Genomic DNA, 56,825 nt, shown 5'->3' on the forward strand with positions numbered 1-56,825 from the left:
ACTCCCCATTCCCCATTCCCTTGTAGAGAAGATGTTTCTGAAACTTTGATGTTAATAAAAATACTTTTCAAATATCCTCTTACTAAAACTTGTTTTCCCTACTTGAAATTTTGATTGCTTCAGCCATAATCAAATTCAATTGATATAAGCAATAAACCTCTATACCTAAGCAATTAGGAATATCCCAAGTTAGGAACCAACTGAATTCTACCAGCATCCATCTCTGCCATTAATAATTCCAGAGCTTCGTAATCAACGTCAGAAATGTAACCCAGTTCCGTCAATTCTAAGTTGATTTCATTTTCTATCTCAGGAGTTAATTTTTTAATGTCAAGAGCTTTTTCTACTAATTTACGAATAGCGTATTTAGTTCTCATAAATAATAACCTAAGTTTATATGATACCAATTATTCCCGATTTATCTAAGCATAAATAGTGATCTAAAAGTCATATAAATCACATTTTAATTAGTTAAAGAGATAATTCACTATGAGGATGTCGGATGCCATCAGCAACGCTAAAGTGAGAAATTTAACTTACCATTAAGACTTGGCTAAATTAGCTTTAGCTATAGACTATGCAAGTTTTCTCAGCATACTTACTGATGATTTGTCGTTTCTACGGCTGTCTATAGTTGATTGTTTTTGAACTAGCATAAAAAAAAAGTATATAAAATAACATTTTAACTTGGAATTATGACAATCTTTAAACAGAGATACTAAAGCAATAAAGATTCAGCAAAGAGAAGTAAGACATATGGGCGATGCAACAAAATAGAGTTTATGTTCAAATAATTCTTAGCTTGACGCTTTAATAATTCTCAATAGGATGTAACTATGCAGGCAGTGCTTAACTATCCGAAGATTGCAGTGATTCGCCCCCAAGGCTTTTTGAATGCTACAAACGCCTTGGAATTTGAACGAGATATGACCACAGCGTTAGCACAAAATGATATTTCCATCTTGGTAGTAGACCTCGCAGCAGTAGAATCGTTAGACAGCGCGGGGTTGATGGCATTGTTATCTATACACAAGCTGGCTCTTAGTTTAGAAAGGGGTTTCCGACTCTGCGCTGTTGCTCCGTCAATTAGAATTATTTTTGAATTAACGCAACTCGATAGGGTATTTGAAATATTGGATGGTGAAGTTGAGTTGGGTGCAACATAACTTTATATAAAAGCACCAAGTTTTGGGTATGAACTGGACTTTATGTAAAGGAGTTATAAGTTGCAACGGTAAACTCGGTTAGAAGACCTAATTAAATGCTAAGGTTGGGTTTGAGTAGCTGTAATTAAGGTAGCTAGAAGATAGCACAGTGGCTGTTGCAGTTGAAAAATTAATAACATCGGATATTTTAAAACCAGGGCGTTACCTGGGTAATGAGCGTTTAGCAGTACACAAACCTTGGGATACGGCAGCAATACGCTGGGTATTAACTTATCCAGAAGTATATGAAGTCGGTGCATCCAATTTAGGGCACATCATTCTCTATAACATCTTGAATGCCCAACCGCGTCAATTGTGCGATCGCGCCTACCTCCCAGGAAAAGACCTGGCAGCCAAACTACGCGAAACTAATACGCCATTGTTTGCTGTAGAGTCAAAGCGATCGCTCACAGAATTCGACATTTTAGGTTTTAGCCTCAGTTACGAACTGGGTGCAACTAATATCCTAGAAATGTTGGATTTGGCTGGAATTCCCAAGACGTGGCGAGAACGGCAAAAAGCTGGCGTTGCAGGGGGAGAATTTCCGAATCTCCAGTCCCAGTTTCCATTGATTTTTGCTGGTGGGCAAACAGCAACATCCAATCCCGAACCTTATGCCGACTTCTTCGACTTTATCGCCCTTGGAGATGGAGAAGAACTGCTGCCAGAAATTGGCTTGGTGTTGGAAGAAGGTAAACAAGCAGGATTGAGTCGAGAACATCTGTTACTGGACTTAGCACAGATACCAGGTGTATATGTCCCTCAGTTTTACGACATGGCAGAGGATGGCTCTGTTCATCCTCGTCGCCTAGACGTACCAAAACGAATTCTGCGACGGGTTGCAACTCCCATACCCGCGTATTCCATTGGGTTAGTTCCATACGTGGAAACGGTGCATGACCGCTTGACCATTGAGATTAGGCGTGGTTGCACTCGTGGCTGTCGCTTCTGTCAACCAGGAATGCTAACTCGACCAGCACGGGATGTAGAACCCGATCAGGTTGTAGAAGCAATTGAACAGGGGATGCGGGCAACTGGTTACAATGAGTTTTCCCTATTATCTCTGAGTTGTTCTGATTATTTGTCTCTGCCAGCAGTGGGGATGGAAATCAAAAATCGCTTAAAAAATGAAAATATTTCTCTGACTCTACCAAGCCAACGGGTAGACAGATTTGATGAAAATATTGCCAATATCCTTGGGGGTATGCGGCAAGGTGGACTGACTTTTGCTCCAGAAGCTGGAACTCAGCGGATGCGAGACATCGTAAATAAGGGTTTGACGAATGAAGAATTATTGCGGGGGGTGAAAACCGCTTGGGAGCAAGGCTGGGATAAAATCAAGTTGTATTTTATGATTGGCTTGCCGGGTGAGACAGATGCTGACGTTTTAGGCATTGCCGAAACAGTAAGCTGGCTACAGCGAGAATGTCGAGGCAAGGGCAGAAAACCTCTTAACTTTAACCTGACGATTTCTAACTTTACGCCTAAGCCCCATACACCATTCCAATGGCACTCAGTTTCTACCACTGAATTTAAACGCAAACAAAACTTGTTACGGCAAGAATTCCGCCGAATAAAGGGAGTGAAGGTAAATTTTACCGATGTTCGCATTTCGGCAATGGAAGATTTTGTGGGACGAGGCGATCGCAATTTGGGCAAAGTCGTCCAGCGTGCCTGGGAATTGGGTGCGGGTATGGATTCCTGGTATGAAAATTTAGATCAGGCTTTTAGCGCTTGGGGGTCTGCGATCGCTCAAGCCGATCTAGACTGGAAATACCGCCAAGTAGAAAATGGCGAATGGAATTTGTTTCACGCACAAGATCAGAAAAGATCGAAAGATGCAGAAAATAGCCAACTCCCCACTCCCAACTCTCCACTCCCAACTCCCCACTCCCTCGATACTCCCCTGCCTTGGGATCATATTGATACCGGGATTGACAAAAAGTGGCTCAAAGAAGACTTGCAACGCGCCTTAGAAGCTGCAATTGTACCCGATTGCTCTTTTGAAGGTTGTTCCCACTGTGGCGTATGTGGAACCGATTTTGGCCATAACGTTGTGATTGAATCACCAGCTATTCCGAAGTTCGCTGGCGAGTTTGTCCCCAACACAACTAAGGTACAAAGACTGCGAGTTTGGTTTGGGAAACAGGGTAATATGGCTTTGGTAAGCCACCTAGATTTAATCCGTTTGTTTGACCGAGTTGTGCGGCGAGCAGGCTTACCAATCGCTTTCACTGGTGGATTTCATCCAATGCCGCGAATTTCTGTAGCAACTGCTTTGGCTCTAGGAGCTACTAGTAGTGGTGAAATTGCAGATTTTGAGTTAACTGTACCAGTGGCAGTCGATACTTTTCGAGAACAGTTGGTTCGAGAAATGCCCACAGACATACCTATATATGATGTGGAACAGATAGATTTAAAAACTCCGGCAGCGACTCAACTGCTAGAAACCGCAGAATATTTGATTACCGTAGCAGCACTCGAAGAAGTAACACCTATACAATGGCAAGAATGGATTGATACCATCAAAGCAAAAGACGAACTGTGGTACGAGCATACAACAAAGTCAGGCAAGAGCCAGTTAATAAATCTGCGCGATCGCTTGTTTGAACTGGAATTAGTAGAAAACTACAAAAGTATTGCAGAATGTATATCTGTTATCCGTTATGTAGGTAGCTATCGCCAAGATGGTTTTCTATTGCGTCCTGAACAAATCCTGTTTATGCTAGGGATGGTGGCTAGTGGAGAATTCCAACTCCTGCACATCCACCGCAATCGGCTAATTTTAGGGGTATAATCCCTTTAGGGCAGCTTGCTAGTAGTTGTCCTAACATGGCTATATCGTTGGAATTGATTTTTAGCAAGGTTGCGTTAGAATGGGGTGAAGAGAAATTTTCTGGCGCTGCATTGAATTAGCTGGTTCACTACCCTGGTGTTCAGGGGGCGAAAGCAAAGATATTAGAGTGTAAATTCTAGGATTTTATCCCAGACAAACTGAGGCAGATTAAAGAACAGACACTCTCTATATAGCTACCTTGTGAATCAGTAACTAACAGCAGGCTCGCTTAATTCTCTAAATCCATGCTTTTTAAACAGCTGCTGAATGTTTAATCCCCAGTAGTGCCAAAGAGCTAGTGAGCTACTTTTCTAGAGTTGTTCGCCTTTGGCGTTCCCGTAGGTTAAACAACTGCCGTCGGTTAGGTCGAATTTGCAGACGTTCACGAGACGCGCAAAGCGCGGCTTAAAGTAGGGTAGCAGCTGGCGTTGCTGAGTATAACCCTAAGGATAAATCCGGGGAATGGAAAATAGAAATAGTTTCTTTTTCTTAACGACATCAGTAGGTTACTCTCAAATAAAGCTTCCTGAGTTAAAAACTCACTCAGGATTCAGAACTTTTAATTCAGAACTCTCTTTATTGAGGGTATTGCATCAAAAATCAACCACGGATGGTTGATTTAATTGCTTAAACATGCAGCCGTTCTGGAATAATCCGCCGTAAAAATGCTCTTAAGAGCGCCAATAGCTATTTAATTTAGAAGCTCAGGTTTGCGATTTTTATTATCAGTAGCGCCTTTTGAGGGTTGCAGGGGCAACAAAGGTATAACAAACCTCCAGACCTATTGGTGCTGCCAATTTTGAGGAAATTGAATGCCAAAACAAATTATCATCGCGGAGCAGCACCAAATTGCTGCTGTCTTTTCTGAAGATCAAATACAGGAACTAGTTGTTGCTACGGGTCATCACCAAATAGGTGATATCTACTTAGGAGTAGTAGAAAACGTATTGCCTGGGATAGATGCGGCTTTTGTCAATATTGGCGACCCAGAGCGCAACGGTTTTATTCACGTCACCGACTTAGGACCACTGAAGCTAAAGCGTACCGCAGCAGCAATTACAGAACTACTAGCACCACAGCAGAAAGTTTTGGTGCAAGTAATGAAAGAGCCAACGGGGACAAAAGGCCCGCGGCTAACGGGTAATATTACTTTACCCGGACGCTACGTAGTATTGATGCCTTATGGTAGAGGTGTAAATTTATCCCGACGGATTAAAAGTGAAAGTGAGCGTAATCGCTTGCGGGCATTAGCAATTTTGGTCAAACCGGCGGGAATGGGTTTGCTTGTGCGTACAGAAGCAGAAGGCAAACCCGAAGAAGCGATTATGGAAGATTTGGAATTGCTGCAAAAGCAATGGGAAGCCATTCAGCAGGAAGCACACTCCACCCGTGCCCCAGCACTACTCAATCGGGACGATGACTTCATTCAGCGCGTATTGCGGGATATGTACGGCGCGGATGTAAATCGAATTGTCGTAGATTCCAGTACTGGTTTGAAGCGCGTGAAGCAGTACTTGCAGAACTGGAGCGGAGGTCAAACACCACAAGGATTGTTAATTGACCATCACCGCGATCGCTCTCCAATTTTAGAGTATTTCCGCATCAGTGCCGCCATTCGAGAAGCTCTCAAACCGAGAGTAGACCTACCTTCTGGAGGCTACATCATCATTGAGCCGACAGAGGCATTAACCGTAATTGATGTTAACTCAGGTTCCTTCACGCGATCGGCAACAGCTAGAGAAACAGTTTTGTGGACAAACTGCGAAGCTGCAACAGAAATTGCTCGCCAGTTGCGTCTACGGAATATCGCTGGGGTGATCGTTGTTGATTTTATTGATATGGAATCACGACGCGATCAACTGCAAGTTCTCGAACACTTTAATAAAGCACTCAAAGCAGATAAAGCTCGTCCGCAAATTGCCCAACTCACCGAACTGGGTTTAGTAGAACTAACCCGCAAACGCCAAGGTCAAAACATTTACGAATTGTTTGGTGAAATTTGCCCCACCTGTGGTGGTTTAGGACATACTGTGCGTCTGCCTGGAGAAATCGAAAACCGATTACCAATACCAGCAGAAACACCAGAGCGTGAACGTGAGCGTTTTGTACCCCTGCCTCACCGAGAACCACGTCAGCCTGCTGCCCGCATCCCAGAACCACGAGAAACCTATGATGGATTTTCAGAAGCATTTGAGGGCGACTTAGAATCGGGTAACTTAAATCTGATTAATCATCCTAGTTATCAAGACCTTAATGATAATAAGCGTCGTACTCGCACTCGCCGCAGTCGAATTCCCATCAATGGGTTAAACGGGAAAGATGAAGTTCGGGTTGTAGCCAATCCATTGGCTTTTGTCAACGAGCCAGACTTAGACCTTGATGTTGAACCAGAACTAGGAGTTGCACAAGAGATTCCCTCACCCACTCTTGGTAAACCAGGTTGGAGTGAAAGAGTAGAGCGCACTGTAGTAGATCGCACTATAGATCGGACTGTAGAACGCGCTAAAATTATCAAGGCAGAGCCAGTCAAACCAGTGGTAGAACCACCGGAGATTAGAACTGTAGAAATGAGCCTCCAGGAACAGGATATCTTTGCTTTGATGGGAATATCTCCCTTGGTGAAGTTAGAGCAAGAGGTTAAAAATCCCAAGTCTGTGATTATTAACGTGATTCAACCTGGTCAACAACCAACGACTCCAACTGAATCAACCTCAGAATCAACTATTTTCCAAAAAGCAACACCTGAAATAATCCCAAGCAAGATACTAATACCAAAAGTTATTGAGCCAGAACCAAAACCTTTGATAGAAGAGACAACTGAACCATCTGAGTTGACTGCTAGCCCAACGGGTAGCTTGTCTGCGAAAGCTTCCGCCAACGAAGATGAAAGTGATGCGAACAGCGCTGCCATTGCTAGCCGTCGCCGCCGCCGTCGTTCCTCAGCGCTCGAGGATAATTAATTTGCTTTATGGTGGAAACGTCGCCAACGCCCTTGGAACAATCCAATTGGCTGGAGTTTTCTACCTTGTCAGAGATTCCAGGGTTGGTTGCAGGTGTGGATGAAGTCGGGCGAGGCGCTCTATTTGGTCCTGTGGTAGCGGCAGCAGTGATCCTACCAGGTCATGCTTTGCCAATACTAATGGCAGCTAAAATCAAAGATAGTAAAAAGTTATCTAGTTCTCGTAGAACTCAGCTAGCACAGCAGATTTGTGATCTGGCTATAGATTGGAAAATAGGGTTTGCTTCTACTGCCGAAATTGACAAGATAAATATTTTGCAAGCGACGCTGTTAGCAATGAAAAGGGCTGTACTGAGGTTAAAGGTACAGCCTGCACTCTGCCTGGTTGATGGTAATCAGTCAATCAAAGACTTACTATTGCCGCAACAAACAATAATTAAGGGGGACGAGCGATCGCTCGCTATTGCCTCTGCTAGTATTGTTGCCAAGGTTTGGCGTGACGAACTGGTACTGCGTCTAGCATTAAAATACCCTATGTACAGCCTGGAGCGTAACAAGGGTTATGGTAGCCAGCAGCATTTGCTGGCTCTGCAACAATATGGGCCCTCGCCCCTACATCGTCAGTCTTTTCGTCCTTGCCAAATCAAAATACTGAACACTGAGTGATTAAATAATTACTCAGCATTCAAGATTGGCAATTCAGTACTGTTACCGCTAAGTCCTCTATCTTTGGTTTGTGATATCACCCAGTAGCGATAATCCGCCAGAAGTTGATTTAATAACCGTTGTTTGACCGACAACAGCACGCTTTTGAGCAAGGCATTGCCAGTAGCTTCTAAAATTGGCTTAGGAGTGAAGGAAAATGGCGGTGGCAAATCCACCAGCACTTCTAAATCAGCCCTTCCTTGGAGGCGAGCGCCAGTGCTTAACTCTTTGGGAGACAAATGCCCTTTTAAATTGAGAGCAAAGCGTTGGTTAATATACTCGAAGCCCAGGATTTCACAGCCTAGCGATCGCAAATAAATTATTCCATTTGATTCTGCCCAAACTCTCATGTCTACAGTAGGTTGAATACTCAATGACATAAAAGTTAACGGACGCATTTTCAAACGAAATACTTCCTCAGAAAGCTGCTCAATTCTACTATTGTCAGCCAAAGCCTTAACTAGACGTTGAGGCTGGCGCAAGTAGTGCTGAATGGGAATAGGCTGCTCTGGAACAGCGATTTCAACCGATTGGGAGGCAGTAAACCGGGTAGCCATGAGCGGATAAAAATATCTGTTTCTTAATTTTAATATTTTTTAATAAATTAAAGCTGATTATTAAAAAAGTACAAAATTCATTGACGATAAAAATGATTGTTGCTTATCAGCTATACATCACTAGCAAAAAGTTGGTACGCTCATTACTATCTTTAGTTCAAGAAATATAGATTCTAATTTAATCCTTGACAAAAAAACAACAATATGCATTTTTATATGGTCAGAAACAAATATAATTGCTTTTAAATCTTCAGAGGAATTTAGTAAAAAAAACTACCAGAAAGTCTATTTAGTATAAGTACTGATTTTCATAATTTGTTTTATTGGATACATATTTCAGTCTATTTATTTAGTGCGTAAATTTAAGAGATAACAGTGTTTTGTAAGAGTAGATGTTGGATATATTTGCCAAAACCAAAATATCATAATCTCTGTTTACGGATTAAACTCACAACTCAAGGCTAAAGGTATGACTTTATTGATCGCACATTTAGGGCCTCCCGGCACTTACACAGAACAAGCAGCTGTTCTTTATATCAACTGGTTGACTAAAAGTACGGGAGTTGAAGCTATGTTAAGTCCTTATCCCACCATCTCCCAGTCACTGCATGCCGTTGCTGATGGTCAAGCCCACCTGGCTGTTGTGCCAGCAGAAAATTCTATTGAAGGGAGTGTTACAACAACACTAGATACACTTTGGCAGTTAGACAATTTGCGAATTCAGTTGGCTTTGGTATTACCCATTGTCCATACATTAATTTCTTGCGCGTCTAGCTTAGATAAAATTAAAACTGTTTACTCTCACCCGCAAGCTTTGGCACAATGTCAGGGATGGTTAGAGCGGTTTGTGCCGACTGTACAAATTATTCCTAGTAATTCCACAACCGAAGCACTACAGCGATTGGAGCAAGAGACAACAACGGCAGCGATCGCATCTAGTAGAGCGGCTCAACTCTACAACTTGCCGATACTTGCTAGTGGCATCAATGACAATCCAGAAAACTTTACTCGTTTTTGGGTAGTAAGTCAGAGTGAAGCGGACGCTGGATATCAGGCATCAACAACACGCGCTAGTCACACATCGCTGGCTTTTAGTATGCCTGCCAACACACCTGGAGCATTACTCAAACCTTTGCAAATATTTGCTCAACTAGGAATTAACCTCAGCCGGATTGAATCTCGTCCGACGAAACGATCGCTAGGCGAATACTTGTTTTTCATGGATTTAGAAGCGGATGTCAAGGAAGCACAAATGCAATCTGCTTTAGCAGAATTAATTATGCACACAGAAATTTTAAAAATTCTTGGCGCTTACAATATTTTGCCGATCAGCGCTTTTACTTGAGAAGTTAGGAGTTATCAGTTATCAGCTAGAGACTATAAATTATAAGTTGCCAATATTTTATTTTTTGTTATTTCTTCCTAAGTCCTAACTGCTGTACAGACGCGATTAATCGCGTCTCTAATCATCACACATCACTTCTCATTAAATGTGTCTTTAAGAACAGCGCGAGCTGCCAAGTGATTCCGAGTAGAGGTTAAAATTTCTGCTTCCCGCTCTAAACGAGTTGCAGTATCTTGCATTTCTAGCAATAACTGCTGCTCTGCGGCGACACCATAAAGATTACTTGCTACCCAATAAGATAACTCTGTTGGTAGGTCAGGCAAATCTTCTGGCAGTTCGATATTTTGTTCGGTTAATTTGGCTGATAGACGCACAACATCCCGCAGTAGTTGTTCTACTTCAGAAGACAAAGGTCGCAAATCTTTAGTCGGTGGTTGGTCTTCAATCCACTCAACTAAGCCAACGCGGTATGGCTTTTCACGAACATACTCTAATACCCGAAATCTTTGCTGCCCTAAAGTCAACATCTTAATCCGATCATCTGGCAGCCGTTGGTGATGAACGATTTCCGCACAGCAACCAGTATTTGCAATTGTACCTTTAACAGGATCGACCATCAAAACACCGAACCTGCGATCGCTCTCTAAAATCGTGTTTATCATGATTCGGTAGCGAAATTCAAAGATGTGCAGAGGCAATGGTCTAGTAGGAAATAGAACTACTTCGGGTAACGGGAACAGAGGTAGTTCACGAACTGCAATTTTAGAAGATGATGTCATTGTTACTTTGGTATAAACTTAATCTTAAAAATAATTTTTCTCTGTTTTCCCGTACTTTATCTACATTCTATCATTTGTTTCCTAGCTAAATAAAAGCCCTAAAGAAATATATCTCAGGGCTATATGATAATTTATACTAACGTCCTTCGTCCTTTGTCCTTTGTCCTTTGCTAATGAGCAATGAACAATGACTAAATTAAAGTTTGACTTCGATATCTACACCCGATGGTAGATCCAATTTCATCAGGGCATCAATAGTCTTAGAAGAGGGTTGGTAAATATCAATAATCCGGCGATGAGTACGGGTTTCAAAGTGTTCTCGTGAATCTTTATCTACGTGAGGCGATCGCAGCACACAATAGATCCGGCGTTTTGTTGGTAAAGGAATTGGACCTACGGCTGTAGCATTAGTGCGGTTAGCTGTGTCTACAATCTTCTCGCAAGATGTGTCTAATAAGCGTCGGTCAAAAGCTTGTAAGCGAATTCTAATTTTCTGCTGCTGTAGAGTTGCCATCTTTAATTTTCCAGGTTCTGCGTAATTAGGGTACTCGGGACTAGGGACTGGGGACTGGGAACTTAATACCCAATCCCTAATCCCTAATCACCAGTACCTAGAATAGAGGGAAGAGAAAGGAGCAGAGAGGCACAATAAATACCATCTCTGCTCCTTTGTTATAAGCGAAAAGGTGCTACTTGATAATTTTGGAGACCACACCAGCACCGATGGTGCGACCACCTTCGCGGATAGCGAAGCGCATTCCTTGTTCAATAGCGATCGCGTTGATCAATTCTACTGTCATCTTAATGCGATCGCCTGGCATTACCATTTCTACTTCTTTGCCTTCATCAGAGGTGTAGGCTTTGATGGTACCAGTTACATCAGTTGTCCGCACGTAGAACTGGGGACGGTAGCCAGCGAAAAATGGAGTCTTACGACCACCTTCTTTTTCTGTTAGGACATACACTTCACCTTCAAATTCATTGTGAGGTTTAATCGAACCAGGTTTGGCGATGACCATACCCCGTTCAATATCAGCCTTCTGGATACCCCGGAGTAGTACGCCAGCGTTATCCCCAGCCATACCTTGGTCGAGACTCTTTTTGAACATCTCAATACCAGTTACGGTAGTGGCGCGAGTATCTCTGATACCCACTAGTTCAACGTTATCACCAACTTTGACTACACCCCGTTCAATCCGACCGGTGGCGACAGTACCACGACCTGTAATTGAGAACACATCTTCTACAGCCATCAGGAAGGGTTTATCAACATCCCGCTCAGGAGTGGGGATGTAAGAATCTACAGCATCCATCAATTCGTAGATTTTGTCTACCCACGGATTTTCACCGCGTTGGGTCTTAGGATTCTTGGTCATTGCTTCCAGAGCTTGCAGACCAGAGCCTTTGATAATAGGGATATCATCGCCAGGGAAATCGTAGCTTGAAAGCAGTTCTCTCAGTTCTAGTTCTACTAGTTCCAAGAGTTCTGGGTCATCCATCAAATCTTCTTTGTTCAAGAAGACAACCAGACTGGGAACGCCTACCTGTTTTGCCAACAGGATGTGTTCGCGGGTTTGGGGCATAGGACCATCGGTAGCAGCAACTACGAGGATACCTCCGTCCATCTGAGCAGCACCGGTGATCATGTTCTTCACATAGTCAGCGTGTCCTGGACAGTCTACGTGAGCATAGTGCCGACTTGCAGTTTCATACTCTACGTGAGCGGTATTGATGGTAATACCCCGTGCCTTTTCTTCTGGGGCATTATCAATTTGGTCGTAGCCCTTAGCTACAGCCTGACCCGTAGCTGCCAAGGTCATGGTGATGGCTGCTGTCAAGGTAGTTTTACCGTGGTCAACGTGGCCAACTGTACCGATATTAATATGGGGTTTATTCCTTTCAAACTTTGCGCGTGCCATGAATGCTCATTTCCTTATTTTAACTAAGCGTTCCCTTTGCTTTTTGCAATGATAGTTTCAGCTACGCTGCGAGGCACCTCTTCGTAGTGGCTGAACTCCATCGTGAAGGTACCCCGACCTTGCGTTTTTGACCGAATATCAGTGGCGTAGCCAAACATGCTCGCCAGTGGAACTTTGGATGTTACCTTAGCGAGTCCCTTTTCGGTGCTTTGGCTTTCAATCTGCCCTCGGCGGGTGTTGAGGTCGCCAATGACGTTGCCCATATAGTCTTCAGGAACTTCAACTTCAACTTTCATCATAGGCTCTAAGATGACAGGTGAAGCTTTCAGCACGGCCTCTTTCATCGCCATTGAACCAGCGATTTTGAAAGCCATTTCTGAAGAGTCTACATCGTGGTATGACCCATCAATTAGCGTCGCTTTAACGTCAATCAACGGATATCCAGCTAGAACACCGGATTCGCAGCTTTCTTTCATTCCTTGTTCTGCGGGGCCAACGTACTCTTTAGGTACTGTACCGCCAGCAATTTTGGAAACGAATTCAAAGCCAGTACCGGGTTCTCCAGGCTCCAAATTGATCACAACGTGACCGTATTGACCTTTACCACCACTTTGGCGGATGAATTTGCCCTCAACTTTGTTCACAGCTTTCCGAATTGTTTCTCGGTAAGCTACTTGTGGCGCACCTACATTCGCTTCCACCTTGAATTCTCGTAACATCCGGTCTACTAGAATTTCTAGGTGTAGCTCTCCCATTCCCGCGATCACGGTCTGGTTTGTTTCCGGATCGACACGGACACGGAAGGTGGGGTCTTCTTCTGAGAGAGATTGCAGAGCCTTGGACAGCTTGTCCATGTCGTTCTTGGTTTTGGGTTCAACCGCCACCGAGATCACAGGCTCAGGAATGAATAGGGATTCCAGAATTACTGGCGATCCATCATCACAGAGGGTGTCACCTGTCAAGGTGTCTTTCAATCCCAGAGCTGCTCCTAAATCACCCGCTCGCAGTTCATCGACATCTTGCCGATCGTCTGCCTTCATTAGAACTAAGCGGGAAATCCGTTCTTTTTTATTCTTACTAGCGTTGAGAACGTAGCTGCCCTTTTTCAGGACACCAGAATAAACGCGAACAAATGTCAAGCGACCGTAAGGGTCAGCCATAATCTTGAATGCCAGAGCCGCTAGGGGTTCGTTGTCATCAGCTTGCCGCTCAACAGTATCGCCATTGGGCAGTAAGCCTTGAATTGGCGGTACTTCACTTGGCGCTGGCAGGTAATCTACAACGGCATCCAGCATTAACTGCACGCCTTTATTTTTGAATGCTGAACCGCAAAGTACTGGTACAATCGTCCCCGCAATTGTGCCTTTACGCAGGGCAGTCCGAATTTCTTGCTCTGTAAGTTCTTCGCCCTCGAAGTACTTAGTCATCAGAGCATCATCGGTTTCTGCTGCGGCTTCTATTAGCTTGGTGCGGAATTCGTCTACCTGCGCTTGCAATTCTTCCGGGATATCGGTTTCTTGAATATCAGTACCTTGGTCATTGGCGTAAATATACGCACGTTGCCTTACTAGGTCAACGATACCTCGGAAGTCATTTTCACTACCAATTGGTAGTTGAATGGCGATCGCATTCGCCCGCAGGCGATCGCGAATTTGCTCGTGAACTTTATAAAAGTTCGCTCCGGTGCGATCCATCTTGTTGATAAAGGCTATCCGAGGAACTTTGTAGCGTTCTGCTTGCCGCCACACTGTCTCAGACTGCGGTTGCACGCCGCCCACAGAACAAAATACTGCGATTACACCATCCAACACGCGCATGGAACGCTCAACTTCAATTGTGAAGTCTACGTGACCCGGAGTATCGATAATGTTAATTTGATGATCTTTCCAACTGGTACTGATAGCAGCAGCAGTAATGGTAATTCCCCGCTCCCGCTCCTGCTCCATCCAGTCTGTGACGGCAGTTCCTTCATGAACTTCGCCAATTTTATGAATTATCCCAGAGTAAAATAATATTCTCTCTGTTGTTGTTGTTTTGCCCGCATCTATATGCGCCGCAATACCAATGTTGCGTACTTTCTCTAGCGGGATCGTGCGTGCCACAGCTACCTCCTATAGTTTTTGCCTCATGATATCTTGTATATTACTCTTTGTTAAGATTCTATACTTTTAGGGAAAACCGTCTTCTTTTTGTAAATCTACGATATAACGCTTCTGGAGGGCGATATATCGCTTTTCTACTTAGTAACGATAGTGTGCGAATGCTTTGTTAGCTTCCGCCATCCGGTGCGTTTCTTCACGTTTCCGAATAGCATTGCCAGTTTCGTTGGCAGCATCCATTAATTCATTTGCCAGTTTGCTTGCCATTGTCCGACCTGGTCTGGAGCGGGAATATTGCACTAACCAACGCAGTGCTAGGGTAGTGCCCCGTTCTGTACGCACTTCCATTGGTACTTGGTAGGTTGCTCCACCAACTCGCCGAGCTTTTACTTCTACTAAAGGCGTGGCATTTCGCACTGCTCTTTCAAAGGTTTCCAACGCACCAGCACCAGTGCGTTCCTCAATAGTTTTTAATGCATCATAAACAATCCGTGCGGCAAGTGATTTTTTGCCATGACGCATGATCCGTCTGATAATCATGCTCACAAGGCGACTGTTATATACAGAGTCAGACGGAACTGGGCGCCTTTGAATAACACCACGACGAGACATACTTCACCTTTAATTCGGAATTGGCAACGAAATTATATGCTATCAGACACCGGAAACTAAAAGCTGTGGAATTCAACCCTCAGACTTTCTTAATTTTGCTTTCGATTGTTGCAGCAAGGCTGACTTATTGACTGCCAATTTTGGATTAGAGTTTTTGGTAGATGTTCCGACCACAAGGATTGGAAAAAATCAAAAGTCTGTAAGCCTCATCCCCTTGTGGGTTCGACCAATCCAAAACCGCAAATCTAAAATCTAAAATTCATTGACTTGCTAACTGCAACTAAATACTCAAAGCGACAACATTCTAAACCTTAATGTCCAGATTATAGTTCTGCTGTGGGTTACAGCGTTATCCTCTGAACTTCTACACTTGCTCGCTTAGTGTAGGTATAGCTTGCTTGTTTTTTTAAACAGACTTGAGCAGCTTTCATACTGCTGTTAGAACACAGACCATGATTGTTTTTTGTCCTTGAGCGCTTCTTAAGTAGACGATTAATCGTGTTGGGTGCGATTAATCGCCTAATCCTATTTTTTCGCTTCTTTCGGACGCTTAGTTCCATACTTGGAACGCCCTTGTTTACGGTCTTTGACTCCGGCTGTATCTAAGGTGCCACGGATAATGTGGTATCTCACGCCTGGTAGATCCTTAACCCGACCGCCACGAATCATCACAACTGAGTGTTCTTGTAAGTTGTGACCAATACCTGGAATATAAGCTGTGACTTCAAATCCAGAGGTCAGTCTGACTCTTGCTACTTTACGTAGAGCTGAGTTAGGCTTTTTTGGTGTAGTCGTGTATACTCTGGTACAAACTCCCCGACGTTGGGGGCATTGTTTCAAAGCCGGGGACTTGGTTTTCTGACGCGCTTGTTCGCGCTCGTTACGTATTAGCTGCTGTATTGTTGGCATGAGTTACAGCGCGTAAAGCTGCTTATATGTCTAAGTTTTAACAAATCCTAATTATATCGTTTTTTACGGGTTTATGTCAATTGTAGTTTTTCCTTAATTACTTGGTCATTTTTCCTTTGTTATTGGCAAACGATCGCTAATTAAGGATTATTGACTAGTTGTGGAGAATGAATTACCACAGCCACAGGTTGCGATCGCCTGGGGATTGTGGAAGCGAAAACCACCACCCATTAAGTCTTCTGAATAATCCACCCTCAAACCGTTGAGGTAATTTAAGCTGGCAGCATCTATGACTACTTGAATCTCATCCAAGTCGAAAACCTGGTCGCCAACTTTTATTGCTTCATCGAAGGACATATCATAAAATAAACCGGAACAACCACCTGGTTTTACTGCCAATCGAAATAACACATTTGGCTGCTGCTTGGACTTTATGCGCCCAATTTCACTCGCAGCTGCTTGACTCAGATGAATCATGAAACTCGTTTTTTGCAATTGAAGACGCCATCTTCATTTTACAGACAGATGGGTTAATCCTAGCTTCTTGAAAATTCCAAATCATCGAAGCTATGAGCGCGATCGCTATTACTACATTTATAGCACAACATACCTTAGTCCCCACCTTAACTAGGTAGGGACTTCTGGGGTGCAGTGGTTCCCAAAGATGGTTTGCACAAAAATGTATTCAGTTTTTAGATTAGAGCTTTAATCCTTAGTACGGGCATAGTCATCTTGGTAGCGAATAATATCATCTTCTCCCAAGTATTCGCCATTTTGCACTTCAATCAACACCAATGGGATCACGCCAGGATTCTCTAAACGATGAGATGTACATTGGGGTACGTATGTTGACTCATTATTGCTCAGTAGGACTTCTTTCTCGCCACAAGTTACCCTAGCTGTACCAGAGACAACAATCCAATGTTCACTGCGGTGGTGGTGCATTTGTAGACTGAGGCGGTGTCCGGGCTTAACTTCAATGCGCTTGATTTTGTATCCGCGCCCTTCTTCCAAAACTGTAAAAGCACCCCAAGGACGTAACTCAGTTGCAGCAACGCCTTTGGATGTGATAATTGAAGGTAGGTGTAGAGTTTCAGTCTGTGTAGTTTCTTGATATCGAGCCATAGTTACCTCATTTGAAGACATAACAAACCGTTGATACTCTTACTATTGATAAAAAATCTGGCGCTATCTTGCAACGTTGGAAATCAGTAATTTTGTTGCACCTTGATAAAGATAGCAAAATCAAACGTGACGGTGTAAATCATCACTACTAAAACTCTTGCATCTACACCAAGTCTTCATCAAGCAAAATGATAGCTTGTTCTAATCTTTAAAAAGTGATTGGGGACTGGGATTGGGGACTGGGGATTGAGTTTTTCCCTATTCCTTCATTTTCGTGGTTGCAGGAAAATACCAATTCCATTATGAACACGAGCAGCAGTACTAGGCGAGCGATCAAGTAGTTGTCCTCCTAAGTAAAGGCTGGTAGAACTACCACCGTCTAAATTTAAGGCATCCACACAGCCCATCTGTTGCATCAGTTGGGCATGTTCTGCCAAATTAGGGCCATAACCCCCTGGACGATTATGGACAGCAGTAATCATTAATGTGCCTGTTGCTGTTGTACAAATACCGCTACGAATAGCTTTTTCGGCAATAAAGGCATTGCTGAATTTTTCGCTTTTGGCATCAAGGACAATTTGACGATTTTGGACTAATAGCGGTCCGGCTCCAATAATGTGGGGATAACGACTAAAATCAGTCGAAGTAGTGGCGCTAGAAATGCTTACTGCGGTTCCAATAGGTAGCTGTGAGGCAGCACTAGCAGCGTTGGCGCGTAAGGTAAGTAGGTAGCCATCCTGGGGAATGGGAACGGCCGTCTCACCAACTTTGCCGCCTGGTAACTGTTGAGTAATTTGGTCTTTCTCCACCACTAGGATAATTTCGTTATCCGTCAAGGGCGTATAAGTTGATCCCCAAGCTGGGGTGTAACGAGCAATGCCACTCTGGACGTAGCCGCTATTAAGAAACAGAATTGGTAGGCGCTGGTCATTTGCTGTAATTAAAGTTTCTTCTAAGGTGAGACGACCGAAGTAAAATTGGCCAGAATCATTCCAAGCGATCGCACCCCGGTTGAGAATCGGGCCTGATAACCACTGACCATCCCGACGAATTGCACCCAAGGGGAATCTGTTATTGCGGTTGAAATAACCACCGTTAATTCCAGCTACTGCTAAGTAACGTTGTGCTGTTTGAATTAAGGGAGCAGTACCCGCAAGCCCATCAGGACTAGCCCACATAGGTTTCAGCGTTAGCCCAAATTTATGGGGATTAACTTCTAACCAAATCACTGGAAAGCGTTCAGTGCCTAAGTTGACATAATGCTGTCGCCAACGCAATCCTGGGGCCCAAGTAATATCTCTTTCTTCTAGGGGATCGGGTCGAATATCAATAATCAGGCGATTGGGGTTATCTACGGTACTAACTTGAGGCGATAGACCGAAGGGAATGCTCAGACTAATTATGGTTTGATTTTTCACCACCTCCACTTGTTGAATCAGTGGTTCAGGGGTTGGGGCCGGTGCCGGTGGTATTGGTTGTGTTGGTGTAACTGGTAATAATTGTTTGAGCAAGTTTGGCAGCAATGTTGGTGGTGTTGCTGGTACTGCTGGTGGCTGGGGGGTATAGCGTTCTATCAAAAGGGGATCGGCTATTCCATCCAGGGTAATTGTCCACACTCTATTTGGCGGTACAGTGGATTTTGGGGTTGGTGTGTCTGGATCGGGCGATGGAGTTTCAATTTTTTTAATAATTGACCCTTGTACAACTTGCCAGGGAGTTGGACGATCTAAATCAACAAGAATCCGAGTCTGTTGCAAAGGGGCACTCGCCTCTGGATGTTCCTGGCTCTGAACAATATTTGTAATTTGTGCTTTTGGGGTAGCAATTACCAAAATGTTGCCATTGGTTCGGATTTCCCATCCAGATGTTTGAGCAAAATTGCTAATATCCAAATAGCGATATGCTCCTAGTAGCTTGGTGGATAAAACCAGTGGCTTTGTCACCGATGAAAACCACTGTATCGGTTGCCTTGCTGAGTTACTACTGTTTAAGAAATTTACTCCAATTAACTGCCTAAATGCCCCATCACTCAGATGAGTTGTAATCCGACCAGCTTTTCCAGGTCGCTGTAACCAAGTTCCTGGTAGAGTACGACCATTGAGGGAAATTTGATTACCAGAGGATACTACGCCTATTAAAGCAGGTGCAGGTGACTGTGAGATGAGCCTGGGTATTGATTGGGCGTTTTTTGGGGACTCCTGGGCGTTGGCAGCACAGGTAGTAGTTAAGCATAGTGTTATTAAAAATATTGGTGACACAGTAGCCCGGAAAAATCTGCGATGCCTTCTCTGCGAGACGCTACGCGAACGGCGGGCTTTGCGATCGCCATTCCCTGATTGGCAAGAATTCGACATTTTTACCATAATTTACTAGGTTTTTTTGAAAACTATCAACCAAGGTATAAACTAACTAATTATTTGGAAATATAAAAAAAACATGAGTTTGTTTTGGGAAAAACATGCTATTCTATATATTGGCTATTCATATCTTTTAAACGCCAATCAATTTATTTAGACGCTAAAGCCACTGCAATCAAGTGTTTTAACTGGCACTAATTCTAACCACACTATATACGGTAGTTTTGATAATCAAAACTGGATTAAGATATTTAATCCTAACTGAACGTTGCTAATTCAGTAAGGTCTAGTTAATAGTAATACATGTGCCAACTGGTAAGCGGCAAAACTCTAGACAACAACGATATTTGGATTTGGGAATTGTCAAATGGGTATATATTGTAATACGCTGATTTTATTGCTGGATCGGGATAACTAAATAATTACTAATTCGTAATTCGTAATTAAAAGGGTACAGCAGCCCACACTAAATTAAGGATTTAGTGGTTAACAAGACAATGGAGGGTAAAACCCCCCAGTGATTGCAACTACGAATTAAGGTAGCGTAGCTTAAAGCCCTCTCTTCTCTTTTGGCGTTAGCCTCTCCCTTTGGGAGAAGGGGAGACGCTACGCCAACGCTTAGAGCCAGTCCTCGATCCTCACGATCAATTACGAATTATTTTGACTTTGGCTTTAAAAAATAGTACAGCGTTCAGTTTTAGTTTTGTTTCAGGTGAGCCGAAATAGGCTCTATGAGTAGCTAGCGTGCATCTGGAAAAGGGAATTGAGAAAATATTTAGCTTCACAATATAAAAAAGAAACTGTCAGGGCAAAAATGATGTCTTGGCGGAGGTAAGTTGTCTAACAGCGCATAAATACATAAAAAATACGCAAAAATTTTAACACGGGTGAACTAACAAAGTAAAACCGAAGTTAAAATTTTTTTTCCCTAAATTTCGGTGCTTGTATATTTTTCCATCGCTGAATTTAGAATTTTTTTCCCATAACGTAGTGGCAAAATTGGTAACTCAATACTTCAGGAACAGGGTATGAATAATAAACCGATGAATCAAAACCAACAAATCACAGCGAATATCAACTCAAAAGATACCTATCAGGGGCAAAAGTGGTTAGTAGAGGAACGAGATGCCTGTGGTGTGGGTTTTATTGCTCATCGCCAAAATCATACCAGCCACGAAATTGTCGAAAAAGCCTTAGCTGCTTTAACCTGCTTAGAACACCGGGGAGGTTGTAGCGCCGATCAAGATTCTGGTGATGGTGCTGGGGTATTGACAGCTATCCCTTGGGAGTTGTTCCAACAAGAGTTTGCCGAAAGTGGAAAGGAATTTCCATCCATCAATAATATAGCTGTTGGGATGATCTTTCTACCACAAGACCAGGAAGCAGCGCAAAAAGCTAGGACGGCAGTTGAGCAAGTAGCTGCTGAAGAAAAATTCACTGTACTTGGTTGGCGAGTTGTGCCAGTGCAACCTGATTTACTTGGGGTACAAGCAAGAGAAAATCAACCCCAGATTGAACAAATTTTGTTAGCTTCTGTTGACAAAAACGGCGATGAATTAGAACGGCAGTTGTACATTACCCGCCGCCGAATTAGTAAAGTTGCAACCAACATCTCAGAAGAATTTTATATCTGCTCGTTGTCAAGCCGCACAATTGTCTATAAAGGCATGGTGCGTTCTGCCGTATTGGGCAGCTTTTATGACGATTTAAAGAATCCAGCTTACAAAAGCGCCTTTGCTGTCTATCACCGCCGCTTTAGTACCAACACGATGCCCAAGTGGCCACTAGCTCAACCAATGCGGCTTTTGGGTCACAACGGCGAAATCAATACTTTGTTGGGTAACATCAACTGGATGATGGCACGAGAAGCTAGCCTGAATCATCCTGTATGGGGCGATCGCATCAAGGAACTCAAGCCATTAGTTCATATTGATAACAGCGACTCAGCTACCCTAGACAATGTGCTGGAATTGCTCGTGTGTTCTGGACGCAGCCCCTTGGAAGCTTTAATGATTATGGTTCCAGAGGCTTACCAAAATCAGCCTTCTTTAGCTGATTATGCAGAAATTGTTGATTTCTACGAATATTACAGTGGCTTGCAAGAAGCGTGGGACGGGCCAGCACTTCTAGTATTTAGTGATGGCAAAAAAGTTGGTGCAACTCTAGATCGTAATGGCTTAAGACCAGCTCGCTACGTGATTACCAAAGATGACTACATTGTAGTAGCTTCGGAAGCTGGTGTAGTGGACTTTCCAGAAGCCGATATTGTCGAGAAAGGTAGACTAGGACCAGGACAAATGATTGCCGTAGATTTAATAAATCATGAAGTCTTGAAGAATTGGGAGATTAAGCAACGCATTGCCAAGCAGCACCCTTATGGTGAATGGCTGCAACAGTACCGTCAAGAATTAAAGTCATTGGTAAGCCAACGCGGTCTTCTCCCAAGGGGAGACGCTAAGAGCGAACGAGCGTCTGGGGGTCTCCCCCATGAGCGATTGGCGAACCCCGAAAGGGTCATTGGTCATCCGTCATTAGCAAATGCCAATGGCAAAGGACAAGTGACAATTGACAAGCAAACATTGCTTCAGCTGCAAACTGCCTTTGGCTACACCATAGAAGATGTAGAAATGGTGATTCATTCAATGGCGATCGCAGGTTCGGAGCCGACTTTCTGCATGGGAGATGATATTCCTTTAGCAGTGCTGTCAACAAAACCCCACCTGCTGTATGACTATTTCAAACAGCGCTTTGCTCAGGTGACGAACCCGGCAATTGATCCCCTACGGGAAAAGCTAGTGATGTCTCTGAAAGTCGAACTGGGTGAACGGGGTAACTTATTAGAACCCAAGCCAGAATATGCTCGGAGATTGAAACTTGAATCGCCAGTGTTAACGGATGGTGAGTTAGAGGCAATTAAGCTGTCAGGATTTGCCACGGCTGAGTTGTCAACCCGATTTGCGATCGCTATCGGTCCTGAAGGATTAAAGGCCGCAGTCCAATCTTTACAAGCACAAGCAGCTGAATCAGTCCGTGCAGGTGCAAAGATTTTAATCTTAAACGATAAGGCAAATGACGGTATCAGCCCAGAAGATACATACATTCCTCCCCTATTAGCAGTGGGTGCTGTACATCATCACCTGATTCGGGAAGGGCTGCGAATGAAAACATCCCTAATTGTCAATACTGCTCAATGCTGGAGTACTCATCACTTTGCTTGTCTTATTGGCTACGGTGCTGGTGCAGTTTGCCCCTATATGGCTTTGGATACAGTGCGTGATTGGTGGTCTGATCCCAAAACTCAAAAGTTAATGGGTGTAGAAAAAATTCCAACTCTCACCCTAGAACAAGTTTTAGGAAACTATCGCAAAGCAGTAGAGTCAGGTTTGCTAAAAATTCTCTCCAAAATGGGAATTTCTCTGCTCTCCAGCTATCAAGCAGCCCAAATCTTTGAAGCTATTGGCATTGGTGGAGATTTAATCGAACTGGGATTCCGTGGTACGACTTCCCGTATCGGTGGTTTGAGTGTTAGCGAACTAGCTGATGAAGTGCTTTCCTTCCACTGCAAAGCTTTCCCAGAAGTAACGGCCAATAAGTTACAAAACCTGGGCTTTGTGCAGTACCGTCCTGGCGGCGAGTACCACATGAATAGCCCAGAAATGGTTAAGGCGCTGCATAAGGCTTTAGATGGCGAAAACTACGACCACTACGAAGTTTATAAAAAGCATCTCCAAGGTAGACCAGTAACAGCCTTACGTGACTTGTTGGACTTTGAAGGCGATCGCCCCCTGGTTCCTATAGAAGAAGTGGAGTCGGTATCTGAGATTGTTAAGCGCTTCTGCACCGGTGGCATGTCTTTAGGTGCTTTGTCAAGAGAAGCCCATGAAACTTTAGCGATCGCCATGAATCGCATTGGCGGTAAATCTAACTCTGGAGAAGGCGGCGAAGACTCAGTGCGCTATACAGTTTTAGATGATGTAGACGAGTTGGGTCACTCGCCAACCTTACCTCATTTAAAAGGATTGCGGAATGGTGATCAAGCCTATAGTGCTATCAAGCAAGTTGCATCAGGACGCTTTGGTGTCACGCCAGCGTACCTAGTCAACGCCAAACAAATTGAAATCAAAATTGCCCAAGGTGCTAAACCTGGGGAAGGTGGACAGCTACCAGGACCCAAGGTGAGCCAATACATTGCGATGTTAAGGCGCTCCAAGCCAGGTGTCACATTGATTTCGCCGCCACCGCACCACGATATCTATTCTATTGAAGACTTAGCGCAACTGATTTTTGATCTGCACCAAATTAATCCCAAAGCCAAGGTGTCGGTGAAACTAGTTGCAGAAGTCGGCATTGGCACGATCGCAGCTGGTGTAGCTAAGGCAAACGCTGATATTATCCAGATTTCTGGACATGATGGTGGTACAGGTGCATCGCCACTAAGTTCGATTAAACATGCTGGTTCACCTTGGGAACTCGGTTTAAGTGAAGTGCATCGCGTCTTGATGGAAAATAGCCTGCGCGATCGCGTGATTTTGCGCGTAGATGGCGGACTCAAGAGTGGCTGGGATGTGGTAATAGGTGCATTGATGGGCGGTGAAGAATTCGGTTTCGGCTCCATCGCCATGATTGCTGAAGGCTGTATCATGGCGCGAGTTTGCCACATGAACACCTGCCCTGTGGGTGTTGCTACTCAAAAAGAAGAACTCCGCAAGCGGTTTACGGGAATGCCGGAACAAGTTGTTAACTTCTTCTACTTCATCGCCGAAGAAGTGCGTAGTTTGTTAGCCCGACTTGGCTACCGTTCTTTGTCAGAAATCATTGGACGTGCAGATTTGTTGAAACTGCGCCCAGAGGCAAAACTCACCAAAACGCAATCACTGAACCTGGACTGTTTACTTCAGCTACCAGATACCAGAGAAAATCGTGGCTGGTTGGTGCATGAAGAAGTCCACAGCAACGGCATAGTTTTGGATGACAAATTGCTTGCCGATCCCGAAATTCAGACTGCTATTAGGAATCAATCCACTGTTACTAAGACTTACCCTATTATCAATACTGACAGAACAGTAGGCACAAGATTAGCGGGAGCGATCGCTTCTCAATACGGTGATAGCGATTTTGAAGGACAAATTAATCTCAATTTCACAGGTAGTGTTGGGCAAAGCTTTGGTGCGTTCAACCTCCCTGGTATAATTTTGACTTTGGCAGGAGAGGCAAACGACTACGTAGGGAAAGGAATGCACGGTGGTGAAATCATCATCAAACCCCCAACTGATGCTACCTATAACGCATCACAAAACGTGATAGTTGGCAATACGTGCCTCTATGGTGCAACTGGTGGCATGTTATTTGCCAACGGTTTAGCAGGAGAACGCTTTGCTGTGAGAAACTCTAAAGCCATAGCAGTGATTGAAGGCGCTGGGGATCACTGCTGTGAATACATGACTGGTGGTGTGATTGTCGTCCTCGGCAAAGTAGGACGTAACGTAGCAGCTGGAATGACTGGTGGACTGGCATACTTCTTAGATGAAAATGACTCATTTTGTGAGTTAGTCAACCCGGAAATTGTCAAAATCCAACGGGTGATTACAGAAGCAGGCGCAAAACAACTGCAAGAGTTAATCAAAACTCATGCGGAACGCACTGGTTCACCAAAAGCGAAGAAAATTCTGCAAAACTGGCAAGAATTTTTGCCAAAATTTTGGCAGTTAGTTCCGCCTTCTGAAGCTGATAGTCCAGAAGCCAATCCTGAACAAAAAACAACTGAGTTCAGTTTAGTAAGCAGTCATTAAGAGACTTCCAACAAATAAATTATCCAATCTTTTCAAGAAGGCAGGAGGCAGAGGGCAGAGGGCAGAAAGAACCAGTTGGTCGGGGTCACAATCCCCGACCAATTTCGTTGCTCCCAAATCGAAGATATGTCCGGTTCTTCATACCCTTACTCCTTTCAGTCGTGGGCAGAGGGCATGAGACATTCCTTGTGCCTTCTGCCTTCTGCCCTCTGCCTTTCGTGGTGAGGCGGGCTTTCCGGCCTGCCTTTTGATAAAACAAGGTTTTCAGCGCCAAAAAACTTTCCTAGTATTCATGTAATAACGCTAAACCCGTTTTCCTGTGACAATGGTTCTCGTACCCCGAATAAGCAAAATACCCTTGAGGTATAAGCCTAATTGTTTAAAAATATAAACTTTATTCTTAAACAATTATTCACTCCCCGGCAAAATCTGCGAAAACCTTGATTTCTTGTTGAGAGGTGGGAAGGAGTGTGAACGGTTACATTTTTTCAGAAAACAGACTCTACTATCACAGTGTAATTGGTATTATTAGTACCGAGGAAGGACGAAACCCTTGCATAGTAGGTGTCTGAAGTTAAGTTCCTAGTAATAGCATCCGATGTGGTGCCACTATTAACGGAAGAACCATTTCCAAGAGCGATCGCTCTCGTCTTTTCTAAACTTTATCCGTTCGTTATTCATTCTCAATAAAAATATAATTTTAGCGATAAAACTAAGAACTAATTGGTCAAGTATATCTGAAACTTTAGTGTTTAAGATACTTATCAAACAAGCTTTCCAAGATTGTTAAGAAAAATGAGGTTAACCGATAGCTCGGTTGCTCTTAGGCAAGGAAATTTTATCCAACGAGATAAAAATAATAATGATTTGTAGAGGTGGAGAAAAATGGATAACTAACAAATGTGAATCTTGTCGAGCAATCGCACGAAGTACCAGACTATCGGTAAATATTACTATTAACTAATTACTTGTAATTAATAATTATTACTTTTTCTTAGCAATCAACTTTTGGTCTGCATCTTCCATTTCTAAAAGCTCTGGAATAGTAACAAAGCGATAGCCTTGCTTTCTAAAGTTGCTAATAATTTCTGGTAAAGCTTGCACAGTTCTGGAACGGTTACCACCACCATCATGCATTAGTACAATACCACCAGGTTTTGAATCTTTAATGACGTTATTTATCAACTTTGGTACAGTTGGCAACTTATAGTCTGTGGAGTCAGCAGACCACATCACCACAGTATATTTTTGGCCTTTAGCATAAGCAGCTAATCCATTGTGTAGGATGCCACCAGGCGGTCGGAAGAGATTTGTTTTAGCCCCTGTAACTTGATAAATTAGGTCTGTTGTGCGATCAATTTCAAAAGCAGCTGCTTGTTGATTAAAGAAGTGATACCAGTGATGCCAAGTATGGTTGGCAATGACGTGACCTTGAGTTACAATTTGCTTTCCTAATTCTGGATAATTTTTTAGGTTCTGCCCAACGACAAAAAACGTCCCTTTGATATTATTTGATTTCAGAATATCTAGCACTTGCACTGTAGTCTGTGGCCAAGGGCCATCATCAAAGGTGAGAGCAATTACTTTCTCTCCTTTAGTAAGTTTTGCAGCGTTAATTATTGCCCCTTGAAAACGTGATGGTAGAGAGTAGGCTAGTCCCTTTACTTGTGCTTCTTGCTGCCAACTTGTAAGCATTGCCGCTTTTAATTTCTCAATGCGCTGCTGAGTTCCAGCGTTTGCAGCTACATCCTTGACATTTATACTCTGTCTACTCTGAGCCTTTGAAGGATTTGGCCTTAGAAGCATCATGAAAGCAAGGCTAAAAACACCACATAAGGCAAGCAGTGCAATTAATATTCCTTCTGGCCACAGAAACGACTTATTGTTTTCCACCTTATAGCTCCTTCAAATATCGAACCATCAACCACGTTATGACGGTACGTTATAGCACATTTTTTTAGATATCTTAGATACCAGCGGCTTTCTGGTGATTCTGAAAATTAGAATTGGGACTAATGAAAATTCACTTATACAGCTTTAACTGAAATCTAGATTCTCTAGATTTGGACGAACGCTTATACAATACTTGATACTGTTTAATGTCAATCCATTTATAAAAGGCGAGGTCTGAACTTCCCCATTCTGACCGCTAGCTCTAAGAAGGAGCGCAATCAAATAACTAATGACACCTCATAATCCTCTTTATCAGAGTTCTAAATTAGTTTCTGTCTTTCACTCACGGTTAAGGCAGCGTATCCTTTTAAGTTTTATAACTTTGCAAAAAAGATGTAGCTCAACTGTCACGCCTACAATTTGCATTTTTTGTGGGCTGAAGTTTTTATAGCAAGACTTTCTTACAGGAAAGCTGTATAAGTTGTAGCTGAGTAAATTATTTAATTAACATACAAAACTACTTACAAGGAGCAGGGTATCTGTCAGAAAAGAGTCTAATAAACTATTAGCTCTATTCTTGATAAGATATATCTTACTGCCTGCCGCCATTTCTTCCTTTTTAAGAAAAAGTTAAATTTTTAACTTACAGAATGTTGCCTTGAACTTTCTATGAAATAGACAGACGAAAATTGATTAAATATAGTTTCTCATTGCCAAGGGGCATTTATTCGTTAATCTAGATACTTTTAAATCATTCAGCAAAAATGATTTTATCAGCAGCTTAACTCTGTTTTTGATGCTGATACTTAAGCCTAAATTACTAGTAGCTTTTTGTCTGTTAATCTTCTTCTTGATAGTAAGGGAGATTTATATATTATTAATAGTACAATCTAGTATATACTGTCACAGTAAAATTACGCAATTTATTCATATCTTTATAGCCAAACTGTTAAAACAGTAGTTATACAGTATATATATATACTGAAATAAAAATTCAGTAGAATCAGTTGACGTAAAATTCAGAATATGCAAGATTTTTGAAATACACGTATTCGCGTGATATAGATAAAATGATGCAACGTGAAACCTAACGTTCATCGGGGTATTGGATCTCATGCTCCACTGTGCGATGTTGAGCCAAACGACCCAACCTACAAAATTTATTGCTCTAATTTAGCTGTGCTACGCCACTACATATACTTAGATTTTTTCACGCAATCAAATCGGATTACTATATTTAAGGCATTCGCTAAGGGATTTCCAAATAAAAAAATACTTGACTCTTTGTTGTGGGGTAAACCGAAAAGCCCGCCTTGGGCTACGGGCGCTCGTGTCGCCCACCCCACAAGATTGAGTAATTTGTTTGTTGGAAGTCCCTAAACTGTATTTGCCATTCAATTAGCAATTTTCTGCTCAAAGAAAAAACCGACTGGCTGTATCGCTCTACCAATCGGTAACTGCTTTTTTAGCAGTAGGAAGCAAAATTGAAAATCATCTCATAACTTGCCTTATAATTGCAACAATTAGAATTAAGATTTTTAATTATTTATCTAAAAATCCTAATCATCAGCTTATATTGCCTTAGACAGCTCATAGTTGATTTACAGTAGTTTTGCTTGTTTTTAGTAGATGCGATAATTATATTATTTAATATTTAGTATGGATTTATGCAGAATCCATCATGTTTATTAGTATACCTTTTGAGTCAAAATAATCAAGGTATTTGTTCCACTTCTTAAACTGGCTAGAAACTTTTATGATTCCTCACGAAAGTGATGCAAAAGAAGAGCGTGCGTCGTTAAAAGTATGGCGTAGTTGGCAAGAAAATCTGATTTTAATTGCGATCGCATTGTGTTTGGCATTTTTAATCAGGACTTTTATCGCCGAACCCCGCTATATACCTTCTGATTCGATGCTGCCTACCTTACATACAGGCGATCGCTTGGTAGTTGAAAAAATATCCTACCATTTTCACCCTCCCATAACTGGGGATATTATTGTTTTTCAGCCACCCGCAGAACTACAACGTCGAGGATATCCCAAAGACCAAGCCTTCATCAAGCGGGTTATTGGCCAGCCTGGTGAGGTAATTAGTGTTGCTTCTGGGAAAGTTTATCTCAACGGTCAACCCTTAACAGAAGACTATATCGCTGAACCCCCAAATCAGCCATATCGACCAGTGAAAGTTCCAGAGGATGAATTTTTTGTCATGGGAGATAACCGCAACGATAGTAATGACTCTCGTTATTGGGGCTTTTTACCCAAAGAAAATATCATTGGTCGAGCAGCGTTTCGCTTTTGGCCTCTTGATCGTATTGGGTTCATTTAATCAATTTTGGATTTTAGATTTTTTCTTCAATCGAAAATTCAAAATCTAAAATTTGCTGAGTTAGGAGTTATTTTAAAATTTCTAACTTTTAACTTAAAATCTCAAATAATACATTAGTTGAGCAATCGCATCACCAGGTAACTGCAAACGCCGTTGGAAATCAGCCAGGTTACGATAAGGCCCGGCTGATTGCCGATTTTGAACCACTGCTTGTGCTAGAGACAAATCTATAAATGGAATTTGGGCTAAATTTTCAACTGTTGCTGTATTTGGATTGACTAAATGGATCGGACTTTCTAGAGATTCGCGATCATAGTAAATAAAATTCAGCAGAGGTTTTAATGGCTCCAGGCGCGGTGCTGGTACAGCCAAAGCCGCAGCGATATCTTCAATACAGTAAAATTTAACACCAGAATGCGAAAGTTCTACAAGCGATCGCGCTTGGTGAATTGACAAACCTGGTAAGCGTAACCAATCATCTACAGTCGCTTGATTAGCATCAATGCGAATACCTAATTTAGCCGCTATCTGAATTTCTTCCCCAGATTGTAGGCGATAGTAGGGATCGTTGAGGAGCTTGGCTCGGAGTTTTTGCAGCTTGGGGTTCAAAGGTAGCCAGTTATTCATGTTGTCGCTTACCTCAAGAAATCTGGTCTAGCAATTGGCGGCGCTTTTGCTCAAATTCATACTCTGAAATTAGTCCATCCTGGCGCAAAGCATCTAATTCACGCATTGCCTCAGCGATCGCTCCTACCTGATTACTCACCTTTTGTGAGTTTCTTGTTGCTGACTTGCCTAGATTAAAATTACGATCAAAAGCTTCTTCATTTTGAGCTAAATACCAAACTCCCTCAATGGCACTAGCTACTCTGGGGATCGGCGTCCAGGAAAGCAACACATACAAAACACCCCACAGTGGCTGTCCCAGATAGAATTTATGTAATCCTGAAATTGTCAGCGTGCCGGAAAAAGCTAAAACAGCTGCAACACTTCGACTTTTGCGCTTAGTCAACATATTTCTAATAAATATACCAATACCACAGTTCCTACAATCAGACAGTCAACTATCTTGCCTTGCCTTTCAGACTTTTAGATGGGAATTCTTAGACATAATTTAGTAATTGCAGAAATTTGAGTAAGTTTTACATGACCGTGCATTGAGCTTTGATGCTAATTTTAAGTTTTTAACAGCTTTATTACTGCTATGTCACAGACCTTCCTACCGGCAAAATGGCTTGAACAGCTTTGTGATCCTTACGCTGTGCTAGGAATTTCTGTAATTGCTGACGATCGCCAGATTTTAAAACGCTATCACACTTTAGCGAAGCTCTTACATCCCGATCGCCATGCCAAAAACTGCAATACAGACCAAGAATTAGCAACGGCAATATTTAGCCATTTAATCAATCCAGCTTATGAACAACTGAAACATCCACAGAAGCGCTTGATGGCGATCGCTATGCTGCGATCGCTTGCATTTGCTTTAGAGGAGAAGCCTTTGTCTTCTCAAAGTGCCCTAGCTCAGAAAATTATGGAAATGTCTACACCCCAAGCAGAATTGTTTTACGAAGAAGCGATCGCCTGCTATGCAGAAGATCAATACAAATCATTAGATCAGTTTTATCAGGTGACGCAACAAATTAATACACTGAATTTAGTATACTTACGGTTACATAAACCAGACATACAATCAACACAAAAAGCTGTTAGCATCCTCTCTGAGGTAGAAGTTAAGCCAGTTGAATTAACATTAAATGAAAAAACTGATGTCAAACCAGTTTTGACAAACTACGCTCAACGTCACTACCAGCGAGCTATTGAGTACGTCAAATTAGCCAAGTGGCCCCTAGCCGTGCAAGAATTGCGCGATGCGATCAAATTAGAGCCAAATAACAGCGACTATTATGCCTTATTAGGTTTGGTACATCTCAAACAGGAATTTATCGGGATGGCCAGGGTTTACATCCATCAAGCATTAAAACTGAACCCGCAAAATTCACTAGCTTTGAAATACGCTCCCGAAGTGAAAATTCAATCTGGTAAAAACACCAATCCTAAATCAATGGTTAAAGCTATGAGTATTGCGGCTTTATTAAGTCGCTTTACTCAAAAGAAAGGTTCTCAAGTCAAGTGTTGAAATTTCGGTAACAAACCGTACTAAAACCGAAGCTTCGTTACTAGATTACTCTCCTAGACTAAAATAATAATAGAAGTAAAACTATTAAGCTCCTGAGTCTGGACACTCAGTTTAATATAAGCAATATGGGATTCTTCGATTCTGAGATAATTCAGCAAGAAGCAAAACAGCTGTTTGAGGATTATCAAGCACTAATCAAGCTTGGTAATAATTACGGCAAATTTGACCGCGATGGCAAAAAGCTATTTATTGAGCAAATGGAAGCCATGATGGATCGATATCGCATCTTTATGAAGCGCTTCGAGCTATCAGAAGATTTCATGGCACAAATGACAGTAGAACAACTGAAAACACAATTAGGTCAGTTCGGTGTCACTCCACAGCAAATGTTTGACCAAATGCACCTCACTTTAGAACGGATGAAAGCCGAGCTAGAAAAACAAGTCTAACAAAAGTTAGGAGTTAGGAGTTCTCAATAAACTCATAACTCATAACTTATCACTCCTAACTTTAATTTGACTTAGGCCGAGAAAACTGGGAAGGTGGCTTGAAGTTTTCTACTGGTGTGTTCTTAAGTGCCTTTTCCATAAAGTCTTTCCAGATGGGAGCAACCATAACACCACCTGTTGCATGGTCAGCTAATTGTCTGTTGTCGTCTCTCCCCACCCAAACAGCAGTTGTTAGTTGTGGTACAGTGCCAACAAACCAAATATCTTTTTCTGATGATGTTGTTCCCGTCTTACCTGCGGCTGGGCGACCGATAGCAGCACCTTTACCTGTACCTTCAGAAATTACCGATCGCATCACATCAATAATTGCTGCTGAGGCCCAAGGATCGAGAACTAACCGTGGTTTAGGGGTATTGTCTAGCAACACGTTACCACTACTATCGGTGACACGGGCAATTACAGTTGGTGGAGATTGCCAACCATAATTAGCAAAGGTAGCATAAGCACTAGCCATTTCCAAAGGTGTGACGCCAATTGCACCAAGCGGCAAAGAAGTCACAGGTTCCATTGGACTCATAATGCCCAAGGTACGACAAGTTTCTATAACTCTATTCATCCCCACAGCCTTACCAACCTTGATCACGGGAATGTTGCGCGATTGGGCTAAAGCTGTGCGGATTGGCATCGCTCCCCTAAAACCGCCATCATAATTTCTAGGAAAGTACCAACCATTACCATCTCGATAGCTAACTGGAGCATCTACCACCGTTGAGTCTGGCCCATATTTACCAGTAGCAAAAGCAGTGTAATATACAAACGGTTTAAAAGAAGATCCGGGCTGGCGTTGAGCTTGAGTTGCACGATTGAATTCACTGGTCTTAGGATCGATACCGCCCACCAGTGCTTTGATAAAATGTGTACGCGGATCAATCGCCACCAGGGCCATTTGATTTTTAGATAATCCTTGCTCCAGAAGGGTTTTATGCCACTTAGTGACGGTTTCCTCTGCCATGATTTGGAAGTTGGCATCAACCGTAGTTTGTACCCGCATCCCGCCTTTAAGCAGTGTTTCACGCCCAAACTTTTTAGCCAACTCCTGCGCTACGGTATTGGTTACATAAGGTAGGGCACTACCTTGAAAGGATTTGATTTTACCAAGTTTGATTTCTTGTTTGAGGGCATTGTCGTACTCTGACTGGCTGATCCAGTTCAACTCCAGCATCCGTCCTAGCACTTCTTTTTGTTTCTGTTTTGCCAGCTTCATGCTCACAAACGGACTGAATTCTTCTGGTGCTTGGATCAAACCCGCCATCATTGCTGACTCACCCAAGCTTAAATATTCTGCTGACTTATTAAAGTAACTGCGGGCTGCGGTTTGTACACCATAATTGTTATGACCCCAATAAACTTGATTGAGGTACATTTCTAAAATTTGGTCTTTAGTGAGAATTTGTTCTAACCGGATTGCTAGCACAGCCTCTGCTAACTTACGGGTAAAGGCACGCTTGCGAGACAAAAATAGATTTTTTACCAATTGCATAGTAACAGTAGAGCCGCCCTCTTTGACTCCACCTGCTACAGCGTTAACTACTACAGCACGGCCAACACCAGTAGGGTTGATACCGTGGTGATCATAGAAGTGGCTATCTTCACTTGCTAATACTGCCCGTTTTAAATTCGGGGAAATTCTATCTAGGGGCACGACTTCCCGGTTGGCTTCCCCGTGGATACTTGTTAAAAGTTTACCCTTAACGTCATAGATGTAAGTTGTTTCTGAGGGAAAGAAGTTACGTAGCTGTCTCACATCTGGCAAATTGCGGAAACTAATGGCTAAACCAACCAGTCCTCCGGCTACAATGGAACTTGCCAGCATGGTCATTGAGAGGAGAGTACCGCCAGTTACCTGACCGACTCCTTTCAAAAACTCAAAACCTGATGAAGCCCGACGTTGTGGCTGTTTATCTTCAAAAGTCCTAGAAGACGACACGGCGATTTCACTTCCTCACTTGTAAATTTAACTGTAATTGATTGGACGAAGCAAGGCGGTTAATTTTTTGCAATTATAGTAGTTTGGCAGATGAGAAAGCGGATAAATTGCCAGTGAATATAACCAACTTAACTTATAGTGTGCAAAATATAGCTAACAGTGGATTTTCTAGTATGACGCAAGATTTAACTTGGCTGCGTCGTGGTGTGGTAGAAGTTTTCCCACAACCAACTGATGTTAACAGTGAAACTCTAGAAAAGCGCTTGTTAACTACAAACCAACCTTTGAGGATCAAATTGGGCATTGACCCTACAGGTACTGATATTCATCTTGGTCATAGCATACCAGTACGGAAACTGCGAGCGTTTCAAGATGCAGGCCATATAGCAGTTCTGATTATTGGCGATTTTACAGCACGCATTGGCGACCCGACAGGTAAATCTGAAGTGCGCCGTCAGCTTACAGAAGCAGATGTAGCCCAAAATGCTCAGACTTATCTCGACCAAGTACGTCCTATATTGGATTTTGACACACCAGGAAGATTAGAGGTGCGCTATAACTCCGAATGGCTCTCTGGGCTAAACTTAGAGAAAATTTTGGAGTTACTCTCGACGATGACGGTGGGGCAGATGTTGGCTAAGGAAGGATTTGCCGATCGCTATAGAAAAGAGAATCCAATTTTTATCCATGAGTTCCTGTACCCGTTAATGCAAGGTTTTGATTCCGTTGCCGTTGAGGCAGATGTGGAATTGGGAGGGACTGATCAAAAATTTAACATTGCTGTAGGCAGAGATTTGCAACGCCATTTTGGTCAAAAGCCCCAGTTTGGGATGCTGCTGCCGATTTTGATTGGCACGGATGGAGTGCAAAAAATGTCCAAGTCTTTAGGTAATTATATTGGGTTGTCGGAACATCCGGGGCAAAAATATCAGAAGTTACAAGGAGTTCCCGATAATCTGCTGGAGGAGTATTTTGAACTGTTGACAGATTTACCTTTGGATCAACTGCCAGAAAATCCTCGCGATCGCCAGACACTTTTAGCATGGGAAGTTGTCAAACAGTACCACGGCGAACAAGCAGCCCAAGAGGCTAAAGAAGCCGCCCAAAGCGGCGGAAAGGAAGGTGCAGTTCCAGAATTCTCTCTAGCTGAGGTATCGCATCCCACTAAGTTAGCGTATATTCTCAATGTCACTGGTCTGTGCAAAAGTACAGGTGAAGGAAAGCGAAAAATTCAAGAAGGTGGAGTGCGCTTAGATGGCGATCGCATTACCGATGTTGATACTACTTTTGCTGAACCCGCCCAGTTACAAGGTAAGGTTTTACAAGTTGGGAAAAATAAGTTTGTGCGCTTAGTGCCTTAAATGGAGAGTGGGGAGTAGGGAATGGGGAATAGGGAACAGGTAGAACAACGAGTTATTGTGGCTTTGGATGTCCCGGATGAACAAGCTGCGATCGCTCTTATAGATCAGCTACCGCAAGTGGTTTGGTGGAAAGTCGGTTTAGAGTTGTTTACCAGCACTGGTCCGAAAATTCTGGAAGTGTTAAAGTCTCGGCAAAAGCGCATTTTCTTGGATTTAAAGTTTGATGATATCCCCAATACTGTTGCTGGTGCTTGCCGTAGTGCAGCTACATACGGAGTAGATTTACTGACAATTCATGCTACTGCTGGTAGAGATGCCCTGAAAGCCGCAACTGAGGCGGCACAGGAAGGGGCTGCAAAAGCAGGTGTACAACAACCAAAGTTAATTGCGATTACCCTGCTAACGAGCATTTCTGCTAGGCAGTTGGCATTTGATTTAAAAATACCCCTAGAATTGCCAGAATATGCTCTAGAAATGGCCCTGCTGGCTCAGGAATCTGGTTTGGATGGGGTAGTTTGTTCGCCTCAAGAGGTGGCACAGCTACGACAAACCTGTGGAAATGACTTTTTGCTTGTTTGTCCGGGGGTTAGACCTACTTGGGCAGATAAAGGCGATCAAAAGCGATCGCTCACCCCAGCACAAGCAATCATTGCTGGTGCAGATTATCTCGTGATTGGGCGTCCCATTACTACTGCTACTGAGCCGGAGTTAGCCTGGAAGAGGATTTCTGAGGAGTTAACCACGGTGGCATGAAGCTAAAAGTCAGTAAGAAGCTGGGGGATAGGGTGCAGCCTGTAGGGGAGAACAATCTTACCTCTTCGCTCAAAAAGAAAAATTATAGTTTGCTTTTAGCTTGTGGCTTCTGGGTTTTAGTATCAAATAGCTTTACTTACCCAGCGTTCTCGATAAACCTCACCCCTAAACCTTCTGCGCTAGCAGAAAAGGAAAATGTCAACGGTGGGGTGAAGTCTTTGTGTTCTGAGCAAAATTTAGAAACATTAACTATACAGCTACTGCAAGATTTACCTAGTTATACTAATCGCGCTAGTCAACGCGCCCGCCGCCTCAGAAGAAGCAGTGATGTTTACAGTTATATACTAGTGGCAGGAAGACCTGAGTTTACTCCTCTACCCCTTAACCTTGAAGAATATAGTGCAGACGTTTCTAAAAGTTCTGCATCAGGAGTTGAGCAAGTTTTCTTTACTACCTTAGAGCGGCAGTACATAGGAAAGAAAGCAGTAGAATTGCAGGAATTCCACTGGCTATTGTTGACTAAAACTACAATTGGTTGGCGTTTAGTAATGATGTTTTCTCAAATTGGTTCCTATTCAGCACAGCAGCCAGTATCTCCGCCACGCGATAGTAGTAACGGCACTGTTGCCCAAGCAGTTAAAACTTGGTTACGCGATTGTCAAGCTGGAAGTGTACGTCATTGAAGAGGAAAAGGGGCAGGGGGCAAGGGGAAAGAACCCCATAAATTTAGGACTGCTGAAAACTTGGACACATTATTTCTCTCTACGAGACGCTAAAGGCGAACGTGCTTTGCGTCGACGCTCGATGACTCGCTAACGCTGCGCTATCGAAATAAATATTTTTACTTTGAACATAAATAAATTTATTTGCTCTGTAACCATGAACGCAGGGGAATTTCAAAATTCTTTTCCCCAGCAAAGCCTCCCTGCTCCCTTGCTTCTTTGGTCAATAAAACCTAATTCTAAATCTTCGTCAATTAGGAGAATATTAAATAATGTCTAAAATACTCACTCAAATTATTTATGAACAGGATTATCACTTGTGGTTAGAAACTACGTTGAAACAATTGTAAAAACGAGATTTAGAGCATCTTGATTGGGATCATTTGATTGAGGAGATTGAAAGATTAGGTAATGAACACAAACACAAGCTCGATTATCTACTGCAACTTCTCAAACATCTGCTTTTGTATCAACATTGGAGTCTTCCTGAATGTAAAAATCATTGGGAAGTGGAAATTGATAATTTTCGAGTGGAACTCAGTAAATTAACCAATCTAAAAACCTCTACAACTATCTGCTCACGGTGCTTGAAGAAGTCTACATTGATGCGCTACGACAAGCAAAAAAGAAAAGTGGATTGAATTGTTTTCCACAAACTTGCCCTTATAGCATTGAGCAAATTTTAGATGTGGATTATTTACCATCATTTATTTATTGATAAGATACATCACCTACCTAGCTTGTATCAGTGTAATTGTGCCTGTATCTATGGGAAGATATTGAGGAAAAATAGCTGATAAATAGGGAAAAAAAGCAGACATTATGTAAAAACGAAGGCTGGCTTGAATTTAATCGTTGTGACTCCTGTTTTTTGGCGATAACATGTAAATAAGTTTACTTCAAGCTTCTCAAACCGCGTTTGGCGTCAGTTTTTTATGGAGATTCAGTTAATCAATATCGGTTTTGGTAACATCGTGTCTGCCAATCGAGTAGTTGCCATTGTCAGTCCAGAGTCTGCCCCGATTAAGCGGATTATTACCGATGCGCGGGACAGGGGTCAACTGGTTGATGCAACTTACGGTCGGCGGACTAGGGCTGTAATTATTACCGATTCCAGCCACGTAATTCTATCGGCGATTCAGCCGGAAACTGTAGCGAATCGCTTTGTGATTTCCCGCGAGCATCAAACTGTAGATAATTGATTAGGAGTGGATAACAATCTCACTTCTATTTGCACCACATCAGCAGTACTATGTGAATTAGACAAGTTTTATGTCACCCTTGCTACAAATTCTTTAGTCTCTAGTACAATCCGGCGGAAATAAATCTACTATTTTATTACAGCCAGAAAGACCAAAATTAAAGTAGGCGTGACTTTTGACTTTTGACTTCCGCCTTGCGGTACTAGTGGACTTGGCCAGGAACACAAGACTAATAAATAATATCTATTGATTGATTCACAGGTTGAAGGGATGATGCCAGTTTTACCTATCCAGAGTATTGCTACTACCGAAGAACGCTTAAATTTAGGCAGGTTGATTGTCTTAACTGGACCCAGTGGGGTCGGTAAAGGCACTTTAATGCGATCGCTTTTAAAACGTCATCCAGAACTTTATTATTCCGTATCCGTGACGACTCGTTCTCCCCGTCCGGGAGAAATCGATGGCAAAGATTATTACTTTATCAGCCGCAGTAAGTTTGAACAATTACTTACTGAAGGTGAATTTTTAGAATGGGCAGAATTTGCTGGGAACTATTATGGCACTCCCCGTGAAGCTGTACTTAACCAAATTCATTTTGGTAAGTTGGTGGTGCTAGAAATTGAGTTAGAAGGAGCAAGACAAATTCGTACTTCCTTCGCCAGTGCCTTTAGCATTTTTATTTTACCGCCTTCTTTTGATGAATTAGAGAAACGGATACGCGATCGCGCCCAAGACTCTGAAGAAGCGATCGCCCGTCGTCTACTCCGCGCCCAAGAAGAAATTCAAGCCGCAGATGAATTTGATATTCAAATCGTTAATGACGATTTTGAAACTGCTTTAAATGACATTGAAACGGTTCTGTTTAAATAAGTTAGGAGTTAAGAGTTAGAAGTGATGAATTTAAACTCCTAACTCCAAACTCCTAACTCCTCATTTCTAAATTAACCAAATAAACCTTGAATTAGACCCAGATTGCTAGTCAAAAAGTAAGCAACTACTGCACCACCAATTCCACCAATTAAGAAAGAACTGGCGAAATTGTTCCAGCTTTCTTTAGAGTTAAAAGCATCTGCTGGAAGATTGGGTACAGTAACACTAGGAAGTGCTTTGGGCGGATTGCTATTCGCGTACAGGGATAGGCCTGCGGTAAGAACAACAATCAAGCCGATGGCTGATAGTAACCCAGCTAAGTTAGCATTAGCTGTATCCCGCAGTGGGCCCAATTTGGCAAAGGGGCCAAATATCCAGTAACCATGAGCTGCTCCTATTTCTAGCGCACGTCTTCCAGCGCTAAGACCTGGACGATAAGCAGGTAAGTTATTAATGAACCACTTGCTTAAGGGAGAAGCATTAATCGGGGTTTCTAGATTACCCTTCTGCGGATCGCGGAATGCGGGAAAAACAACTTCCCGATTTCTGGGATCGCTGGGGAGATTCTTTGATGCATCTACTGCTTGTGCCATATTTTATGTTCGCCTCTAAATTTAAAATGGTGGCATTTTTATATTAATAATAATTGTCGCTAAAGATGTTTTTTGCGTAATAAGTTTAGAAAAATTAATTTAGCTGCTGTCAAAACTTTGAAACTCGCAAGCTGGTTTCAGGATCGCGAGTTTCAAAGAATTAATTTGTTAATAGTTTAGTTAGTAGTTACTAGTTAATTGCTAACTAACGGCTAACAAATTTTCAAATTTTGTCTTCAACTTATGGTAGTGGGTGGAAAAGTAGGTCAGGAAACCAGTTGTTAAATAAAATCAACAAAACGGCTGTAAAAACCAAATTGACAAAAAGTAAAACTGGTCCCAAGGATAGATATTTCACGAAATAATTCTGTTGCATGAATCATTCTCCCAAATAAATCAAAAGTTGCAGGAAGGGTTAGCGTGGCGAAATGGGAATTTCTGTATCTTTAGCTACTAATTCGCCAGACAGAAATTCTTTTACGGCTGCTACAGGCCAAGTAAAGCCTGAGAGCATAATTGGCAGTGCCAAAGGCACTTCAATGATTACTTCTTTCAATTCCACGTTGCTGCCTTGTTTCTTGATCGCTTGCAGGTAAGCACGACCTACCCAACCAATCCAACCAGCAATATAAAGGAAGAGAATGCTGGGAATTAGGAAGTCACCAGCATGATCTAAACGACCATCAACAATCAAGTGGGGATAACCCTCAGGACCACACAGCTCTTGAGAATAACGCTCAAATCGCTTTATCCCTGATTCCGGGTCACCTGTGGTATTACGGGCATTAGCTGCTAGCTGTTGAAAAGCGGGATTGTCCCTACACGGTGTCAAATTTGCCCCTAAAGCTTTTGCTGGGGGGGCAAAATTGAACCAAAGACAAATCGCTAAAATCAAAGCAAACAATCGTCGCATAGAGTTGTTTCCTTTTATTACAAAACAAAAAGTTCTTTGTACAAAACGAAGCGGCTTGTACAGTTGTTTATTTGCATAACTAGGAAGTCATCATACTCTTGGGTGGGAACCGAGTAAAGTTTAAGTAAATAAAAGTTAAAGCTTCTCAACCAAGTGTTTATCGAGTGCTAAGTGGTGAGAACGAGTCTTGAGTATAAGAATTGTTGTTGTAGGGTAGTAAAGAAGCAAGATTTTGTCTCTAATACTCAAAACTCAGCACTCAGCACCCTTAATGACAACCGTTTTAGCAATAGAAACCAGTTGTGATGAAACAGCAGTCGCAATTGTTAACAATCGTAAAGTTTGCAGCAGTATTGTAGCCTCGCAAATTCCAGTCCATCAGCAGTATGGCGGGGTAGTGCCAGAAGTAGCGTCTCGCGAACACTTGGAAACGATAAATGTTGCGATCGCTCAAGCCTTAGAGCAAGCCCAACTAGACTGGGATAAAATTGACGCAATTGCTGCCACTTCTGCCCCTGGACTCGTAGGAGCGCTGTTGGTGGGGTTAACTGCTGCCAAAACCCTGGCAATGGTACACAACAAACCATTTTTGGGAGTTCATCACCTTGAAGGTCACATTTACGCAACTTATTTGAGCGAACCAAGTTTAAACCCCCCTTTCTTGAGTTTATTAGTTTCTGGCGGACATACAAGCTTGATTTGTGTCAAAGATTGTGGTATGTACGAAACGCTAGGACAAACTCGTGATGATGCTGCCGGTGAAGCCTTTGATAAAGTGGCGCGATTGTTAAAGCTGGGTTATCCGGGTGGCCCAATAATTGACAAGTTGGCACAACAGGGAAATTCCCAAGCCTTTGCTCTACCAGAAGGAAAAGTTTCTTTACCTGGTGGGGGGTTCCATCGTTATGATGCAAGTTTTAGTGGATTAAAAACGGCTGTATTGCGTTTAGTACAGCAGTTAGAAAAAGATGGTGGACAAGTGCCAGTGGCAGATGTAGCAGCTAGCTTTCAGGAAACCGTCGCGCGATCGCTAACTAAAAGAGCGATCGCCTGTGCCCTAGACTATGGTCTAGACACAATTGCAATAGGTGGCGGTGTAGCAGCGAATAACGGTTTGAGAAAAAACCTCCAAGCCGCCGCCATTGAACATAACCTACGCGTCCTATTCCCACCTCTAAAATTCTGTACCGATAACGCTGCCATGATCGGCTGTGCCGCCGCCGAACATCTATCTCGTGGTCATACATCCCCCCTCACACTGGGCGTTGAGTCTAGGTTAGCCCTTACCCAGGTGATGAAGTTGTATCAACCTATTGAGTAGTCATTTGTCATTTGTCATTTGTCAGGAGAGAATAACTTTCTGTTTGCTCCAATGCCCAATGCCCTATGCCCCATGCCCCATGCCCTATGCCCTATAACTATTGACTATTGCTCGGATGTGATCAGCCACTGCATCCGGCTGTTCTAACATAGCCAGGTGTCCGCAATTAGGAATTTCCAGAACATTGTCACCACAATATTGGAACAGTCTGTGAAAGCTAGCTAAATGGCGCACGTACTTAGGTTCCATTACCTTATCTTCGGCACCAGCCAAAAAATAAACTGGCTGTTTCAATTGGGATACTAGTTCAGGTAAACGATTGATTTCTTCTTCGGTTGTAGAGTCTAACAGACTTCCCAGAGCTGCTTCTGGGTCAGCCACAACAAAATCTATTACCCGTTGACGTGCCCAATGGCGCTCCAAAGGACGAGCGACACTGGCTCTGGTAAACAACAAATCAATCAAAGGTACTTGGGACAGCCAGCGCGGGCGAACTTGCAAAAATTTCTGACCCGCCGAGCGAAACTGCTCAAAGGCTTCTTTGAGGTAAATACCACCGCCAGCGTTGATACAGATCACTCCTTTAACACACTCAGGTATTTGATCTGCTCCCCAAAGAGCGATCGTGCCTCCCAAAGAGTGACCAATGAGCCAAGCACTTTTAATATTCAACTGTTTCAGGAGAATTGCTAAATCCTGAGCATAGGCAACAGGAGTATAAAGAGAATCGATTGTTGAGCCAAGCGCACTACTGGAGATGGGCGTTAAACTCAAAGACATTTCTGCCCGACTAAAATCGGTTTTTACCTGAGACTGGGATTCACCAAAACCCCGCAAATCATAGGAAAGGCACTGCAAATCATCTGATAGGCGGGAAATCACAGGTTGCCAATATCCACGGCTATTGAGCCAACCGTGGATAAATACTAAAGCATCGGGGCAGGAAGTGGGAGCCGTTAGCTCGTATGCGTGTGGAACGCCCAAGATTTCGATAGTTGCCATACTTATATCGTAACCTTAAGGGCGGGTGCGACTAAATACGGAGTGTGAAGAGTTAGAAATTAGAAGTCAGGAGTTTGGAATTGTTAATTTTTAACTCATAACTCATAACTTTTTCATTTATCCAGCAACCTCTGTCGCACCCCTTCAGCAATTTTGTGACCCAGATATTCAGGAATAAGACTTTCATTCGGCCCCAACAAGTACAGAATTAGCCGTGTACGTCCGCGCCAAACCAGTAAATTTGCATTGACTACCAGCAGGTCTTCCTGCCAGATGGCGTACATCACTTTGTAGAATAATCCTGGTTGATTATCGGCTTCAATCATTAGGGCAGGGAGATGAAAGACCGGATCGACATAGAACTCAGTTTGTACCTGCTCTAAGCCAGTATCAAGATTGAATTCTACTGCCAGCATCTCTTCTACCTCAAACCGACCTCCTAAAGCCTCACGAATAGCACGACAGACGTTTTCTGCGGTTTTCTCGGTTAAGGCTTTACTACCACGAGATACCAACAGTTTAATAAAAACTAACATTGGCGGACGAATCTGACCGTATAGACTCAGACCGTGAATAGTCAATCCATAAGCTGCTAGTACACCAAAAATATCGCTGAGAAGAAAAGACTGGTTACGGTAAGCAAAATGCAGGGCACTTTTGCTACCTTCAGGTTTCAGTTCAATAACAGCGCGTCTAGTTTTATAGAGACGGTAGGCTAGCCGCAAATTTTGCAGTTGAATCTCACTGCTGACGAATTGCTCATAAAACTGAGGAAACGCTCGGTTAAAGCGTTTTAGGAGTTCCAGTGTCGAAGATTTTAAACCAGAAGCCATTGTTAAGGGTAAGACTCGCTTGCTTTCATCACTTGGGGACTAGGGGCTAAATGTTAGGGACTGGGGACTGGGGAAGAATTTTCTTAAATACTCAATTTCTTGTATGCAATTCACTCCTAAGCTAACGTGCATTTAAGCTCTATACGAGCAATTTCCAGGATTAGGTTTTTCCATTTTGAATTTTGAATTACAGCAGTTTGCTTTTTAAGCGAGCTACAAAATGCAAGACTTACGCATCAGATATTCAGACCTCCCCTCCTGCCCCCTGCCTCCTATCTCCTGCTTCAAAACCCGCAGCTTCGTACTTCATGCAAAAAAAAACTGCTGTATTTATATCCTTACCCTTTTGGTGAATTTCTCCTAGCCTCCACAACAAAATGCTAAAGTTGAAAATGATTGGTGTGAAACACGCCCTAACTGGCTGTTACCATTGCAAATCCCGAAAACAACCGAAAAAATTTGAGTGTAAAAGGTAGTAAATGGGGTAGCGATGTTAGACGTGAATCAACACTCCTAAGAGTGGAAACCAATTCAGTTATACTACCCGAACCACGTTGGCATGGGTTTTTGGAAAACTTGGTTTAGTACTCCTGAATCTGTAGCGCCTAGTAGGACAAACCCCTTTGAAGAATATAGAGCCGATGCTGCGGGCAACTCCAACTCCAGCAGCCTTAGCGAAGCTTCTTCAAAGGAGACTCGCATCGTCTTTAGTACGGAGCGAGACATTGACCTTTATGAGCTAGAAGAACTCTGTGATGCAGTTGGTTGGTCGCGTCGTCCTCTAAGAAAAGTGAAAAAAGCTATTGAGCATAGTTTTCTCGTCGCCTCAATGTGGCAGGTGAGAGGAAACCAAAAGCGGCTCATTGGTTTTGCCCGTGCTACCTCAGATCACGCGTTTAATGCAACTATTTGGGATGTCGTGGTTCACCCAGACTTTCAAAGTCAAGGACTGGGCAAGGCACTGATGAAATACGTTCTCAAAAAACTTAGGAGTGAAGAAATTAGTAATGTCACTCTCTTCGCTGACCCCCATGTTGTAGATTTCTACCGAACTATGGGGTTTATGGCTGATCCGGAAGGCATTAAAGGCATGTTCTGGTATCCTCACTAGCGCTTAATCAAAATCAAACCCGATTTACACAAGAAAATCAGGTAAAATAGCGAAAATCTATTATTTTGATGTGGTTTTGCTTTTTTTCTGCCGACGAAGGCGCAAGTATATATCTTGTAAAACTAAGTCGGCACAAAACCTTTATCAGTAAAAAAATGTAATCTATCTTGTCTTTGGCAAAGGATAAAAAAGATTAGGCATAAGCGGTCTGATGTGATATAGTTATCTTAATGCTTTTGGTAAAGTGCGATCGCTTTGATGGGATAAAACCAAATCACAAAAAGCAGATAAGTATAAACGGGATGTAGCGCAGCTTGGTAGCGCGCCTGCTTTGGGAGCAGGATGCCGCAGGTTCAAATCCTGTCATCCCGATTTTTGAAATAATTAACATACTTAACAGCTAAGGTGGATTGATTAAAGCTGTTTTTCTAAGATATGCAATTAAATTGTAAATTTTTTCCGATAAGAACAAATTGCCTGTTATAGTGTTGAGTTATGTATTGAAGCCTAACAGGCAAATTTCGTTTTTAAGCAGTAAGATATTGCTGACACTAAGCTTTGTATAGATTTGACAAGATATTAAAGCAAGCGGGATGGAACGATTGATTAAGTAATAGCGTCACCCCATATTAGCGAAAGCCAGATAAAATGAATGGCATTTACTCAGAGCCAAGGTCGAGATACAGAAAGACTTTTGACTGTTTAAGAAGACATATAATAGGCATCTACAGCATTTCGTCGTGAAAAATAAAACGAAATCGAGAAAAACACAACTTTCGCACAGTCAATTTTTCAAAAGGCTATTATAGCAACCCTAAATAGTTGCGGAATCTTGGATTTTGACCGTTGACGGTTAACGCTCAACCTCAACGCGCACAATGAATTTTTCACAATTGAAATAGATTGCTATATAACTAAAGCTAGTTAGTGCTGTGCAACATCCAACCATTTGTTTAATTAATTGGACTATTAATACGAGGAGCAATCATGAAATCGTTTATTCGCTTGGGCGCAACATTGGGTATAGCTGGCACTGTATTTTTAACAGGGCTTTCAGGAATAGGTAATCTACCAGGAATAGGCAATCAAGAGGCGATCGCGTTGCCACAAGATCAGGTAGTGAAAAAGCTCCAAGAAGTACCTGTATTCACGCTTACCAATCCTAAAGGCGAATTCGTAGTTCTTTCGAGGAACAACGCATCTAAGCCAATCTCGCAAGTGGGATTTTTTATTAGCAAGCAAGATGCCCAAAAATTCCTTGACAATCGGCTTAAGAAAGAAAACCCCCAATTGGCAAGCACACTACAGGTAAGACCTTTGTCCTTGGCAGACTACTATAAAATAGTCCAAGAAAGCAAAAAGAAATCAGACTCTGTAATTTATACTTTAGTACCGACGCAAGCACAGGTAGCTTCAGCAACAAGTATGCTGAATCAAAATGGTAAAAAAGGGGAGCAATTTAATGGTATTCCCTTATTTGTACCCAAATTTAAGAAAGATAATAGCTATTTGACGATTCCCGTCCCCAATGGTAAAGAGCGGTATATCCCTTTCTTTTTTGAGAAAGAGCAAGCAACGGCTCTGTTAGACGAATTCAAAAAAGCCGTGCCAAAGGAAGGAGCCAACACTGAAATTCAGGTGGTGGATTTGTACGGTGTTATGGAGGCTCTCAATAGCAGTACCGACCCTAGTATCAATAAAATTGTTCTCTATCCATCGCGGGAGTCGATCAATTTTATTCGCTCGCTTGCACCGAATCAATCTCCAGCTGCCAAGCCTGCTGCTGCACCTGCTCCGAAAAAATAACGGTTATGCACTTCCAAGGTTGAGGCATGGGGGAGAAACATCTGATATCTGGTTTACAACTATGGCAGTGGCGCAATACTGCTCAACAAGCAGCGATCGCCACTCATGTCCCACCTGCCGACGTAGACTGGTTGCTCTTAGAAGTTGCTGGGTTAGACCGCTTGGCGCTGCGTTTGGAATCCTTTAAAAACTGGCCCCAAATTCAGCTGCAATTGCCTCTAGAAGAGTTAGATCATCTGTGGCAGAGGCGATTAAATGACCGCCTACCAGTGCAGTATATTGCCGGAGTTACACCTTGGCGTAACTTTCAAATTGCAGTGTCAAGTGCAGTTTTGATTCCCAGACCAGAGACAGAATTCCTAATTGATTTAGCTTTAGCATCTGCCAGTAATGCTTCAGGACACTGGGCTGATTTAGGCACTGGGAGTGGAGCGATCGCTTTGGGATTAGCAGATGTCTTGCCAGCAACAATTCATGCTGTTGATTACAGTTTAGAAGCTCTGGCGATCGCCCAAACCAACGCCCGTAATTTAGGTTTTGCTGACCGGATTAAATTTTATCAAGGTTCCTGGTGGGAGCCACTGACATTTCTCAAAGGTCAGTTCAGTGGTATGGTGTCGAATCCCCCTTATATACCCACCAGTACCTTACCTACTCTGCAACCAGAAGTAGTTAACCATGAACCACATCTAGCTTTGGATGGTGGCACTGATGGCTTAGATTGCATTCGCCATTTGATAGAAATTTCTCCCAGCTATTTGCAACCTGGTGGCGTGTGGTTAATTGAGATGATGGCAGGACAGGCGGATGCAGTGCGAGAACTTTTACAAAATCAAGGTAGCTATTGTAAAATTCAAATTCACGCTGATTTAGCTGGAATTGAGCGCTTTGCTGTGGCTTATAAAAGTTAAAAGTTATGAGTTATGACAATTCCTCACTCCTAACTTCTAACTTTGTAAACATGACACAAGTTTCTCTAACAAATCTCATAGCTGGCGCACGCGCTGGGCTTTTGGTGAGTTTTCCCACCGATACTGTTCCTGCGCTTGCAGCTATACCAGAAAAAGCAGCATTAATTTTTGCAGCGAAGCAACGCAGTCAAGACAAACCTTTGATTTTGATGGCTGCTAGTGCTGAAGATTTGTGGCTGTATGTTAAAGGTGATGAGAACGAGTATAAAGTTTGGCAAGAACTAGCAGATAAATATTGGCCAGGAGGGCTGACATTAGTTTTACCAGCAAGCGAGCGCGTGCCAAAAGTTATGAACCCTATTGATCCAACGACAATTGGTATTCGAGTACCAAACAGTGCGATCGCTCAAACTATTTTGGCCCAAACAGGCCCCCTTGCTACTACTAGCGCCAATTTTTCTGGTCAGCCGCCTTTGCAAACGATGACAGAAATTGAGGTTCAGTTTCCCAAGGTTCTGACTTTAGAGTACCAGGGTGAAATGTCGGGAGTGGGTGTACCTTCCACCGTTGCTAAATGGACAGGAATAAATTGGCAGATTTTGCGGCAAGGTGCGGTAAATTTAGATATTTCCAATGATAACCAAATATAGGTCGCTATAATGTTGTTTTCGTGGTTTTGACAACAGATAAATCTGGAACTTTGGTTTGGGCTGTTGTGATTAATTAACAAGTTAATAATTGCCAGATTATGAATTGGAGCAACTGGATATATCTAGGAGCAGGGATAGCACTAGGTGTGATTTTCCGTCAGTTATTTGTGCGATGGCTACGCCCACCGCAGGCATCGCCTAATATTTCATCTAGCTCATCTCCAGTAGCGCCATTAGATCAAGAAGATATGCCATCAATATCGCAACAGCTACAGCAAACGCAGCTGGCATACCAGATGGCAAGAGAAATGAGCCAGTTTAAAGCTGGTTTTTTGGCGCGAACTACCCATGAATTGCGATCGCCCCTGAGTGGTCTGATAGGCTTACATCAGTTAATTTTGTCGGATCTGTGTGAAGATCCGGCTGAAGAGCGAGAATTTATTACCCAAGCTCACGAGCGCACGCTGAAGCTACTCAAGTTGATGGATGAAATTCTCAGCGTTGCGAGAACTGAACACGGTACTAATAAATTAGATATTCAGCCTAGACCATTAGCCCAAGTTTTGGAAGATGTTCATAAATTAACTTATATGCTGGCGGCCAATCGCAATTTCCCCTTGGAATTGTTACCCGCCGACCCAGAAATTTATGTTTTGACAGATTACCTCTGGCTCCGCCAAATATTGATAAGTTTAATAGACACTGCCATTATTCACATGGATGAAGGCAGCATCTGTATTTCCAGCAGTACAGCGCCTACAAGTAATTTTGTAAACATTTGGTTGGATGTACCAACCCATGCCATACCCTGGAGCGAACCGATTGATTTAATTAAATCTGAAGATCAGCCGATCCAGATTCACCAAGGAAAAGCTGCTCTTTCCCCAGGAATGAGGCTATTAATCAATCAGACTCTGGTAGAAGTTATGGGAGGAAAGTTAGAAATCCTGCCCTCGATCATTGCGAAGGAATCACCTCAAGAGATTAGCAGACTACAAATCTCTATGCCCCTAGTGATTCCTGAAGCTGAACTTCCGTAGGAGGAGCGAAAGCACGGTTAGGTTGGTTGTGTAACACCATCGTAGTGGTGGTGTTGGGTTGAAAACCAATCTTTTTGTAGAAACCCTGCTGGTGAGTAGTCATCAGGTAAACGCGCTCAACCCACTTCATGCGGGGATGACTCAAAACGGTTTCTACTAACTTACTTCCCAGCCCACTACTTTGATACTTTGGATGAATCACAACATCCCAAATGGTGGCGCGATAGATGCCATCAGATGTTGCTCTAGCAAAACCAATGAGTTGATCGCGATCGCAAACGGAAATCACTGGCTCACTGTTGGCAATGGCTATACCTAGATCTTCAATACTGCGACCTTTTGCCCAGAAAGCTGAAACGTTTAACAGTTCTTGGAGTTGGTAAAGGTCAATTTCAGACTTGCGTTCGCTAAATTGAATCTGAGACTCGTTCATGTATGGCATCTACCTTTGGACATATCTTTGTACGGTTAAGTCATATTTTGCAAGAAATTGGTGTACATATATATTCAACGAGAAAGAAAGTTTAATGACAAACCCACTTCCATAGAGGATGAGTTGCCCCCTGCTGACGTATTCGATAAACTTGTTTTTCTAAACGTTGTTTTTCCTGTTCTGGTAGTCCGAATAAAATATTTCGACTTTGCCAAACTAAAACAGCAGCAGTCATTCCAATACAAAAAGCTAAACCGAAGGTAGACAGTGGATGGTAGAAAAGTCCATATCGCACCGCTACCCAGGTAAAATATTGTTCCCACAGAGAAATTTCTGCGCGTAGACCCCACAAGCTAACAGGCGCAATTGTAAGCCACAAAAAGCCGACAAATAGCCACCTGCCATATATTGTCAGCTGGTGTAGCCTTTGTACTTGTTGAGCAAACGATGGGTCAGATTTTTCCAAGTCTGGGCCAGTAATTAATGGTTCTTTCGGTTGATCCATAGGGGAATAAAATTCCAAAGCATAGGTGAGCAATTCAAAATCAGTAAACCAATTATGAAATGCACACAAGTTTAACTATCCTGGGAACTGGTAGATGTATCAATCGGCTCTAAGCTGTCTACCACTTGGGATTGACCCCTTTCTCGCCACCAAGTAAGGAGAGTACTAGCGATGAAAATACTTGAATAAGCTCCCATCGTGAAGCCAATAATCAAAGCTAAAGAAAAGTTTCTCAGTGTTTCTCCGCCAAATAGAAAGATCGCAGATAATGTTAGCAACACGGTTAAGGTGGTGTTGATTGATCTTGTCAAGGTTTGGTTAACCGCATCATCTACAATTTCGGCAATCGGCTGTTCAGGATGGATTTTAATGGTTTCTCGAATGCGATCGTAAATTACTACTGTGTCGTTGACTGAGAAACCTGTGATGGTAAGTAAGGCGACGATAAAAAGGCTATCTACTTCGATACCCGCCACCAAACCCAAAATTGAAAAAGCCCCTACCGTGATCAAGATATCGTGCAATAGGGCAACGATCGCAAACACCGCATAATCAAACTGGAAGCGGAAGCTCATATAGATAGTAATACCGATGAAGGAAACTATCAGAGCTAATATCCCAGACCTCAACAGTTCTTTTCCCAAGGTAGGGCCGACGGAGTCAATTTGGTTTTTTTGCGGATCAAAAACACCAATTTGTTCGCTTAAAGCATTTTGCAAGTTGGTGCGCTGATCAACACTTAAATCTTTTGACCGAATTAATACACCATTTTCTGCCCCATTTTCCGAGATAAGTTGGATGCTGCTATCACCCAGTCCCTGCGCTCTAGCTACTTCCCGAACAGCGTTGATATCAATTGGTTTGTCGCAGTTAGCGGGTTTGGTACAATCTCGGACAAACTGCAACCGTGTACCACCGATAAAATCTAAACCGGGGCGTAGGGGGGAGCGAATATTGGGCTGTTGCCAAGAAATCACCATTGAGATCATACCGGCAAGAATAATAGCAGCAGAAATAGTCCACCAAAGCGATCGCGATTTGTTTATACTCAGTTTCATTGAGCCACCTCTGCCTTCTTCGATGCTGGCAGGTTTGGATAGAAAAGTTCTGTCTTCCGCAAAGAGGGAATTGAAATTGCCAAAAACAGCAATGTCCGACTACAGGTAATTGCAGTAAACATACTCACAGCCACCCCCAAAGCTAAGGTAAGAGCAAAGCCTTTGACTAAACCAGACCCCAGCCAAAACAGGGCAGCACAAGCAATCCATGTAGTGACGTTGCTATCTAAAATACTAGAAAATGCTCGGTAAAAACCAGATTCCACAGAACGATATAAGGATTTACCAGCCCGTAATTCTTCCCGCGTCCGTTCAAAAATTAGCACGTTGGCATCAACCGCCATCCCAATACTGAGGATAAAACCGGCAATTCCCGGCAAAGTTAGGGTTACACCCAATAAAGCAAAGGTTGACCAAGTTAAGAGGGAGTAAATCACTAGTGACACATCCGCAATCAGTCCTGGTAATCGATAATAAAACACCATGAATATTAATACTAAAGCTAGACCACCAACTCCAGCATAAATACTGCTTTGAATACTATCTTTACCCAAAGTTGCCCCTACTGTCCGCCTTTCTGCAATTTCTACTGGTACGGGTAATGCACCACCACGTAGCTGCACGCCTAAATCGTTGGCTTGTTGTGCGGTAAAGCGTCCTGTAATTATGGCAGAGCCACCAGTAATACCAGTGGCGGCAAATTCTATACCCACAGTAGGAGCGCTGATCAGTTCATTGTCTAGAAAAACACCAATGCTACGCCCAGTACCAGCAAGATTTTTTGTCAAATCGGCAAACAGTTGACCACCCTGTTGGTCGAAGCGAATGGCAACATGCCAGTTGTTACCTTGACTGGGTTCACCATAGGCATCCTTGAGGTATTTGCCAATTAGCGGTGGTTTGGTGCTTTCAAACAATTCTGCGATCGCTTGATTATTTTTTTGCAAATCTTCTTGATTCTTGACAATTGCTACTTTGTCAGTACTCTTTCTCAACTCTTCTTGCTTGACTTTCAATTCGGCTCTAGATGCTTGAAAAGCAAGCAGTTGAGTTTCTGTATTCGGCTTTTGGGTGCGAAATTCTAACTGCGCCGTACCCCCTAGCACCCGTTCGGCTTGCTCTGGATCGTTTACTCCTGGTAGTTGCACCAATATTTTATCTGCGCCGACTGTTTGGATCAATGGCTCAGAAACACCCAGACCATTAATCCGACCTTCGACAACTTTCTTCACACCTTCCAATTCTCGTTCGGTGATTTTGGGAATATCGGCTGATGGTTTCACCTGAATTGTGAGCTGTGAGCCTCCGCGCAAGTCCAGCCCAAGAGGTATCGGAATTGTGGCAATCACCGTAATCGCGGCGATTATCAGGACTAAAATCAAAATTAATAGTGATCGCTGTCTTTGCATACCATAACTCGCAACTGACAAAGGCTATAATAGCGCTCTTTTATGGAGTTATGAGTTGGGGAGTCGGGAGTCGGCAGTTGGGAGTCGGGAGTCGGGGTTGAATTTATTACCTATTCCCTACTCCCTATTCCCTATTCCCTAGACTCGCAACGCTACCATTTTTTCCACAGCTTCCACGATTTGCTCTGGTTGGATGATTGTTAGTCGTTCTAAGTTGCCGTTGTAAGGTGTGGGGATATCTTGGGAAGACAGCCGCAGTACTGGCGCATCTAATTCATCGAATAAGCGATCATTGATTGAGGCGATGACCTCTGCTCCAATACCCGCAGTTCGCATTGATTCTTCTACAACAATGACTTTATGGGTTTTACGTACTGATGCACCAATAGTATCAAAATCTAATGGTTTGAGAGATATTAAATCGATAACTTCTGGATCATATCCTTGTTTTTCAAGAGTTTTTACTGCTTGTAGCACATGATGCCGCATTCGAGAATAAGTAATAATTGTGACATCTTTACCCTCACGCACCATTTCTGCTTTATCTAGAGGTAGCAAGTATTCTTCTTCTGGTAAATCTTCTTTCAAGTTGTAAAGCAAAACATGTTCAAAGAACAACACTGGATTATCATCGCGGATAGCAGATTTCAGTAGTCCTTTAGCGTTTCTTGGTGTGGAACAGGCAACAATTTTCAACCCTGGCACAGCTTGAAAGTAAGTTTCTAGTCGCTGGGAATGTTCTGCGCCTAGCTGCCGTCCGACACCGCCAGGGCCACGAATTACCATCGGAATTTTAAAGTTACCGCCAGAAGTATAGCGCAGCATCCCAGCGTTGTTAGATATTTGGTTGAAGGCGAGCAGTAAAAAGCCCATATTCATGCCTTCAATGATAGGGCGCAACCCTGTCATTGCTGCTCCCACTGCCATGCCGGTAAAGCTATTTTCGGCAATGGGGGTGTCTAGAATGCGGAGTTCGCCATATTTTTGGTACAGGTCTTTGGTAACTTTATAGGAACCGCCGTAGTGTCCGACATCTTCACCGAGAACAAATACGCTGGAATCACGCGCCATTTCTTCGTCAATGGCTTCGCGTAAGGCGTTGAAGAATAATGTTTCTGCCATTTAGACCTTTTAGTACGATTATAGTTTTAGAATTTTATCGTGCTGCTGTCGCAAATACGGTGAGCGATCGCACTAGTTAGAGTTTAGGTTGTTTAAACGAACCGCATAAGCATAATAAGTAGCTATTTTCCCGTTAGCTAGAGGTAATTTAGAAGCTGGAATTACCTCTAGCTACAGCTAGGTTCTCATGTAACCTCCAACACACTAAATAGTAACTTTGATCAACTAGGAGCTTTCAAAGCTGCTTCTGTTTGGGAGTGCAACAATAAACCATATTCCAAGCCTTCCACCACTGCTTGATAAGAAGCCTCTAAAATGTTGGTGGAAACCCCTACCGTTGTCCAGCGTTGACGACCATTGCCCGACTCTACCAACACACGGGTTTTCGCCGCAGTACCCGTATGTCCGTTGAGAATCCGTACTTTGTAATCTGTCAAATCAAAGGTTGCTATTTGGGGATAAAAGTTCACCAAAGCCTTGCGTAAAGCCGCATCCAACGCAGCAACCGGGCCGTTACCTTCCGCCGCCTCCAGAATATTTTTGCCGTCAACAGCGAGTTTAACCGTGGCTAAGGCGTTGCTAGTTTCTTTCCCCTCAATCAAGTCACAGTGGACTTGAAAACCTTTGATTTCAAAAAACTTCTGGCGACCTCCTAAAGCTTCGTGCATCAACAGCGCAAAACTAGCCTCTGCTGCTTCAAATTGAAATCCTTCACTCTCCAAATCTTTGAGGCGCTGGAGAATTTGCTTGGCTTCTGCCTTCAGTTGATCGAGGTCAATTCCAAAACTGCGGGCTTTGGCTAAAACATTGCTAAGTCCAGACTGTTCAGAAATCACGATGCGGCGATGATTCCCGACTTGTTCCGGCTGAATATGTTCGTAGGTCAGGGGATTACGTTCCACGGCTGATACATGAATACCGCCCTTATGGGCAAAAGCCGAAAGTCCGACAAAGGGAGCGTGTTCATCTGGCGCGAGGTTGACCACCTCACTCACAAAACGACTAGCTTCTGTAAGTTGTGTTAGCTGGTCTTCTGTGATACAACTGTAACCCAGCTTCAATTGTAAATTGGGAATTAACGAACAGAGGTTAGCATTACCGCAACGTTCACCGTAACCATTAATTGTCCCCTGTACCATCTTTGCCCCTGCCATCACGGCGGCTATTGCGTTAGCAACCGCCATTTCCGAATCGTTATGAGTGTGAATTCCAATTTGAGGGATTCTCCTTTGTCCTACCCTGCGGGAAGCCACTGGCGCGTCTATGTCCTTGGTCATTGGTTCTTGACTAATGACGAATGACAAATGACTACTGACATCTTGAACAATTTGGCTAATTTCATGGGGTAAAGTGCCACCATTAGTATCACAAAGGACTAACCATTCAGCACCAGATGCGATCGCAGCCTCTAATGTCTGTAAAGCATAATCTCGATTGTGCTTGTAGCCATCAAACCAATGTTCGGCATCGTAGATAATGCGACGCCCTTGAGAACGGAGGTACTCAATCGTGTCACGAATCATCGCCAAATTTTCTTCTAATGTCGTCTTGAGGCTTGTTGTGACATGTAAATCCCAAGACTTACCAAAAATCGTTACCCAGCGAGTCCCCGCAGCCAAAATATCCTGTAGCATCGGTTCGGTTGCGGCAGTGGAATTGGGACGGCGAGTCGAACAAAAAGCCACAATTTCAGCTTGTTTTAGCGGATCTTCTTGGAGTTGCCAGAAAAATTGTACATCCTTGGGATTGGCACCAGGCCAACCGCCTTCAATAAAGGGAATTCCTAGTTGATCGAGTCTACGAGCAATGCGTAACTTATCTTCTATCGATACTGATAGCCCCTCGCGCTGAGTGCCATCTCGTAATGTAGTGTCATAGAGCCAAAGTTGAGGTGAAGAATTTGTGGTCATAAAACTGGGACCGACGAGACAACTTTCGAGGCAATGTGTCAATATACAACAAAACGCCAGTTTGGCAATTTAAAAATGCCTAAGGTACTAGCTCAAGGTAAAACAATTGAGTGCATAAGCAAAAGTAATCTCCGAACGATTTTGCTGCAAAATGGTATTGACCTCTACAACGACGGTGCTAAGTTAATAAACTGTCGGGGCATTGGCAGTTGCGGAACTTGCGCGGTTAAGGTAGAGGGTAAAGTATCAGCAGCGAATTGGCGCGATCAAGCACGGCGTTCGCTTCCTCCCCATTCTCCTACAACAGACTTGCGTTTAGCCTGTCAAACTCAGGTTTTAGGCGATCTGAAAGTGACAAAGTTTGATGGATTTTGGGGACAAGGTTCTCGAATAGTGTGGACACCAAAAGGTTAAAAAGGAGTAAGACAAGATGGGTAGATGGACACCATTAATTTTAATGGCTGGAGGTTTGGCCATTCTGCTTGGTACATTACTGGGCATCAACTTTCCTATGGGAGTACAAACAGCTAACGCTCCCAGTGACAAAAAATCACAAGTCCTTCCAGCTAATATCAATGTTAATAGCAGTGCTGACAGCAAGAATCAAGAAACTGCAACTGAAGGAAATGAAACAACCGAAACCAACCAAAACAGGCGCAGTATTGTAGCTCCAAGACCTGACAATAGGAGTAACGTTGCTCAGAATCCTTCTGATGACTCAACATCACCTGCTGACACTACAACAGACAACAATACAGATTCTTCACAAACAAATACGCCATCTAGCGAGACAAATCAAGGCAACGAACCAATTCGCGCTTTGTGGTAACGATAGATCCGTCTATAGTTACGAGTTATAAGTTATAAGTTATGAGTTATGAGTTATTAGTTATGTACTAATGACTAATGACTAATGACTAGTGACTAATGACTAATGACTAGTGAGATTGTAATTATTGGTGGCGGCGTTATTGGTTTAGCGATCGCCATTGAGCTAAAACTGCGCGGGGCAAGTGTCACCGTGCTTTGTCGTGACTTCCAGGCTGCCGCTACCCATGCCGCCGCCGGGATGTTAGCACCAGATGCGGAAAACATCCCTAATGAGGCAATGCATTCTTTGTGTTGGCGATCGCGTGCTTTATATCCCGACTGGACGCGCAAACTAGAAGAACTAACTGGCTTAAATACTGGCTACCGTTCCTGTGGTATCCTCGCACCCGTCTTTGAAGAGGCAGAGGGGCAGGGAGCAGGCAACAGGGAGCAAAGGGAAAATTCTTCTCCTCTGCACCCTCTCCCCCAATCCCCACTC

The 56,825-nt window shown here is 43.0% G+C and carries 49 protein-coding genes, 1 tRNA gene and 1 pseudogene; 25 read left to right on the top strand and 26 right to left on the bottom strand.

Features of this window, described 5'->3' with window-relative positions; translation table 11 throughout:
- Positions 1–173: 173 nt before the first annotated feature.
- Positions 174–377: a hypothetical protein gene (locus ACFE90_RS03550; RefSeq protein WP_375497787.1), complete on the bottom strand. Its 204-nt coding sequence runs from the start codon at positions 375–377 to the stop codon at positions 174–176.
- A gap of 459 nt (positions 378–836) precedes the next feature.
- On the opposite strand from ACFE90_RS03550, the gene ACFE90_RS03555 reads away from it, so the two are divergent.
- The 4 genes from ACFE90_RS03555 to ACFE90_RS03570 all read left to right on the top strand — a co-directional run bounded on the left by ACFE90_RS03555 (position 837) and on the right by ACFE90_RS03570 (position 7,666).
- Positions 837–1,166: an STAS domain-containing protein gene (locus ACFE90_RS03555; protein ID WP_375497789.1), complete on the top strand. Its 330-nt coding sequence runs from the start codon at positions 837–839 to the stop codon at positions 1,164–1,166.
- A gap of 148 nt (positions 1,167–1,314) precedes the next feature.
- A complete protein-coding gene (locus ACFE90_RS03560; protein ID WP_375497791.1) occupies positions 1,315–4,002 on the top strand; it encodes a TIGR03960 family B12-binding radical SAM protein in 2,688 nt (895 codons plus the stop codon).
- Positions 4,003–4,853: 851 nt separating this feature from the next.
- Positions 4,854–7,001 (top strand): ribonuclease E/G, encoded by a 2,148-nt coding sequence (locus ACFE90_RS03565; protein ID WP_375497793.1) that lies wholly within the window; start codon positions 4,854–4,856, stop codon positions 6,999–7,001.
- Positions 7,002–7,009: 8 nt separating this feature from the next.
- On the top strand, positions 7,010–7,666 hold the full coding sequence (locus ACFE90_RS03570) for a ribonuclease HII (RefSeq protein WP_375497795.1): 657 nt from the start codon (positions 7,010–7,012) through the stop codon (positions 7,664–7,666).
- Between the two features lie 8 nt (positions 7,667–7,674).
- Here ACFE90_RS03570 and ACFE90_RS03575 read toward each other — a convergent pair whose 3' ends face one another.
- A complete protein-coding gene (locus ACFE90_RS03575) occupies positions 7,675–8,262 on the bottom strand; it encodes a DUF1997 domain-containing protein (protein ID WP_375497797.1) in 588 nt (195 codons plus the stop codon).
- 469 nt (positions 8,263–8,731) lie between these two features.
- Here ACFE90_RS03575 and pheA point away from each other — a divergent pair, with 469 nt between their 5' ends.
- Complete coding sequence (gene pheA / locus ACFE90_RS03580; RefSeq protein ID WP_375497799.1) at positions 8,732–9,607, top strand: prephenate dehydratase; 876 nt, start codon at positions 8,732–8,734, stop codon at positions 9,605–9,607.
- A 131-nt stretch (positions 9,608–9,738) separates the two neighbouring features.
- On the opposite strand, the gene ACFE90_RS03585 is transcribed toward pheA, so the two are convergent.
- The 9 genes from ACFE90_RS03585 to ACFE90_RS03625 all read right to left on the bottom strand — a co-directional run bounded on the left by ACFE90_RS03585 (position 9,739) and on the right by ACFE90_RS03625 (position 19,413).
- Complete coding sequence (locus ACFE90_RS03585; protein WP_375497801.1) at positions 9,739–10,386, bottom strand: LON peptidase substrate-binding domain-containing protein; 648 nt, start codon at positions 10,384–10,386, stop codon at positions 9,739–9,741.
- Between the two features lie 196 nt (positions 10,387–10,582).
- Positions 10,583–10,900: a 30S ribosomal protein S10 gene (gene rpsJ, locus ACFE90_RS03590; protein ID WP_017320518.1), complete on the bottom strand. Its 318-nt coding sequence runs from the start codon at positions 10,898–10,900 to the stop codon at positions 10,583–10,585.
- A 175-nt stretch (positions 10,901–11,075) separates the two neighbouring features.
- Complete coding sequence (gene tuf / locus ACFE90_RS03595) at positions 11,076–12,305, bottom strand: elongation factor Tu (protein ID WP_375497803.1); 1,230 nt, start codon at positions 12,303–12,305, stop codon at positions 11,076–11,078.
- Positions 12,306–12,328: 23 nt separating this feature from the next.
- Positions 12,329–14,407, bottom strand: a complete 2,079-nt coding sequence (gene fusA, locus ACFE90_RS03600; protein ID WP_375497805.1) for an elongation factor G — start codon at positions 14,405–14,407, stop codon at positions 12,329–12,331.
- Positions 14,408–14,545: 138 nt separating this feature from the next.
- Positions 14,546–15,016: a 30S ribosomal protein S7 gene (gene rpsG, locus ACFE90_RS03605; RefSeq protein WP_069070112.1), complete on the bottom strand. Its 471-nt coding sequence runs from the start codon at positions 15,014–15,016 to the stop codon at positions 14,546–14,548.
- Positions 15,017–15,541: 525 nt separating this feature from the next.
- Positions 15,542–15,925, bottom strand: a complete 384-nt coding sequence (rpsL, locus tag ACFE90_RS03610) for a 30S ribosomal protein S12 (protein WP_012410236.1) — start codon at positions 15,923–15,925, stop codon at positions 15,542–15,544.
- A 147-nt stretch (positions 15,926–16,072) separates the two neighbouring features.
- On the bottom strand, positions 16,073–16,402 hold the full coding sequence (locus ACFE90_RS03615; RefSeq protein WP_375497807.1) for a HesB/IscA family protein: 330 nt from the start codon (positions 16,400–16,402) through the stop codon (positions 16,073–16,075).
- 228 nt (positions 16,403–16,630) lie between these two features.
- Positions 16,631–17,050, bottom strand: a complete 420-nt coding sequence (locus tag ACFE90_RS03620; protein ID WP_375497862.1) for a cupin domain-containing protein — start codon at positions 17,048–17,050, stop codon at positions 16,631–16,633.
- 266 nt (positions 17,051–17,316) lie between these two features.
- Positions 17,317–19,413, bottom strand: coding sequence for a phosphodiester glycosidase family protein (locus ACFE90_RS03625; protein WP_375497809.1), 2,097 nt, complete (start codon positions 19,411–19,413; stop codon positions 17,317–17,319).
- A gap of 1,022 nt (positions 19,414–20,435) precedes the next feature.
- Between ACFE90_RS03625 and ACFE90_RS03630 the strand changes: the two genes are divergently transcribed.
- Entirely contained in the window at positions 20,436–25,196 is a 4,761-nt protein-coding gene (locus tag ACFE90_RS03630; RefSeq protein ID WP_375497811.1) for a glutamate synthase-related protein, read from the top strand.
- 984 nt (positions 25,197–26,180) lie between these two features.
- Here the strand turns inward: ACFE90_RS03630 and ACFE90_RS03635 are convergent.
- Complete coding sequence (locus ACFE90_RS03635) at positions 26,181–27,089, bottom strand: polysaccharide deacetylase family protein (protein WP_375497813.1); 909 nt, start codon at positions 27,087–27,089, stop codon at positions 26,181–26,183.
- A 1,756-nt stretch (positions 27,090–28,845) separates the two neighbouring features.
- On the opposite strand from ACFE90_RS03635, the gene lepB reads away from it, so the two are divergent.
- Positions 28,846–29,418 carry a signal peptidase I gene (gene lepB, locus ACFE90_RS03640; RefSeq protein ID WP_375497815.1) on the top strand — a complete coding sequence of 191 codons (573 nt, stop codon included), beginning with the start codon at positions 28,846–28,848 and terminating at the stop codon, positions 29,416–29,418.
- 93 nt (positions 29,419–29,511) lie between these two features.
- Here the strand turns inward: lepB and ACFE90_RS03645 are convergent, their stop codons facing one another.
- A complete protein-coding gene (locus ACFE90_RS03645) occupies positions 29,512–30,045 on the bottom strand; it encodes a helix-hairpin-helix domain-containing protein (protein WP_375497817.1) in 534 nt (177 codons plus the stop codon).
- Between the two features lie 13 nt (positions 30,046–30,058).
- Positions 30,059–30,433 carry an NINE protein gene (locus ACFE90_RS03650; RefSeq protein WP_375497819.1) on the bottom strand — a complete coding sequence of 125 codons (375 nt, stop codon included), beginning with the start codon at positions 30,431–30,433 and terminating at the stop codon, positions 30,059–30,061.
- A 189-nt stretch (positions 30,434–30,622) separates the two neighbouring features.
- Here ACFE90_RS03650 and ACFE90_RS03655 point away from each other — a divergent pair, with 189 nt between their 5' ends.
- Both ACFE90_RS03655 and ACFE90_RS03660 read left to right on the top strand, forming a co-directional pair.
- Complete coding sequence (locus ACFE90_RS03655) at positions 30,623–31,555, top strand: DnaJ domain-containing protein (protein ID WP_375497821.1); 933 nt, start codon at positions 30,623–30,625, stop codon at positions 31,553–31,555.
- Positions 31,556–31,680: 125 nt separating this feature from the next.
- Positions 31,681–32,004: a DUF1825 family protein gene (locus tag ACFE90_RS03660; protein ID WP_100899846.1), complete on the top strand. Its 324-nt coding sequence runs from the start codon at positions 31,681–31,683 to the stop codon at positions 32,002–32,004.
- Positions 32,005–32,065: 61 nt separating this feature from the next.
- Here the strand turns inward: ACFE90_RS03660 and ACFE90_RS03665 are convergent, their stop codons facing one another.
- Complete coding sequence (locus ACFE90_RS03665) at positions 32,066–33,991, bottom strand: transglycosylase domain-containing protein (RefSeq protein WP_375497823.1); 1,926 nt, start codon at positions 33,989–33,991, stop codon at positions 32,066–32,068.
- A 113-nt stretch (positions 33,992–34,104) separates the two neighbouring features.
- Between ACFE90_RS03665 and tyrS the strand changes: the two genes are divergently transcribed.
- The 6 genes and pseudogenes from tyrS (at position 34,105) to gmk (ending at position 38,899) form a co-directional block, all read left to right on the top strand.
- Positions 34,105–35,352, top strand: a complete 1,248-nt coding sequence (tyrS, locus tag ACFE90_RS03670; RefSeq protein WP_375497825.1) for a tyrosine--tRNA ligase — start codon at positions 34,105–34,107, stop codon at positions 35,350–35,352.
- A 21-nt stretch (positions 35,353–35,373) separates the two neighbouring features.
- Positions 35,374–36,105, top strand: coding sequence for an orotidine-5'-phosphate decarboxylase (gene pyrF / locus ACFE90_RS03675; protein WP_375497827.1), 732 nt, complete (start codon positions 35,374–35,376; stop codon positions 36,103–36,105).
- A complete protein-coding gene (locus ACFE90_RS03680) occupies positions 36,102–36,788 on the top strand; it encodes a hypothetical protein (protein WP_375497829.1) in 687 nt (228 codons plus the stop codon). The genes pyrF and ACFE90_RS03680 overlap by 4 nt, the downstream gene beginning before the upstream one ends.
- A gap of 404 nt (positions 36,789–37,192) precedes the next feature.
- Positions 37,193–37,545, top strand: a pseudogene (locus ACFE90_RS03685) (DUF29 domain-containing protein); the annotation flags it as partial.
- Between the two features lie 217 nt (positions 37,546–37,762).
- Positions 37,763–38,029, top strand: a complete 267-nt coding sequence (remA, locus tag ACFE90_RS03690; protein ID WP_109011161.1) for an extracellular matrix/biofilm regulator RemA — start codon at positions 37,763–37,765, stop codon at positions 38,027–38,029.
- A gap of 270 nt (positions 38,030–38,299) precedes the next feature.
- Positions 38,300–38,899: a guanylate kinase gene (gmk, locus tag ACFE90_RS03695; RefSeq protein WP_375497864.1), complete on the top strand. Its 600-nt coding sequence runs from the start codon at positions 38,300–38,302 to the stop codon at positions 38,897–38,899.
- Positions 38,900–38,970: 71 nt separating this feature from the next.
- On the opposite strand, the gene ACFE90_RS03700 is transcribed toward gmk, so the two are convergent.
- The 3 genes from ACFE90_RS03700 to ACFE90_RS03710 form a co-directional block, all read right to left on the bottom strand.
- Positions 38,971–39,492, bottom strand: a complete 522-nt coding sequence (locus ACFE90_RS03700; RefSeq protein ID WP_375497831.1) for a photosystem I reaction center protein subunit XI — start codon at positions 39,490–39,492, stop codon at positions 38,971–38,973.
- Between the two features lie 241 nt (positions 39,493–39,733).
- Positions 39,734–39,868: a Photosystem I reaction center subunit IX gene (locus tag ACFE90_RS03705; protein ID WP_335084304.1), complete on the bottom strand. Its 135-nt coding sequence runs from the start codon at positions 39,866–39,868 to the stop codon at positions 39,734–39,736.
- Positions 39,869–39,907: 39 nt separating this feature from the next.
- On the bottom strand, positions 39,908–40,405 hold the full coding sequence (locus ACFE90_RS03710) for a Photosystem I reaction center subunit III (RefSeq protein WP_375497833.1): 498 nt from the start codon (positions 40,403–40,405) through the stop codon (positions 39,908–39,910).
- Positions 40,406–40,676: 271 nt separating this feature from the next.
- On the opposite strand from ACFE90_RS03710, the gene tsaD reads away from it, so the two are divergent.
- Complete coding sequence (tsaD, locus tag ACFE90_RS03715) at positions 40,677–41,726, top strand: tRNA (adenosine(37)-N6)-threonylcarbamoyltransferase complex transferase subunit TsaD (protein WP_375497835.1); 1,050 nt, start codon at positions 40,677–40,679, stop codon at positions 41,724–41,726.
- Between the two features lie 84 nt (positions 41,727–41,810).
- Here tsaD and ACFE90_RS03720 read toward each other — a convergent pair whose 3' ends face one another.
- Both ACFE90_RS03720 and ACFE90_RS03725 read right to left on the bottom strand, forming a co-directional pair.
- Positions 41,811–42,728, bottom strand: coding sequence for an alpha/beta fold hydrolase (locus ACFE90_RS03720; protein ID WP_375497837.1), 918 nt, complete (start codon positions 42,726–42,728; stop codon positions 41,811–41,813).
- Positions 42,729–42,841: 113 nt separating this feature from the next.
- On the bottom strand, positions 42,842–43,561 hold the full coding sequence (locus tag ACFE90_RS03725) for a hypothetical protein (RefSeq protein WP_100899857.1): 720 nt from the start codon (positions 43,559–43,561) through the stop codon (positions 42,842–42,844).
- Between the two features lie 559 nt (positions 43,562–44,120).
- Here ACFE90_RS03725 and ACFE90_RS03730 point away from each other — a divergent pair.
- The 6 genes from ACFE90_RS03730 (at position 44,121) to ACFE90_RS03755 (ending at position 49,079) form a co-directional block, all read left to right on the top strand.
- Positions 44,121–44,672, top strand: a complete 552-nt coding sequence (locus ACFE90_RS03730; RefSeq protein ID WP_100899858.1) for a GNAT family N-acetyltransferase — start codon at positions 44,121–44,123, stop codon at positions 44,670–44,672.
- Positions 44,673–44,970: 298 nt separating this feature from the next.
- Positions 44,971–45,044, top strand: a tRNA-Pro gene (locus ACFE90_RS03735).
- A gap of 615 nt (positions 45,045–45,659) precedes the next feature.
- Positions 45,660–46,478, top strand: a complete 819-nt coding sequence (locus tag ACFE90_RS03740; protein WP_375497840.1) for a Tic22 family protein — start codon at positions 45,660–45,662, stop codon at positions 46,476–46,478.
- Positions 46,479–46,504: 26 nt separating this feature from the next.
- Entirely contained in the window at positions 46,505–47,389 is an 885-nt protein-coding gene (prmC, locus tag ACFE90_RS03745; protein WP_375497842.1) for a peptide chain release factor N(5)-glutamine methyltransferase, read from the top strand.
- A gap of 50 nt (positions 47,390–47,439) precedes the next feature.
- The gene (locus ACFE90_RS03750; RefSeq protein ID WP_375497866.1) at positions 47,440–48,039 is read left to right on the top strand and encodes an L-threonylcarbamoyladenylate synthase; all 600 of its coding nucleotides are present in this window, start codon (positions 47,440–47,442) and stop codon (positions 48,037–48,039) included.
- Positions 48,040–48,137: 98 nt separating this feature from the next.
- Positions 48,138–49,079 (top strand): sensor histidine kinase, encoded by a 942-nt coding sequence (locus tag ACFE90_RS03755; protein WP_375497844.1) that lies wholly within the window; start codon positions 48,138–48,140, stop codon positions 49,077–49,079.
- Here the strand turns inward: ACFE90_RS03755 and ACFE90_RS03760 are convergent.
- The 6 genes from ACFE90_RS03760 to cimA all read right to left on the bottom strand — a co-directional run bounded on the left by ACFE90_RS03760 (position 49,042) and on the right by cimA (position 55,516).
- Positions 49,042–49,512, bottom strand: coding sequence for a GNAT family N-acetyltransferase (locus ACFE90_RS03760; protein WP_375497846.1), 471 nt, complete (start codon positions 49,510–49,512; stop codon positions 49,042–49,044). The two genes, ACFE90_RS03755 and ACFE90_RS03760, sit on opposite strands and share 38 nt — an antisense overlap.
- 91 nt (positions 49,513–49,603) lie before the next feature.
- Positions 49,604–50,017, bottom strand: coding sequence for a hypothetical protein (locus tag ACFE90_RS03765; RefSeq protein ID WP_375497848.1), 414 nt, complete (start codon positions 50,015–50,017; stop codon positions 49,604–49,606).
- A 71-nt stretch (positions 50,018–50,088) separates the two neighbouring features.
- The gene (gene secF, locus ACFE90_RS03770) at positions 50,089–51,075 is read right to left on the bottom strand and encodes a protein translocase subunit SecF (protein ID WP_375497850.1); all 987 of its coding nucleotides are present in this window, start codon (positions 51,073–51,075) and stop codon (positions 50,089–50,091) included.
- A complete protein-coding gene (gene secD / locus ACFE90_RS03775; protein ID WP_375497852.1) occupies positions 51,072–52,484 on the bottom strand; it encodes a protein translocase subunit SecD in 1,413 nt (470 codons plus the stop codon). Before secD ends, secF begins: the two co-directional genes overlap by 4 nt.
- Positions 52,485–52,622: 138 nt before the next feature.
- Positions 52,623–53,606, bottom strand: coding sequence for an alpha-ketoacid dehydrogenase subunit beta (locus ACFE90_RS03780; RefSeq protein WP_190892814.1), 984 nt, complete (start codon positions 53,604–53,606; stop codon positions 52,623–52,625).
- A 221-nt stretch (positions 53,607–53,827) separates the two neighbouring features.
- Entirely contained in the window at positions 53,828–55,516 is a 1,689-nt protein-coding gene (gene cimA / locus ACFE90_RS03785) for a citramalate synthase (protein WP_375497854.1), read from the bottom strand.
- A 75-nt stretch (positions 55,517–55,591) separates the two neighbouring features.
- Here cimA and ACFE90_RS03790 point away from each other — a divergent pair, with 75 nt between their 5' ends.
- The 3 genes from ACFE90_RS03790 to ACFE90_RS03800 form a co-directional block, all read left to right on the top strand.
- On the top strand, positions 55,592–55,930 hold the full coding sequence (locus tag ACFE90_RS03790; protein WP_375497856.1) for a 2Fe-2S iron-sulfur cluster-binding protein: 339 nt from the start codon (positions 55,592–55,594) through the stop codon (positions 55,928–55,930).
- 16 nt (positions 55,931–55,946) lie between these two features.
- Entirely contained in the window at positions 55,947–56,345 is a 399-nt protein-coding gene (locus ACFE90_RS03795) for a hypothetical protein (protein ID WP_375497858.1), read from the top strand.
- Positions 56,346–56,450: 105 nt separating this feature from the next.
- On the top strand, positions 56,451–56,825 hold a 375-nt coding region (locus tag ACFE90_RS03800; RefSeq protein ID WP_375497860.1), incomplete at its 3' end, for an FAD-dependent oxidoreductase.

It is taken from the genome of uncultured Nostoc sp. (genome assembly GCF_964245445.1).
Taxonomy (GTDB): Bacteria; Cyanobacteriota; Cyanobacteriia; order Cyanobacteriales; family Nostocaceae; genus Nostoc.

Bases quoted from the DNA above. Each gene is read 5' to 3' on its own strand.
- ACFE90_RS03550 (WP_375497787.1), bottom strand. From the start codon at position 377: ATGAGAACTAAATACGCTATTCGTAAATTAGTAGAAAAAGCTCTTGAC.
- ACFE90_RS03555 (WP_375497789.1), top strand. From the start codon at position 837: ATGCAGGCAGTGCTTAACTATCCGAAGATTGCAGTGATTCGCCCCCAA.
- ACFE90_RS03565 (WP_375497793.1), top strand. From the start codon at position 4,854: ATGCCAAAACAAATTATCATCGCGGAGCAGCACCAAATTGCTGCTGTC.
- ACFE90_RS03570 (WP_375497795.1), top strand. From the start codon at position 7,010: ATGGTGGAAACGTCGCCAACGCCCTTGGAACAATCCAATTGGCTGGAG.
- ACFE90_RS03575 (WP_375497797.1), bottom strand. From the start codon at position 8,262: ATGGCTACCCGGTTTACTGCCTCCCAATCGGTTGAAATCGCTGTTCCA.
- pheA (WP_375497799.1), top strand. From the start codon at position 8,732: ATGACTTTATTGATCGCACATTTAGGGCCTCCCGGCACTTACACAGAA.
- ACFE90_RS03585 (WP_375497801.1), bottom strand. From the start codon at position 10,386: ATGACATCATCTTCTAAAATTGCAGTTCGTGAACTACCTCTGTTCCCG.
- rpsJ (WP_017320518.1), bottom strand. From the start codon at position 10,900: ATGGCAACTCTACAGCAGCAGAAAATTAGAATTCGCTTACAAGCTTTT.
- tuf (WP_375497803.1), bottom strand. From the start codon at position 12,305: ATGGCACGCGCAAAGTTTGAAAGGAATAAACCCCATATTAATATCGGT.
- rpsG (WP_069070112.1), bottom strand. From the start codon at position 15,016: ATGTCTCGTCGTGGTGTTATTCAAAGGCGCCCAGTTCCGTCTGACTCT.
- rpsL (WP_012410236.1), bottom strand. From the start codon at position 15,925: ATGCCAACAATACAGCAGCTAATACGTAACGAGCGCGAACAAGCGCGT.
- ACFE90_RS03615 (WP_375497807.1), bottom strand. From the start codon at position 16,402: ATGATTCATCTGAGTCAAGCAGCTGCGAGTGAAATTGGGCGCATAAAG.
- ACFE90_RS03620 (WP_375497862.1), bottom strand. From the start codon at position 17,050: ATGGCTCGATATCAAGAAACTACACAGACTGAAACTCTACACCTACCT.
- ACFE90_RS03625 (WP_375497809.1), bottom strand. From the start codon at position 19,413: ATGGTAAAAATGTCGAATTCTTGCCAATCAGGGAATGGCGATCGCAAA.
- ACFE90_RS03630 (WP_375497811.1), top strand. From the start codon at position 20,436: ATGAATAATAAACCGATGAATCAAAACCAACAAATCACAGCGAATATC.
- lepB (WP_375497815.1), top strand. From the start codon at position 28,846: ATGATTCCTCACGAAAGTGATGCAAAAGAAGAGCGTGCGTCGTTAAAA.
- ACFE90_RS03645 (WP_375497817.1), bottom strand. From the start codon at position 30,045: ATGAATAACTGGCTACCTTTGAACCCCAAGCTGCAAAAACTCCGAGCC.
- ACFE90_RS03650 (WP_375497819.1), bottom strand. From the start codon at position 30,433: ATGTTGACTAAGCGCAAAAGTCGAAGTGTTGCAGCTGTTTTAGCTTTT.
- ACFE90_RS03655 (WP_375497821.1), top strand. From the start codon at position 30,623: ATGTCACAGACCTTCCTACCGGCAAAATGGCTTGAACAGCTTTGTGAT.
- ACFE90_RS03660 (WP_100899846.1), top strand. From the start codon at position 31,681: ATGGGATTCTTCGATTCTGAGATAATTCAGCAAGAAGCAAAACAGCTG.
- pyrF (WP_375497827.1), top strand. From the start codon at position 35,374: ATGGGGAATAGGGAACAGGTAGAACAACGAGTTATTGTGGCTTTGGAT.
- ACFE90_RS03680 (WP_375497829.1), top strand. From the start codon at position 36,102: ATGAAGCTAAAAGTCAGTAAGAAGCTGGGGGATAGGGTGCAGCCTGTA.
- remA (WP_109011161.1), top strand. From the start codon at position 37,763: ATGGAGATTCAGTTAATCAATATCGGTTTTGGTAACATCGTGTCTGCC.
- gmk (WP_375497864.1), top strand. From the start codon at position 38,300: ATGATGCCAGTTTTACCTATCCAGAGTATTGCTACTACCGAAGAACGC.
- ACFE90_RS03700 (WP_375497831.1), bottom strand. From the start codon at position 39,492: ATGGCACAAGCAGTAGATGCATCAAAGAATCTCCCCAGCGATCCCAGA.
- ACFE90_RS03705 (WP_335084304.1), bottom strand. From the start codon at position 39,868: ATGCAACAGAATTATTTCGTGAAATATCTATCCTTGGGACCAGTTTTA.
- ACFE90_RS03710 (WP_375497833.1), bottom strand. From the start codon at position 40,405: ATGCGACGATTGTTTGCTTTGATTTTAGCGATTTGTCTTTGGTTCAAT.
- tsaD (WP_375497835.1), top strand. From the start codon at position 40,677: ATGACAACCGTTTTAGCAATAGAAACCAGTTGTGATGAAACAGCAGTC.
- ACFE90_RS03720 (WP_375497837.1), bottom strand. From the start codon at position 42,728: ATGGCAACTATCGAAATCTTGGGCGTTCCACACGCATACGAGCTAACG.
- ACFE90_RS03725 (WP_100899857.1), bottom strand. From the start codon at position 43,561: ATGGCTTCTGGTTTAAAATCTTCGACACTGGAACTCCTAAAACGCTTT.
- ACFE90_RS03730 (WP_100899858.1), top strand. From the start codon at position 44,121: ATGGGTTTTTGGAAAACTTGGTTTAGTACTCCTGAATCTGTAGCGCCT.
- ACFE90_RS03740 (WP_375497840.1), top strand. From the start codon at position 45,660: ATGAAATCGTTTATTCGCTTGGGCGCAACATTGGGTATAGCTGGCACT.
- prmC (WP_375497842.1), top strand. From the start codon at position 46,505: ATGGGGGAGAAACATCTGATATCTGGTTTACAACTATGGCAGTGGCGC.
- ACFE90_RS03750 (WP_375497866.1), top strand. From the start codon at position 47,440: ATGACACAAGTTTCTCTAACAAATCTCATAGCTGGCGCACGCGCTGGG.
- ACFE90_RS03755 (WP_375497844.1), top strand. From the start codon at position 48,138: ATGAATTGGAGCAACTGGATATATCTAGGAGCAGGGATAGCACTAGGT.
- ACFE90_RS03760 (WP_375497846.1), bottom strand. From the start codon at position 49,512: ATGAACGAGTCTCAGATTCAATTTAGCGAACGCAAGTCTGAAATTGAC.
- ACFE90_RS03765 (WP_375497848.1), bottom strand. From the start codon at position 50,017: ATGGATCAACCGAAAGAACCATTAATTACTGGCCCAGACTTGGAAAAA.
- secF (WP_375497850.1), bottom strand. From the start codon at position 51,075: ATGAAACTGAGTATAAACAAATCGCGATCGCTTTGGTGGACTATTTCT.
- secD (WP_375497852.1), bottom strand. From the start codon at position 52,484: ATGCAAAGACAGCGATCACTATTAATTTTGATTTTAGTCCTGATAATC.
- ACFE90_RS03780 (WP_190892814.1), bottom strand. From the start codon at position 53,606: ATGGCAGAAACATTATTCTTCAACGCCTTACGCGAAGCCATTGACGAA.
- cimA (WP_375497854.1), bottom strand. From the start codon at position 55,516: ATGACCACAAATTCTTCACCTCAACTTTGGCTCTATGACACTACATTA.
- ACFE90_RS03790 (WP_375497856.1), top strand. From the start codon at position 55,592: ATGCCTAAGGTACTAGCTCAAGGTAAAACAATTGAGTGCATAAGCAAA.
- ACFE90_RS03795 (WP_375497858.1), top strand. From the start codon at position 55,947: ATGGGTAGATGGACACCATTAATTTTAATGGCTGGAGGTTTGGCCATT.